Origin of the sequence: Nonomuraea sp. H19, from assembly GCF_052068215.1 — a bacterium.
Taxonomy (GTDB): Bacteria; Actinomycetota; Actinomycetes; order Streptosporangiales; family Streptosporangiaceae; genus Nonomuraea.
Map to the genome: position 1 here is coordinate 57,672 of NZ_JBQHCV010000019.1, position 55,433 is coordinate 113,104.

A 55,433-nucleotide genomic window follows, 5' to 3' on the forward strand; every position below is an offset into this window, starting at 1 on the left:
GGACATGCGCCCCCGGTGGGAGCCCCAGCCGCTGCGCCGCGTCACCCGAGTTGACCGCGATCGCGACCAGGCCGGCCGAGTCCGCGAACGCCACCAGCTCGCCCGGCGGCACCGCCGCGAACGTCTCCCGGTACGGCATCGAGAGCTGCCGCCGCCCCAGCCAGACCCCGAGCGTGTCGCCCACCCGGACGCCGAGCGCCTGCAGGTCCCCGGCCGGGATCGAGAGCTGGGTGTTGCCGTAGCGATCGACCGAGACGACCTCGCCCTCCACCGAGCCGTCGCGCAGCTGCGAGGTGGGCTCCGGGAGGGTGACCAGCCTGCCCACCGGCACCTCGGGCCCCAGCTCAGCGAGCGCCAGCCCGCCGCACAGCCGCCCGGCGACCGGCGAGAACACGTCGCGCCCGTGGAAGGTCGGCGAGACGGGGCGCAGGAAGTGCCGCTCGTCGCTGATCTCGTAGGCCGCCCGCGCGCCGCCGCTGGCGTGCACCGCCCACGACAGCAGCCCGTTGTCCGGGCCGATGAACACCCGGCCGCCCGCCTCGACCGCCACCGCGCGCCGGGCGCCGCCCGTACCGGGATCGACGGCGCCGATGTGGATGCCCGCCGGGAGGTACGGGATGGTCTGGGCGAGAATCGCCGCGCCCCGCCGTACGTCCCCCGCGGGGATCAGGTGGCACACGTCGATCACCCGGGCCTGCGGAGCGATCCCGGCAATCACTCCATGACAGGCCGCCACATAGCCATCTTCAAGCCCATAGTCGGTGAGGAGGGTGATTACTGAGGTCACAATTGGGGACTGTACGTCCCCCCATCCGCCGTGAACAGCCGCACTCGGGACATTACGATTGGTGGATGCGACGCGCTCGTCGCGTGCTCCCTTTCGAGGAGGACACCATGGGAGCACCGCTCAGCGGTGACAACGCTGCCCAGGAACCGCCCCGCCAACCTCTCTCACAACGTGATCTCGAGCTCCTCGCCTTCGAGCGCCAATGGTGGCGCTACGCGGGCGCGAAGGAGCAGGCCATCAAGGAGGCCTTCGGGTTCTCCGCCACGCGCTATTACCAGTTGCTCGGCGAGTTGATCGACCGGCCGGAGGCATTAGAGCAGGACCCGATGCTCGTGAAGCGGCTACGCAGGTTGCGCTCCACCCGCCAGCGCGACCGCGCGGCCAGAAGGCTTGGCATGCGTCCCTGACCGGCTGGGTAAGGCAGCCGCGTGGAGAACATCCCTGGAATGGAAGCGATCTTGAAGGATCCGGCGGGAGCCGTGATCGGACTCGACTTCGACGGGACCCTGTCGCCGATCGTGCCCGACCCCGCCGCGGCCGTGGTCCACCCGAAGGCGGCCGCGGTCCTCGCCGAGCTGGGCGCACACGTGCGCGCGGTGGCCATCGTGACGGGCCGGCCTCCTGCCACCGTGCTGGAGCTGGGCCCCGGGCTGGCCGACGTGCCGGGGCTGGTGGTGCTCGGGCACTACGGTTTCGAGCGCTGGGAGGGCGGCCGGATCTCCGCGCCGCCGCCTCCGCCCGGCGTGCCGCGCGCCGAGGCGGAGCTGCAGTTGCTGCTCGGCTCCCTCCAGCTGCGAGGCGTGACGATCGAGGACAAGGGCCGGGCCGTGGCCGTGCACACCAGGCGCAGCCCCGACCCCGAGGGTGCGCTCGCCGCACTGCGCGAGCCGCTGGCCAAGCTGGCCGCCAAGCACGGCTTGGTGATCGAGCCCGGGCGCATGGTGCTGGAGCTGCGGCCGCCGGGCATGGACAAGGGGCAGGCGCTCAGCCTGTTCCTGGCCGAGCGGGCCGCCAGGTCGGTCATGTTCGTCGGCGACGACCTGGGGGATCTGGCCGCGTTCGACGCCGTACGCGCGTCGGGGTTGCCCGGTGTGACCGTGTGCAGCGGCTCCGCCGAGGTGACGGCCCTGGCCGAGCGTTCCGACATCGTGGTGGACGGCCCGGACGGAGTGGTGGCCCTCTTGGCGGAGCTCGTGTCGGCTTTCAGCCGTTCGTGATCGAGGCTTTCAGTCGTTGGTGACTGATCTGCAAGTGGCGCTCCCTAGGGTCGGGGTCATGTCCAAGCGCTACCTCGTCGTCGCGGCCGTGGCCGCGGCCACCCTCGTGACCGCCGCCGTCCCCGCGAACGCCGCTCCCGCCCAGCCGCTGAAGTTCCGCAACGGCCTGACGATCTACATTCCGATCGAGTGGGAGGTCCGCCGCATCGGCGCCGACCAGGTGCAGGTCATCACCGGCAAATGTCGTGGCACCCAGGGCTGGGGCACGTACGAGTGCAAGGCCTTCTACCTCTTCGGCCCGTCGATGATCAAGATCGGCGCCGAGGGGTGGGGTGCCTACACCGGCAAGAACCCCTTCTACACGGCGAGCGACGTGCAGCCCTGCCCCTTCAACCGCAAGTGGGGCGAGCACATCGGTCCGCAGGTCAAGCGGGGCCTTCGCCAGGTCGGCCCGGGGCACAAGGCCGCCTACAACGCCTGGAGCGCCACGTGCGTCCCCTACGACAGCAACAAGATCAAGGGCCGCTTCACCCAGCGCGAGTGGTACCTGCCGAAGAGCAAGATCCTGATCGTGGACCAGTGGAACACGCCGGGGCTGTCCGACGCTCTCAAGTACGCCGACTGGAACTAACGCTCCAGGGCTTCGAGCTGGGCCGCGAGCCACTTCTGCGGCGGCAGGGCGGTGGCCGCGGCGCACAGCTTGTCGCGCCGCGTCCGGCGCTCGTCCTCCGGCATGACCAGTGCCTCGTACAGGGCGGCGGCGGTGCCGCTGATGTCGTAGGGGTTGACCACGAGCGCGTGCGCCCCCAGCTCGGCCGCCGCCCCCGCCTCGCGCGAGAGCACCAGCGCGCAGCGCGGCGACAGCACCGGGCCCTCCTTGGCGACCAGGTTCATCCCGTCGCGGATGGGGTTGACCAGCAGCACGTCCGCCATCCGGTACGCCGCCAGGGAGCGCGGGTAGTCGTCGTTGACGTTGAGAATGAGCGGGTCCCAGTCCTCGGTGGCGTAGTCGTCCTCGATCTGCTGGGCGCAGCGCTGCACCGACGCGGTGTATTCGCGATATTCGGGCAGGTCGTGCCGGCTCGGGTAGGCGAAGGCCAGATGGACCACCCGCCCGTGCCACTCCGGGTGCGCGTCGAGGAACTCGCGGTAGGCCACCAGGCCGCGCACGATGTTCTTCGACAGCTCGGTGCGGTCGATGCGGACGATCAGCTTGCGGTCGCCGACCTGCTCCCTGATCGCGGCCATGTGCGACTCGACGTCGGGCTCGCAGGCCCGCTCCCACAGCGCCGCGCCGTCCACGCCGAGGCTGTGCACGCCGACGCGGGTCGTCCTGCCCTCGTAGGTGACGCTGCGGCCGACCCGGTCGACCTCGGCGCCCAGCAGCGCCTCGCAGCAATCCATGAACGCCCCCGCCCAGCGCCCGGTCAGGAACCCGGCGTGATCGGCGCCCAGGATGCCTTCGAGCACTTCTCCGGCCACCTCGTCGGGCAGCAGGGAGAAGTATTCCGGCGGCGCCCACGGGGTGTGGCTGAAGTGGGCGATGCGCAGGTCCGGCCGCTCGGCGCGGAGCATCGCCGGAGTCAGCGTGAGGTGGTAGTCCTGCACCATCACGCGGGCGCCGTGCCCGGCCTCCTCGGCCAGCGCCAGCGCGAACGCGCCGTTGTAGTCACGGTAGGACTCCCACTCGCGCGCGAACCTCGTGCCGAAGTTGGGCGCGTTGGGGATGTCGTAGAGCAGGTGGTTGACGAACCACAGCGTGGAGTTGGCCACGGCGTTGTAGGCCCGGTGGAAGGTGGCCGACGGGATGTCGAGCATCCGCAGCGGGCCCGTGTCGTAGCCGGCCTGGTCGATCCGGCCGCCGGGAGCCAGGCGTACGGCGCTGCGGTCGTCGTCGGACAACGCCGCGCAAACCCACAGCACGCCGTCGTCTTTCGCCACACCGGACAGCCCGGACACGAGACCGCCGCCGCCGCGCTTCATGGTCAGCTCGCCGTCGTCGGAGACGGTGAAGGAGACGGGCCCTCTGTTGGAGGCCACCAGAACGCTGTTCATACAGGCTCCCTTCGATCATAGGATCCCAGCTATGGCGCTTGATGAGCTAACCGAGGAACTCGCCCGATCCGCCGCAGCCGGAGATCATCGCGCGCTTGGCGAGCTTTTGGCCAGGATCGAACCCGATGTGATGCGGCACTGTGCCCGGATCCTGCCTTATCACCAGGACGCGGAGGAGGCATCCCAGGACACCTTGCTGGCTGTGGCCCGCAACATCGGGCGGTTCGAGGGCCGGGCCAGGTTCAGCACCTGGCTGCACATCGTGACCGCCAACTGCGCGCGCACCACCTACCGCTCTCTCAAACGCCGGGCGGCCGAGCAGACCTCGGACGAACTGCCGATGCAGAAGCCCGACGTGCGGCGGGTCAGCGTGATCGCGGGCTCGCGGCTCGACCTGCTCGACGCGATGGAGGCGCTGGAGGCCGACAAGCCCGACCTGGCGCAGGCGCTGGTGCTGCGCGACATCGTCCAGCTCGACTACAACGAAGTGGCCGAGCAGCTAGGCATCCCGCTCGGCACCGCGAAGTCACGCATTCACCAGGCACGCAAATACGTGCAGGCCGCCCTGGGGGAGGACTATCGCTGAGACTTGGCGTCTCATTTGCTGAGACAGATGGCCGTTCCGGCTACTCCGGCAGGTACAGTCTCTGTCAACAACTGAATATTGCTCATCCAGAGGGGTGGAGGGACCGGCCCTGCGAAGCCCCGGCAACCCTCCCGGCTTGTGACTCGCGACCTGGCGAGGCCGACCGGGACAAGGTGCCAATTCCGGTTCGCGGTCAAGGTGGCCGTGGGCGAAGATGAGGGAAGGCCTCGCTTCATGTCGCTCGACTTTGGTCCTGCTGTCGCTCTGTCCTGCCGCGAGTGCGGCACGCGCTACCCGCTGGGTCCCAGCTTCGCCTGTCTGGAGTGTTTCGGGCCGCTCGAGGCGGCCTACGATTTCGGCGGCGTGAGCCGCGCGGACATCGAGTCGGGTCCCGCGAACATCTGGCGCTACCGTTCGCTGCTGCCCGTGCCGGCCGACGTGATCAGCAAGCCCAACATGAACCCGGGCTGGACCAAGCTGGTCAAGGCGGGCAACCTCGGGCGGGCGCTCGGCATCGAGTCCCTCTACGTGAAGGACGACTCGGGCAACCCCACCCACTCCTTCAAGGACCGAGTGGTCGCCATCGCCGTCGAGGCGGCGCGCAACTTCGGTTTCCACACGCTTTCCTGCTCCTCCACCGGCAACCTCGCGGGCGCGGTCACCGCCGCGGCGGCGCGGGCCGGGCTCGACGCCTGCGTGTTCATCCCGGCGAACCTCGAAGAAGCCAAGATCACCATGGCGCGGGTGTTCGGCGGCAAGCTGATCGGGATCGACGGGACGTACGACGAGGTCAACAGGTTCTGCTCCGAGCTGATCGGCGACCCTCTGGGTGACAAGTGGGGGTTCGTCAACGTCAACCTGCGGCCTTACTACGCCGAGGGCTCCAAGACGCTCGCGTACGAGATCGCCGAGCAGCTCGGCTGGCGGCTGCCCGAGCAGATCGTCATTCCCATCGCCTCGGGCTCGCAGCTCACGAAGATCGACAAGGGCTTCAAGGAGCTGGTCGCGCTGGGGCTGGTCGAGGACACGCCTTACAAGATCTTCGGGGCGCAGGCGGCCGGGTGCTCGCCGGTGTCGGCGGCCTACAAGGCCGGGCACGACGTCGTCCAGCCGGTCAAGCCGGACACCATCGCCAAGTCGCTGGCCATCGGAAACCCGGCGGACGGGCCGTACGTGCTGGACATCGCCCGGCGCACCGGAGGGGCCGTCGAGGACGTCACGGATGCCGAGATCGTGGCCGCGATCAAGCTGCTGGCCTCGACGGAGGGCATCTTCGCCGAGACCGCGGGCGGGGTGACCGTGGGCGTGCTCAAGAAGCTCGTCGAGACGGGGCAGCTCGATCCCGAGGCCGAGACCGTGGTGCTGAACACCGGAGACGGGCTCAAGACGCTCGACGCGATCAGCGGCGACGCCGCCAAGCCCACCGCCGTGATCCGGCCCTCTCTCGACGCGTTTCGTGCGGCTGTCTGACTACCAGGAAAGCGAGTTATAACCATGAGCGTCTCTGTGCGGATCCCAACGATTCTACGCACCTACACCGGGGGCAACGCCGAAGTGAGTGGCGAAGGCGCGACTCTTCGTGACGTCCTCGCCAAGCTCGACTCCGACTACCCGGGGATCGGCGCGAGAATTCTGGATGAATCGGGCAAGATTCGGCGTTTTGTCAATGTTTACGTGGGGGAAGAGGACGTCCGTTTCGCCCAAGGGCTCGACACTCCAGCCCCTGAGGGCACGCAGATCTCCATCATCCCGGCGGTCGCCGGCGGCTGAGTGCAGTAGATCACATCCTTGAAGGCGCCCCTAGTGGGCGCCTTCTCCTTTTCGTCACCAATTCAACGTTGAACAACCTCCCTTGTGCGGAAATGCGTTGTTTGTGGTTTGACTCTGTTGCCAAACGCTGTGCCACAGGTATGGTCGAGGGCGATCGTCTGGCTGATTTTCCGTTAAGTCAGGCGATTACAGGTCTCGCGGTGGAATGGGCGAGATCTGTTAGCCCAGTAAGAGGAGTCGGAAGTGGCGCAGGGCACCGTCAAGTGGTTCAACGCGGACAAGGGCTACGGCTTCATCGCGGTAGACGGTGGTAAGGATGTATTCGTCCATTACTCAGCGATCCTGATGGACGGGTATCGATCTCTCGAACAGGGGCAGCGCGTCGAGTTCGAGATCACGCAGGGCCAGAAGGGACCGCAGGCCGAGGCTGTCCGCGCGGTCTGATTCACGTCACTGGTATGCACCGGCGGCATCGCACGGCAGCGCAGTCCGTGCGAGCCCGCCACCTCCCTTTCGTCGAGACTGACACGGCGGGCCGCTCGGGGCGGCTCGCCGTTCAGGCCGATTGACCTGGGAAGGAACGCCAGGTACGGGGTCTCTGGCTTGCACTCGGCAGGGTAGAGTGCTAAACAGTTCGTTGGCACTCTGTGCAGCAGAGTGCCAACAACTCGGATCGAGACGATGGGGTCTGCCGAACGGAGATGCAGACCCATGCCGTCGCGGGCGTCGGCTCGGTCCAGGACAAGCCACCCTGTATCTGGGAGGTCTAGCCTTATGGCAGCCAAGATGATCGCGTTTGACGAGGACGCCCGGCGCGGTCTCGAGCGCGGTATGAACCAGCTCGCTGACGCCGTCAAGGTGACCCTGGGCCCCAAGGGCCGCAACGTCGTGCTGGAGAAGAAGTGGGGCGCTCCCACGATCACCAACGACGGTGTCTCCATCGCCAAGGAGATCGAGCTCGAGGACCCGTGGGAGAAGATCGGCGCTGAGCTGGTCAAGGAAGTCGCCAAGAAGACGGACGACGTCGCGGGTGACGGCACCACCACCGCCACCGTGCTCGCCCAGGCGCTGGTACGCGAGGGCCTGCGTAACGTAGCCGCGGGTGCCAACCCGATGGCGCTGAAGAAGGGCATCGAGGCCGCGGTCGAGCGCGTCAGCGAGGAGCTCTCCAAGCTGGCCAAGGACGTGGAGACCAAGGAGCAGATCGCTTCCACCGCCTCCATCTCCGCCGCCGACCCCGAGATCGGCGCGCTCATCGCCGAGGCGATGGACAAGGTCGGCAAGGAAGGCGTCATCACCGTCGAGGAGAGCAACACCTTCGGCCTGGAGCTCGAGCTCACCGAGGGCATGCGCTTCGACAAGGGCATGACGTCGATGTACTTCGTCACCGACTCGGACCGCATGGAGGCCGTGCTCGAGGACCCGTACATCCTGATCGTCAACAGCAAGGTCTCCGCCAACAAGGACCTGCTGCCGCTGCTCGACAAGGTCGTGCAGTCCGGCAAGCCGCTGCTGATCATCGCTGAGGACGTCGAGGGCGAGGCCCTGGCCACCCTGGTCGTCAACAAGATCCGCGGCCTGTTCCGCTCCGTGGCCGTCAAGGCCCCGGGCTTCGGCGACCGCCGCAAGGCCATGCTCAACGACATCGCCATCCTCACCGGTGGTCAGGTCGTCGCCGAGGAGGTCGGTCTCAAGCTCGAGAACGCCACCCTCGACCTGCTGGGCCGCGCGCGCAAGGTCGTCGTCACCAAGGACGAGACCACGATCGTCGACGGCGCCGGTGACGCCGAGCAGATCGCCGGCCGGGTCAACGAGATCCGCGCCGAGATCGACCGCACCGACTCCGACTACGACCGCGAGAAGCTCCAGGAGCGTCTCGCCAAGCTGGCCGGCGGCGTGGCCGTCATCAAGGCCGGCGCGGCGACCGAGGTCGAGCTCAAGGAGCGCAAGCACCGCATCGAGGACGCCGTCCGCAACGCCAAGGCGGCCGTCGAGGAGGGCATCGTCCCCGGCGGTGGCGTGGCGCTGCTGCAGGCCGGCGCCAAGGCGTTCGACAAGCTCGAGCTCAACGGCGACGAGGCCACCGGTGCCGCGATCGTCAAGAAGGCGCTCGAGGAGCCGCTGAAGCAGATCGCGGTCAACGCCGGTCTCGAGGGCGGCGTCGTGGTGGAGCGCGTTCGCAACCTCACCCCGGGTGAGGGCCTCAACGCCGCCACCGGCGAGTACGTCAACATGTTCGAGTCGGGCATCATCGACCCGGCCAAGGTGACGCGCTCGGCGCTGCAGAACGCCGCCTCCATCGCGGCGCTCTTCCTCACCACCGAGGCCGTCATCGCCGAGAAGCCGGAGAAGACCCCGGCCGCTCCCGCCGGCATGCCCGGCGGCGGCGACATGGACTTCTAAGTCTTTCTCGCTGTTCACGATAAGAGCGGTCCGGATTTCCGGGCCGCTCTTATTTTCGTTTTCCGGCCATGACGTTTGATAATCGCGCCGCTACTGACCGCGCCGGTTCATCGGCTCCCGCAGCCCTGCGTGCCGTTCCACGCGGTCGTGGCCGGGCAGGCGCGGCCAGGTGGCGGCGCGTGCCCGGCCGGTGCTCAGACGCCGTAGTGGGGGATGATGTGGCCGCGGGCCAGGGTGTTGGCGGTGATGTTGAAGCCGGCCACCGCCGGGCTGGCGTCGCTGTCCACGCCCAGCTTGTCGACGCCCAGCGCGTGCACCGTGAAGACGTAGCGGTGCGGGTCACCGGGCGGCGGGGCCGAGCCGCCGTAGGCCTTGACACCATAGTCGTTGCGGGCGTGGACCGCGCCCTCGGGCAGGCCCTTGAAATCGGGAGAGGTGCCCGCGCCCGTGGGCAGCTCGGTCGCCGAGGCCGGCAGGTCGAACAGCACCCAGTGCCAGAACCCGCTGCCCGTGGGGGCGTCGGGATCGAAGCACGTGACGGCGTAGCCGCGGGTCTCGGCGGGCGCGCCGGACCAGCGGAGGTGGGGCGAGAGGTTCTGGCCCGTCATGCCCCAGTCGTTGAAGACGTGCAGGTCGCTCAGCCGCTCACCGTGCTGGATGTCGTCGCTCTCGACCACGAGCGCGGGAACCGACGGCAGGTGTTCATGTGGAAGCGGTGCTGGCACGGCGTCCTCCTAGGTAGAGAGCTTCTTGCCCGCCATCCTAGAAGCGGCCGTGCCCGCCGCATTTCAGGCTGCCAGCTGGGGAGGCAGCGGCTTGTCGTGCAGGACCGTCAGTGAGGTCACGGCACGGGTCAGGACCACGTACAGGCGGGCCAGGCCCCGGGGCTCGGCCGCGACGATGTCGGCGGGTTCGACGACGATGACGTGGTCGTACTCCAGGCCCTTGGCCAGGGTCGCGGGCACCACCAGCAGGCGGTGCTCCTCGCTGGAGTCGGGGTCGAGGACGGCGTGGGGGAGATCGGCGAGAGCACTGGAGACCTCACCGGCCATCGCGTCGGGGACGATGACGCCGATCGAGCCCTCCTTGGCGAGGACCTCTCTGGCGGCCTCCGCGATCGAGCCGCCCGGGCGTATGGCGAGCGAGCCCGCGCCGGGGCGCAGGGATCGAGGAGCGGCCAGGTCGGGGGCGATCGAGGGGAGCAGGCGGGCCGCGTAGTCCAGGACCTCGCGCGGTACGCGGAAGCCGAGCGTCAGCTCCGTCACCTCGCCCTCGCGCTGGCCCAGGTGCTCCAGCACCGACTCCCACGAGCTGGTCGACCATGGCGTGGTGCCCTGGGCCAGGTCGCCCAGCACGGTGGCCGAGCCGTTGCGGCAGCGCCGGCCGAGCGCCCTGAGCTGCATCTCGGACAGGTCCTGGGCCTCGTCCACCACCAGGTGGCCCAGCGACGGCGTGCGCTCCATCAGGTCGCGGAGCTCGTCCAGGAGCGCGGCGTCCGCGGCGGACCATTTGGCGGACTTCCAGCCCCGGTACGGTTTCCGCCAAATAAGCATTTCTTGCTCATCAGGCGACAAATCGGATTTTGAGGCTTTAGCGAGAAATTCCGGGTCGGACAGCAGGCGATGAAGCACCTGTTCCGGCGTCAGCTTGGGCCAGACCGCCTCCACGAGCTGCTTGACCGGTTTCGACCTGGCCACGGCGTCCTGCACGCGGTCGTCGGGCGACTCGCCGCGCTGCTCCATGCGTACCAGCACCATGTGGGCCAGCCGCTGCGCCAGCGCCGCCCGCCCGGGAAGGTAGCGGGTGGTGCCGCGCAGGGAGGCCACGATCTCGCGTACCTCGTAGTCCGCCACCCGGAAGCGGTAGGCCCCCTTGGTGAACACCAGGCCCTCCTCGGGCTTGACGATGTGCAGCCAGAGCGCGCGTTCGAGCACCGCCGCCATCCTGGCGTCGCCCTTGACCGCCGCGACCATCGGGTCCTCCGGAGCCGCGTGCTCCCCGAGCAGCCCCGCCACCGTGGTCTGGTCGACCTTGACCTCGCCGAGCGCCGGCAGCACCGAGGAGATGTACGACAGGAACGCCCGGTTGGGGCCGACGATCATCACGCCGGACCTGGCGAGCCGCTCGCGGTGGGTGAACAGCAGGTACGCCGCCCGGTGCAGGCCCACAGCGGTCTTACCGGTGCCGGGGGCGCCCTGCACGCACACCGTCTGCGCCAGGGTGGAGCGGACGATCTCGTCCTGGTCCGGCTGGATCGTGGCGACGATGTCACGCATCGGGCCGGTGCGCGGGCGCTCGATCTCCTCGGTGAGGATCCGCGACGGGCCGATGTCGACGCCCTCGCCTTCGCCGAGCGGCTCGTCCTCGAACGCGGTGAGCGCGCCGCCGTGGTAGCCGAAGCGGCGCCGGCGTACGACACCCATGGGGTCGGCCGGGCTGGCCTGGTAGAACGCGCGCGACACGGGGGCGCGCCAGTCGATGACCAGGGGGCGGCTGTGCCCGTCGTGCACGTGGCGGCGGCCGACGTAGATCGTGCCGGGCAAATCATCGCCTGCCATGCGGTCGAGGCGGCCGAAGAACAGCGGCGTGTCCGGATGGTCGGCCAGCGCGGCCACCCGCTGGTCGAGCAGCGACTGGAGGATCTGCTGCGACACCCAGTCGCCGGCCGCGTCCGCCGACAGCGACTGGGCGTGGGCGCGCATGGCGGCGAGCGCGGCCCTGGAGGAGGCCAGATGAGCCTGCTCGGCGGCGAGCACGTCGGAGGGTATGTCGGGGGCCAATTGGTGTGCGGGCATGCGAAAGCGCCTCCCATAGGTGGCAACGGAGGTGGTTAAGGCAGCGAATCGGCCAGTTTAATAGCGGCGGCTGCGGGGTTCCACAGCATTTACCGCCGCCGCGCCGCGCTGTCCGGCGTTGGCCCGCGCCGCCCGAGCCGCTGCGATGGGGCCCGATTACGGTCGGTTGCCCGGGTTTGGGGCCGGGTAGGGGTAGGAAGTGGCGCGGGTCCAACTCCGTTTTTCGCCGATCATTCCCACGATCGCGAGCTTCCTGCTGGCGGCCCTGTGGGGGTTGTCGGTGTTCGCCGGCTGGGGACTGGAGGCGTTCTGCGCGGGCGGCGAATCGTCGTCGACCTGCTCGCAACGCCTCGGTACGGTCTCCACGGTGTCGGGGCTGTTCGCCGCGCTCGCCGCCTGCTGCACGGCGGCCGCCTGGCTGATCCCGTCGTCGCGGCACGACCCGCGTACGTTCGGGCGGGTCATGGGCGCCGGAGTGGTGTCGTGGATCGTCGCGGAGGGCGTGCTCTTCCTCGGCGGCCTGCTGGTGCGTTGACCGGCCACAACGCCCGAAGCTGGGAACCACCTGGGAATACCGAAAATATGGGGCATATCAGGTGGGTTTGTCGGATCATGGGGGTATGTCGCAGGCGGCCTGATGATACGCAGGTGAGGGGGGTGGTTCGATTGTCAACGGCCCGCGGAGTCTCGTGGACGTGACACCACGCTGGATGCCTGGCCGCTCCGGCGAGCGGCCGGGCACCGAGCCCCTCGCACCCGGGGGCACGCGCCGGCGTCACACCCCGCCGAGCACGTCGTCGGCGTCGATGATCTGATACGCGTACCCCTGCTCGGCCAGGAACCGCTGCCGGTGCGCCGCGAACTCCTGGTCCACCGTGTCCCTGCTGACCACCGTGTAGAACCGGGCGCCCCCGCCGTCGGCCTTGGGCCGCAGCACCCGGCCGAGCCGCTGGGCCTCCTCCTGGCGTGAGCCGAACGTGCCGGACACCTGGATCGCGATGGCCGCCTCCGGCAGGTCGATGGAGAAGTTGGCCACCTTCGACACCACCAGCACCTGGATCTCCTTGTCGCGGAAGGCCTGGTAGAGCCGCTCGCGTTCCTTGATCCTGGTCTCGCCCTTGATGACCGGCGCGTTGAGGTGCTCGCCGAGCTCGTCGAGCTGGTCGATGTATTGCCCGATGACCAGCACCTGCTCGCCCAGGTGGCGCCGGACCAGCGCCTCGGTCACGTGGGTCTTGGACGGCGTGGTGGCGCAGAAGCGGTAGCGCTCCTCGGCCTCGGCCATCGCGTACGCCAGCCGCTCCTCGTCCGTCAGCGTGACCCGCACCTCGACGCAGTCGGCGGGCGCGATCCAGCCCTGGTTCTCCATCTCTTTCCAGGGCGCGTCGTAGCGCTTGGGGCCGATCAGCGAGAACACGTCGCCCTCGCGCCCGTCCTCGCGCACCAGCGTCGCGGTCAGCCCGACCCGGCGGCGGGCCTGCAGGTCGGCGGTCATCCGGAAGATCGGCGCGGGCAGCAGGTGCACCTCGTCGTAGACGACCAGTCCCCAGTCGCGCGCGTCGAACAGCTCCAGGTGGCTGTAGACACCCTTCCGCCTGGTCGTCATCACCTGGTAGGTGGCGATGGTGACCGGGCGGATCTCCTTCTTCGAGCCGGAGTATTCGCCGATCTCGTCCTCGGTCAGCGAGGTGCGCTTGAGCAGCTCGGTCTTCCACTGGTGGGCCGAGACCGTGTTGGTCACCAGGATGAGCGTGGTGGCCTGGGCGTGCGCCATCGCGGCCGCGCCGACGATCGTCTTGCCGGCGCCGCAGGGCAGCACGACCACGCCGGAGCCGCCGTGCCAGAAGGCGTCGGCCGCCTCCTGCTGGTAAGGCCGCAGCGCCCAGCCGTCCTGCGTCAGCTTGATCGGGTGCGCCTCGCCGTCGACGTAGCCGGCCAGGTCCTCGGCGGGCCAGCCCAGCTTGAGCAGCGCCTGCTTGACGTTGCCCCGGTCGCTCGGGTGGACGACCACGGAGTCGGGGCCGAGCCGCTCGCCCAGCATCGGCTGGATCTTCCTGGAGCGCAGCACCTCTTCGAGCACGGCCCGGTCGCTGGAGGTCAGGACCAGGCCGTTGACCGGGTCCTTCTCCAGCCGCAGCCGTCCGTAGCGGGCCATGGTCTCGGCGACGTCGACCAGCAGCGCGTGCGGCACCGGATAGCGGCTGTAGCTGATCAACGCGTCGATGACCTGCTCGGCGTCGTGGCCGGCGGCGCGGGCGTTCCACAGCGCCAGCGGGGTGACGCGGTAGGTGTGCACGTGTTCTGGAGCGCGTTCGAGTTCGGCGAACGGCGCGATGGCCTTGCGGCATTCGTCGGCCTTGGCGTGGTCGACCTCGAGCAACAGTGTCTTGTCCGATTGGACGATCAGCGGTCCATCGCTCACTGGCTTTTCTCCGTGGGTTCGGGGACGGGGCCTGGGTGCAGCAGGACCATCGTCTCCTGATCCCGGCTTTGGCCGCTCCAGTGTGCAACGTCCAGGGCGCCCGGATTAGTCCGAACAACTAATCCGCGCGCCCTGGACGTATCACCGGAGGTCAGGAGCTGCGCGGCTCCCACCGGAAGTGCTTGCGGGCGATGAGCACGCCCACGACGATCCACGCCACGATCAGCAGCAGCCGCGGTCCCGCGGCCCCCCATGACTCGGCGAAGGATACCGCCGGATGCGGCGCCGCCTGCGTGAAGTCCTGGCCGAAATAGCCGATGCGGATGACGTCGACGACCGGCGAGAGCGGCAGCGCGCCCGCGACGCGCTGCACGATGTCCGGCATGCCGGACAGGGGGAAGCTCGCCTGCGAGGTCGTGGCCAGCACCAGCATCGCCGGCAGGACCGTGATCTGCGCCGACTCGCCGCTCTTGGTGAACCCCGACAGCGCCGCCGCCATCGGCACGAACATCACCGAGCCCAGCACGATGCCGAGGAAGAGCAGCGGGATGTTGCGCGGCAGGTGCCCGCCCAGCGCCACCATGCCCAGCGTGATGATCGCGGCGGCCTGCAGTACGTAGATGACCGTGCAGGCCAGCCCGCTGCCGCCGAAGATGGCCGCCTCGGACAGCACGCTCCCGCGCATGCGCTTCAGCACCAGCTCCTCACGCCGGACGGTGAAGACCGTCGTCAGGTGCATGAAGGTGACGAAGAAGCCGATCAGGGCGAGCATCCCGGTCAGGGTGTAGAGCCCCGACGCGACGCCGGACACGAAGCCCTCCTTGAGCAGGAGCGCCACGCAGCCGAGCAGGAGCGGGAAGGCGATCGTGGTGAAGAACGCCATGCGGTTGCGCGTCAGCAGCGCCAGGTCGAGCCTGGCGAGCCGCAGGGTGTGGTTAAGCAGCATGCGCCACCTCCAGGAAGACGTCCTCGAGGGAGGCGCTGCGTACTTCGAGCCGGTCGAGGACGAGACGGTTCTGGGTCGCCCACGAGATCAGGTGGGCGAGGGACTGCTGGGTGCCCGAGGGGTCGGAGCCCAGCCGGTATTCGGCGATGAGCTGGCCCTTGCGCAGCTCGGTGGTCGCGACCACGCCTTCCAGCAGGGGGAGCCGGTCGAGGGGCAGCTGGTCGGGGACGCAGAAGCGGATGCGGTTGCCCTGCTGGGCGACGACCTCCGCGGCGGTGCCGGCCAGCTCGATCCGGCCCTCGTGCATGATGGCCAGCCGGTCGGCCAGGCGCTCGGCCTCCTCCAGGTAGTGGGTGGTCAGCAGCACGGTCGTGCCGGAGGAGACCAGGTCCTGGATGATGGTCCAGGTATTGCGGCGCGCCTCGGGGTCCATGCCGGTGGTGGGCTCGTCCAGGAAGAGCACCTTGGGCTGGGCGAGGGTGGCCAGCGCCAGGTCGAGGCGGCGCTTCTGCCCGCCGGACAGCTGGCGCACCTGCACGTCGGCCTTCTCCTCCAGCTCGACGCGGCCGAGGATCTCCGAGACCGAGTACGGCTTGTTCGGCGACACGTCCCGCCAGAACCGTACGGTCTCGACCACGGTGAGGTCGCTGAAGAAGCCGCCTTCCTGAAGCATGAGCCCGGTGTGCGGGCGGACCTTGGCCCGCTCGGCGAACGGGTCGTGGCCGAGCACGCGCACGGAGCCCCCGGTCGGCGTCCGGAAGCCCTCCAAGATCTCGATCGTGGTGGTCTTGCCTGCTCCGTTGGTGCCCAGCAGCGCGAACAGCTCGCCGGGCCGGACCTCGAAGGAGATTCCCCTGACCGCCTCGAAGTCTCCATAGCGCTGGTGGAGATCGCGGACTTCGATGACGGACGTGGTTTCGGTTCTTTCCACTGTTTGCCTGCGTTCCAGGAGGTTCTGGGAGATCATTTTCATCCTCATTGTCGGGCGGCGATCATGTGCTGACGAGTTGTTTGCTGAAGTCGCCGACGGCGACGCCGGCGAAGGCTTCCGGGATGATGACCGCCCGGCAGGCGGCCAGGACGTCGTCGTCGGGCACGGCGGAGAGCCTGCGGCCGTAGCCGAAGATCTCCTCGACGGGCAGGCCGAGCTCGATCCGGCCGGTGATGGCGGTGGCCAGGTCGTCCTGGCCACCCGTGCCCGCGAGCCGGCGCCCGACCAGGTAGTGCCTGGCGGCGTCGATCTCGGCGGGTCCGTACGGCTTCGCGGTCACGTCATGGACGACGCGGTGGAACTCCTCGACCGCCGCGTCGGCTGCCTCCCTCCTGACGTCGAAGCTCACCGACAGGCTGGAGCGGCCACGATCCGGCTCGATGACGCTCCTGGCCGAATAGGTGAACCGGTGGACATCGCGGAGCGCGGCGGACAGCCGTGAGGAGGAGTAGCCGCCGAACGCCATGTTGGCGATCTCGGCCGCGGGGAAGGCGGGGTCGCCGGGATCCGGGCAGGGGGCGCAGAAACGTACCTGCACCTGCGCGCCGCCGGGATGGTCGAGCACCTCCCACGACGGGCCCGCGGGCGCGTCCGGCAGCGGCGCCGGTTCGGGGGCGGGCGCGCCGTGCCAGGCGGCGAGGGCCGCGGCGGCTTCGGCGACGGCGGTCTCAGGCACCAGGTCGCCGACCATGACGAGCGAGGCGGCGGCCGGCGACAGGCCGGTCGTGTGGAAGGTCTCGAGGTCGAGCGCGGTCACCGCGGAGACGGCCGCGGCGGAGGCGTACTCGGGGCCGAGGCCGCGCAGGCGGCGCAGGGCGGTGCGGGCGATGCCGGCCGGGTGGGCGGACACGGCGGCGATCTGGTGGGCGATCAGCGTCCTGGTGGTGCGCACGTCGGCGGCGTCGTAGCCGTCGCTCGTGGCCAGGGCGCCGGCCAGGGTACGCAGGACGACGCCGAGGCCGGACGACGGGCCGTTGCCGGAGAGTGTGAGCCGCTCTGTGTCCGCGAGTGGCACGATCGTCCAGCCGGTGCGCTCCAGCCGGGCGGCCTCCTGGCAGCGGCTCTCCCGCAGGAGCATCGCCCCCAGGACGGCCGCCGTGGCGTCGCCGGCCGCCGGGAGTCCGATGCGCAGCCGTACCGACACCAGGGGTACGGCCGGGGCGCGCACGGCGACCACCCGCAGCCCGCTGCCGAGCAGGACGTCAGCGATGGCGGGGGTCCGCACGGGAGGGAGCGGGCCGAGCGCGGGCAGCCCGGCGGGACTGGTGGGTGCCGCGGCGGGGGTGGTCGCCGCGGGTGGCACCGGGGCGGGGGTGGTCGCCCCCGTGGAGACCGTGGCGCGGGTGGGCGCCGCGGCGCGCGCCCGGGCGGTGGTGGCCGCCGGGCGTACCTGGACCAGGGCGCGGGCGTGCTCCTGGCAGCGGCGGGCGGCGGCGGAGATCTGCTCGTGCGTGACCTGCCGGAGCAGCCCCGGCACCGCCTCGACCAGGCCGGGCGCGCCGAAGAGCGTTTCCAGGCGTCCGTAGGCGCGGGCCCGGTCGCCCGGCTGGGCGTGCGCCCGGCTCCACGCGGCGGCCGCGCGGGCGGCGGCTCCGCTCAGTTCCTCGTGCGGGATGCCCGGCGAGGCGAGCCTGGCGAGTTCGGCGTCGATGGTGGCGACGATCCGGTCGGCGTCGGCCGGCTCGGGGTGAAAGGCCGTGATGGTGAACGTGTCGGGGTCGCGGGCGCGAAGGGCGCCGCCCATGAGACCGCAGCTCGACTTGACCGTCACCGCGCCCAGGCCGGCGGCGACCAGCGCCCGGTGCAGCCCGCTGGTGACGCCGTCGGTGAGCAGCGCGGACAGGACCATGTGGGCCAGGTAGCCGTCGAGGTCCGCGGCCGGGTCGGGCAGCCGGTGGCCGAGCGCGAGCGCCGGGCCGGGGGCGCGGGCGTCGAGGTGGACGGCGCGGAACTCCCCGATCCGCACGGGCTCGGCGCGCGCCGCCGGGATGGGGACGGGCCGGCCCTCGATACCGGCGAAGTGCCGCGCCACCAGGCCGGTCGCCTCGTCCGGGTCGATGTCCCCGCTGATCGCGAGGACGCAGTTGGCCGGGTGGTAGTGGGACGCGAAGAAGTCCGCGCAGTCCGCCGTCGTCGCCTGGTCCAGGTCGTGGAAGTCGCCGTATCCGTCGTGGGTGTCGGCGAAGCCCTCGTACAGCGTCTGCGAGACCACCGGCCACGGGAAACGGCCGTACGGCTTGCTCAGGATGTTGCGCCTGATCTCGTCCTTGACGATGGCGAGCTGCTTGGCCAGCGCGCCCTCGGTGATGCGCGGGGCGCGGAGCCGGTCGGCCTCGAGGAAGAGCACGCGCTCCAGCGCCGAGCCGGGCACGGTCTGGTAGAAGTTGGTGGCGTCCGGCCCGGTCGAGCCGTTGAAGGTCCCGCCGGCCGCCTGGATGAGGCGGCCGTGCAGGCCCGGCGCGACGTTCCGGCTCCCCTCGAACATCAGGTGCTCGAAGAGATGGGCGAACCCGGTCCTGCCCTCGGGCTCGGAGCGGAATCCGACGCCGTAGTGCAGGCTGATCCCGACCGTGGCGGCGCATGGATCCGGCGCCAGCACGAGCCGCAGCCCGTTGGGCAACGTGATCCGGCTGATTTCGGGCATGATGCATCTCTCTCAAGGCAGGTAGGTGTCATCACCGTTGACGCGGTTACCGGTCCCCTGGCGGAATTAGAGCTGCCACAGGTGTCTCTTCACCGCATGGCCGCGGGAAGAGGATGGGACCTGATTGCTGGACGTGAATGGGTGTGACGCGTATGCATATTTCGAGCGGCGAAGATTCGGGCCGCCTTCAATCCCGCCTGGAAACGGCTGCGAGCATCGAGCCTTTCCATCAGGTCGGCGGTAACGCGCCGGACGGTTCGCAATGAGAGGCCCAAGTTGCGGGCGACGGCTTCATCGGTACAGCCTTGGGCGAGCAACTGCAGCACCTGCCACTCGCGCGGCGAGATGGGGCTGCCCGCGGGTGACGGCCCGTCCGCACGCTCGTGGCGCTCCGCTACGCCGGGCTCAGACCCGGCTGCCTGCGCCTCTGCTCGGGACAGCAGGATGGTCATGCCCGTTTCTGGACGGACCACCGTGAAGACGCCCTTCTCCTCCTGACGGAGCAGGCACAGCGCGTGGAGCAGGCGCATGCACGCGGCGACGCTCGCCGGGTCGGCGTCGAGCCGCTGTGCGATCTCCTCGATGCCGAGCTTCGGGCTGCCCTGCAGGAGCGTGTAGATCTGTGCGGCATCGACCTCCTGGGTCATGACAACCACCTCGTCAACGCGGCATAGAGGGTTTCTACGCACTCGTCCAGTTCGGCGATCTCGACGTACTCGTCGGGCCGCCGGGTCCTGGCGAGGTCGCCGGGGCCGTACAGGACGACCGGGACACCGAGCTCCTGGAACACCTTGGCGTCGCTCGGGCACGGATACTGGCACCACTGGAGGCCCTTGTTGACCTCCCTGAGCAGGTCGGCGAAGCCCTGGTGGCCGAGGCTCGTCGCGGCGAAGTGCGGCGCGCGCCGCTCCCACGCGGGCATCGGCAGGCCGGCCGCGGTGAACCGGCGGATCAGGGTGTCGGTGACGATGGAGAGCGCGGTCTCCTCGGGCAGCAACGGGGGCAGCGCCATGGCGAAGTCCACCGTCGCGGTCGTGGCCGCCGCGGAGTACTGGTCGCCGGCGTGGATGGCGCTCGGCAGCACATAGCGGATCTGCTGGCGGGTGGGGTAGAGCTCCTGAAGCGTCCGGTTGGCGCTGTCCAGTGCCAGGAGCGCGGTCGCGGCGTGCGTCGCGGCGTTGCTCTCGTCGGCTGCGTACGCCATCGGTCCGCCGTCGGCGTGCGCGGTGAGGTGGTAGCGGGCGAATCCGTACGCGGTGGTGCAGACGTGCCGGTTGGTGGGCTCGGCGAGGATGGCGAGGTCGGCGCGGGGCAGGTCGGCGTTCTGGAGCGCCTTGGTGCCGCTGCCGCCCAGGTGCCGGTCCACGGCGATCTGCACGGTGATCCGGCCGGTCAGCTCGGCCTGCCCGGCCAGCCGGCGGATCGCGGTGATGAGGGCGGCGATTCCACCCAGCATGTCGCTCGTTCCCGCGCCGTAGACCCGCCCTGCGCGGACCTCGCCGGTCTGCCAGAGGCCGGGGGCGGACCATCCGCCCTCGTCGGCGACGTCCTCGATGTCGACGTGGCCGTGGACGATCACATGGGGGCCGTCATCGGGGAAGGAGTGGGTGGCGGTGATCTGCGGGCCTCCCTCGTACGGGCGGATCTCGCAGTCGAGGCCGATGGCTTTCAGGGCATGCGCGGCGAGGTCGATCGCGGCGGCCACGCCCTGGCTCCGATGCGTGGGATGGCATCTGACCAGCTCCGACGTGAGTTCTGCGACGGAGAGACTCATCGATACACCTCCTTCGTCATTTGAAGGTAGCCAGCAGCGGATTGGGCGGGGAGGGAGAAGATGTCACTTGTCAGGCAGTGACCAGGTCGAGGGTCGCCGCGGTGGCGTGGTCGTGCAGGATGCACCGTGAGAGGCCCTCGGCGAGCAGGGTGGTGGCGCGGAAGCCGAGCTCGCTCGCGGCCCGCTCGATCGACGGGATCTGTACGCTGATCGGCCGGTGACGGCCGTAACCGCCACGGCGCCGGAGCTCGCGCGTGGGCGGCGCGGTGATGATGCTGGTGCTCCCGAGCAGCTTGATGGCCAGTTTGGCCGCGTCCCTGAGGCTGAAGGTCTCGCAGGAGGCGATGTTGTAGCAGGCGTGCGGCGCGGTGTCGGTGTTGGACCGGCACAGGGCCGCCACGATGCCGGCGGCCACGTCGTCGCAGTAGGTGAAGTTACGCAGCTGCGTGCCGCCGCCGGGCAGGATGACGGGGTGGCCGGTCAGGGCGGCGGCGAGCACGCGGCCCATGGTCGACTCCGCCGGCTGGCCGGGCCCGTACAGGCCGAAGGGCCTGATGACCGTGGACGCCCGGCCGGGGATCATGCTGAACTGCTCGACCAGCCGCTCACCGATGACCTTCGCGCGGGCGAGGCGGGTCTGGGGAACGAGGGGGTCGCTCTCGTCCAGCAGCCGGCCGGCGCCGTCGCCGTACACGTCGGGCAGTGAGCAGAACAGCACGTGACGGCAGTTCTGGCTGATCGCGGCCGAGGTGATGGTGGCGGTGCCGCTCGCGTTCGCCCCGTACGGCTCCGCCTCGCCCGTTCCCAGGTGGATGACCGAGTCCGCGCCGCTGATCGCGGTGTAGACCGCGTTCAGGTCGGTGAGCGGACCCTTGACGTGCTCGATGTCGATGCCCTCCACGGGCTCCGGTGGCGTGGTGCTCAGGACGCGGACCGTGGCGCCGGGGCGGACGGCGCCGATCCGGCGCAGAATCGCGGAGCGGAGAAAGCCGGTGCCGATTATCGCGATGGGACAGTCGAGTGCGGTTTTCATAGCGCTATTCCTATCTTCGCTGGATCCGGCCCGGCAGGGAAAAGCTGCCGGATGACACCGAATGTCGTTCAATTACTATGTGTATTCTTGTGGTTGCTTACTGTTACGATCATTGAAAGCCCTGATCGGTTCGCTATAGCTTTGTCGTCCGTGCAGTCGATTAGCCGATCTGGGGTTGATGGAATTGGCACACGGGGGTGGCGAGGCTTCGGCGGCGCAAGTCGCTGAACTCCTCGCTGATCTACTGCCTAGCGAGATCGTCCATGGCTACGCCGTACTGATCGATCAAGGGGATTGCGAGGAAGGCGCCGCTGCGCGCCTGGTGGGCTCGCCGGAGTTACTCGACAAGCTGCTGGAACGGGGGCTGGCTCATCGGGCGTTACGCACCGAGTGGGGGAAGACGGTGATCCGCCCGACGGATCCGACGCTCGCCTTCCGCGACGTCCTGCACGGTCTGCAGGAGCGGCTGACCGAGTCGAGCAGCCGGCTCATCGACGCGCATCAGCGCATCAACGACATCCAGCGGGCGTTCTCGCGGCGGATGTTCGAGCACGAACCCGAGGAAGCGGTGAGGGTGCTTACCGACAGCGACGAGATCCAGTCCCTGTCGATATCTTTCATTAACACCGCCCAGTCCGACTATCTGGGGCTCCATACCTGGCGCTTCACGAGGCCGCTGCGCAAGGAGGAGGCCCTTTCCGCGCCGGCCAGTGTCGTAGATCGCAAGGTGCGGCGCCGTTCCATTTACTCCACGGAGTATTTCGACAACGAGGTGGGCTACCACATCATCCAGAACGCGGTGAACGACGGCTTCGACGTCCGGATCTACCGGAACCTGCCGATGAAGATGAAGCTCGTGGACGAGGACGCCGCGATGCTCCCGCTCACGCCGAGCGGCGCGACGGGGATCGTGCTGATCAAGGCCCCCGTCGTGGTGAAGGCGCTGCGGCAGTATTTCGAGCTGCTGTGGACCAGGGCGACGTCCGTGGGGACGCCGGAAACTCCGGCGGCGAGCCCGGCCGCAGCTCGCTCGGGCTCGCCGAGCGAGCTGCAGCTGCAGCTGCTCAAGATGATGGCATTGGGACTGAAGGACGAGTCGATCGCCAACCGGACGGGCATGAGCCTGCGTACGGTGCGCAGGCACATCGCCTCGGTCATGGAGGATCTCTCCGTGGAGACCCGGTTCGCGGCGGGGGTGGCGGCGGCGAAGCGGGGCTGGATCGACTGATCACACCCAGGGGTCGTCCTCGTCGGGCACCTCGTCGTCGGGGTTGTCGTCGCCGGGCAGTTCGATGTCGACGCAAAGCTGCGGGTACCGGACGCAGATGTCGATGATCACGTTCGGGGTGGCCGCGTGCGCAGGGGAAGCGGAGAAACCGAGCGCGATAACGGCGGCGACAATGGCGAAGAAGAGGCCACGGAACTTGTTCATGGTGTTTCCTCCGTTTTCGTACTGGCCTTTGGTGCCTTCGTGATTCAGAAGATAGGCCGTGCCGATGCGCTGGAGGAGGGAGGAGTTGCCACCTGGCACGAAGTGAACAGAACGGCCCCGCGACAGTTCGTCGCGGGGCCGTCCTCAGCGCAGTCCCGTGTGCGCTGCGCAGAACGCCAGCACGTCGGCTTCCAGGGCGATAGTGCTGGTCAGGGCACGGGCTCCGTGGCCGACGTCGGTCTCCGTGCGAAGCAGCACGGGAGCGGCGTGGCCACGCGCCACGCGCTCCTGTGCGGCCGCCTGCAGGGCCGCGCACATCTTCCTGGCGTGGAAGGGATCGACCCTGGTGTCGCCTTCGGCGATCGTGAACAGCACCGCCGGGTAGTCCACGCCCGGGCGTACGTGATGGTAGGGGGAGTAGCCGTACAGCCACGCGAACTGCTCGGGGTCGGCGGCGGAGCCGTATTCGACGCTCCAGGCGGCGCCGAGCCCGGAGCGCTCGTAGCGGACCATGTCGAGCAGAGGAGCCGAGGAGACGGCGGCGGCGTAGAGCTCCGGCCGCTGGGTGAGGGCGGCGCCGACCAGCAGGCCGCCGTTGGAGCCGCCCATGATGGCCAGGCGGTCCGGGCTGGTCAGGCCGTCGGCGATGAGTGTCTCCGCGGCGGCGTGGAAGTCGTCGAACACGTTCTGCTTGGCGCCGCGCATCCCGGCCCGGTGCCACTGCTCGCCCTCCTCGCCGCCGCCTCTGAGTTGGGCGACGGCGTACACGCCGCCGGCCTCCACCCAGGCCAGCGCCTGCGGGCTGAACGCGGGCGCCATGGAGATGCCGAACCCGCCGTACCCGGTCAGCAGGCACGGGCGCGGGCCGGGCACACCCGGCGCGGACATGACCAGCATCCGCACCGGCGTGCCGTCCTTGGAGCGGTATTCGACCATGCGGCTCTCGACGCGCGGCGGCTCGGCGGAGCCGGGCGGGGCGGCCCACAGCGTGGTCTCGCCGGTCCTGACGTCGTAGCGCTGGACGGACACGGGCGAGGTGGTGTCGGTGTAGGCGAACCACAGCTCGGGTCCGCCCGGGGTGGACAGCGCGGCCGCGGTCCCCGCGCCGGGAGTCGGCACGCTGCCGGTCCGCGCGCCCGTGCGGGGATCGTGCAGGGTGAGCTCGGTGACGGCGTGCCTGGTGCGGCTCAGCACGAGCACGGGCCCGTCCGGGCCGTCGAGCAGCGCGAAGTCCGAGAGCACGGCCTCGGGATCCTCCGGGATGAGCTCGCGCCAGCTCTCGTGGCGCGGGTCGGCGGGGTCGGCGACCGCCACCCGGCCGCGCGGCGCGTCGCGGTCGGTCATGATGTACGCCCGCCCGTCCCGCCCCACGCGTAGCGCCGTGTGGGCGTCCACGCCCTCCTGGACCACCCTGAACTCCCACGGCCACGGGGCCGACACGTCGGCGATCCACAGGTCGTTGCGCGGCGAGGTGCCCAGGGAGGCCGAGATGGTGAGCCAGCCGTTGGCGGCGTTGACGCGGTAGTGGGTGGCCTTGTCCCGGCCCTCACCGAAGACCAGCACGTCGTCGTCCGGATCGGTGCCGACGCGGTGCAGGTGGACGCGGCGGTGGTAACGCTCCTCACCCGGTGGAACGCGCTCTGGCGGCAGCCGGCGGACGTACAGGAACGACGCGCCGTCGGGCAGCCACGCGATCAGCGTGGACCTGCACCGGTCGATCGGGCCGTCGACGACCTCCCCCGTGACGACGTCCATGACGGACAGCAGCGACTCCTCGCGGCCGCCGCTGGACAGCTGGTACGCCAGGAGCCCTCCGTCGGGCGAGGGCTGCCAGGCGTCGAGCACCGTCGTGCCCTCGGGTTCGAGCAGGACCCGCTCGGTGCCGTCCGGGTCCACGGTGTAGAGCGCCAGATGCTCCTGGCCGGCCGCGCGCCGGACGAAGAAGCCGCGCTCGCCGTGCCAGGAGGGCGGGCCGGCGAATCCGGCGCTGTGGAGCCGCGCGAGCCGCTCGCGGAAGCGCTCCCGATGGCTCAGGTCCCTCGCATGCTCCAGGAACAGATCGTCCTGGGCGACCAGCCACTGTTTGGTGGCGGGGTCATCGGGGTCCTCCAGCGGGCGGAAGGGATCGGCCACGGGGACCCCGTGGAGGTGCTCGACGAGGTCCAGCCGTGGAGCGGGCGGGTACATACGTTTCTCCTCGAGAATCCTGGCGGCGATGTCCACATAGGTCAGGAGCTGGTCGTCCCAGCCGACGTACGTGGCGTAATCCCTGGCGTGGGTCAGCACCCGCAGCGCGGCGAGGGTGTGCACGGTCTCGGGGGCCGGCGCGCGGCCGTACCCGTCGAGCAGGGCATCGCGCAGGGAGTCGTAGTCGAAGGCCAGCCCCGGCGCGATGCCGGCCGCGACGGCCTGTTGGAGCTCGATCAGCTCGGCCACGAGCCATCCGAGGTCGAGCCACCAAGGGCCGCGGCTGAGCGCCTCGCCGGTCAGCAGGACGGGCTCGGGGCCGGGCACGACCAGCGCCAGAGTGGCGGCGCCGTGCATCAGGACGGGTGGTCCCGCGCCGGCGAGCTCCCGGCAGAGCTCGCCCAGGGACGCCAGGCGCGCCGCCCCGATCCGCTCCCTCGCATGGCTTCTCAGACGCGCGGCCGGGGCACCGTCGTGCTCGCGCGGGTGTGCACCCGTCGCACGGCCGTCATCGTGCGGGGGCGGGGCCTCGGCGGGGAGCGGCGCCGCGAGCCAGGAGGTGAGCCGGGCGAGGCCGGGATGCGGCCCGGTGACCTCCGCGGGCGGCGGCTGGGCGTGCAACGCCGCCAGCGCCTCGCCCGTGCGGCGCAGCGCCTCCAGCAGCACGGGCCCCGCCTTGTCCGATCCGAAGGCGAGCCAGCCCGCCGCCGGCAGCGCCCCGCCCGCCCGGTACGCCGTGGAACGGGGATACGCGTGCGGCTCGAAGGGGAACCGCAGCGCGGGATGCAGGGAGCCGAGGCGGACGGCGGGTGGCGAGAGGTCGTAGGCGGGCCCCGGCTCACGGACCCACGTGAACCCCCTGCCGTCGCGGTAGACCCGAGTGATCACATGCGCGGTGGCGAACTCATTGACTGATTTCATGATTGCGACGGCTTTCCAGGAGGCTCAGCATGAGGGACATGGGCGCCGCGACGGACGCGTCGAGCTTGCCGGTGGAGACGCTCAGCCCGGGCTTCGGCGGCGCGATCACCACGTTGGGGCGGCGTTCGAGCGCCTCCTTGTGGCTCAGGTACGCGGGGCTGCTCAGCCCGTGCGGCGGCAGCGAGGGGGCCAGGCCGATCGGTGCGGGCGTGCATTGCAGGGCGAGGATCGCCGGGGTGTCGCCGAGACCGAGCGCCAGGCGGGCCAGGAAGTTCAGGCACGCCGGGTAGACGAGGACCGAGTCGGGCCAGTTGCTCCACTCGACGTGCGGCGCCCCGTGGGCGACGTGCTCGGGCCACTCGTCGGACGCGGCCTGGTGCCCGCAGATCGTGCTCAGCGCGTCGAGCGTGACGAAACGCTGGGCGCTGCGCGTCGCGACGGGCTTGATGACCAGGTCGGGGTAGCCCGTACGGAGCCAGACGAGCCAGCCGGGGATGAAGGCCGCCGACAGTGCTCCGGTGACGATGAGTAAGAGACGTTCGCCGGTGAAAGGCGGATATGTTCGGTCAGTCATTGTGGTCCTCCAGCGCGGTCAGGATTTCTTCGGCGTCGCTGATCGCCGCCGCGCGTCCCTCCGCCAGGAACACTCCAGAGGTGTTGAGGATGATCTCGTCCACGCCGGCCAGGAAGTAGTCGCGCAGCCGCTCGGCGATCTGCTGCGCGGAGCCGGTGACGAACAGGCCGCTGTCCACCATCGCGCGCGGGCTCGGCTCGAGCCCCGCCCTGCGCAGCATGTCGGTGTAGTGGGCGGCCCGCAGATGGTGGCCGGCCGCCAGCTCGGCCAGCCGGGCGGCGTCGCGGCCCTGCCGCGCCGGCGCGACGTGGACCACGGTCGCCACCCGCGGCGTCGCGCGGACGTCACCGGCGCCCTCGCGCAGCGCGGGCAGCAGGACGTCGCGTACGTAGGACGGCGGCGTCATCCAGGTGATCGCCACGTCGGCGCACTCGCCCGCCACCCGCGCCATGCCGGGGCGCAGCACCCCCGCGCCGAGCTCGACGCGCGGGTGACGCAGCGGCGGCAGGCGGAAGCCACGCAGCCCCTGCCCGTCGAGCAGGGCGCGGACGGTGGACAGGTATTCGCGGGCCATCGCGGCGGGACGCTCGTAGGGCGCGCCGTTGAGCACGCTCACGAATTCGGGCGCCGATGCGCCGAAACCGGCCACCACGGGGTGGCCGGTCATCAGCGCCATGGAACGGGCCTCCAGTGCCGCCTGCAGCGGATGCCGCAACGGCATCAGCGTGACGGAGGTGCCGGTCGGTACCTGGCGGCCTCCCCCCGCCAGGTACGCGACCACCTGCTGGGCCTCCGCGCGCAGCGACTGTCCCAGCCACAGCCGCGCCGCCCCGCCGCGCTTGACCAGCTCCGCGTACGGCTCCACGTCGGCCACGGCACCCGGCTGCCCGGGGAACATCACCGATGCGATGGCCATCACGTCTCCAGGGGCAGTCGCGGCGAGTTGCGGTTCCGGAACGGCGCCGCGGGGTCGACCCCGCCACGCAGCAGGGCGTCGAGGACGGCGACGGTCGCCGGAACCCCCTGCGTGGCGCTCATGATGAGCCCGTCCGCGAGGACCCGCGAACGATGCTCGCCGAAGCTCAGCAGGCGCATGCCGGTCCTGTCGTCGGCCGGGTCCCAGGCGACCGCGAGGCCGGGACCGACCCTCCTGGCGTAGGAGGACACGTCGTCGACCAGCCCCGGGAGCGCGGAGAGCGCCGCGACCAGCTCCGGCAGCACGGGCCACCCCGCCTCCTCCACATAGATCACCATGGCGTCGCGCCGCGGGTAACCGGAGGGCCGGGAGAAGGCCTTGGCCCGGTACGGGACCGGCCGCCCCTCCAGCACGCCGAGCGCGACCCGCCACGCCCCGGGCGTGAACGACGGGTCGGCCAGGTGGACGTAGAGCCGCAGGATGGGGCCGCCGCCCAGGACCGACCCCGCCGAGCCGTCGCACAGGAAGAAACCGGGGGACAGCGCCGGCCGGATCGCGTCCGCCTGGACCACCGCCCAGCCGTCGCGGTCGCCTTCTGCCACGCGTTGCGCGGGTACGCGTACGCGCACGTCGAGCAGGTCCACGACCCACTCGCGCGCGCCCTTCTCATGCACGGGCACGGAGACGGCCGTGTGCCGATGCGGCACCCCGGCGGTGAGAGCCTCCTCGAGCGGGAGGTGGCGCTCGCCCGGCCGCGTGGCCGGGTCGTGGGCGTGCCCGCTGTGGAAGGTCTCGTACAAGGCCGCGCTCAGCGCGGGCAGGAGCGCGCGGGGGCCGTCGGCCTCCACCGTCCGCTCGCCTATCCGCGCGCTGAGCCCGCCGGCGGCCATCTCGACCGCCTGCACCACTGACGCCAGCCTGGCGTCCAACGCTGTTTCGTCAATTGTCTGCACATTAACGGAGGGTAGGGGCCGTCTTGTTCTGTGCGAAGTTTTCTGGCACTCAGTGGCCGCGGATTGACAGCAGAGTGCCATTGCCTTGCGTGCCGCGGCGGCCGCGGGTCATTCTTGAGTTGTCCAAGACGGACACCGAAAACAAAAACAAAACTCCACTAGGGAGAAATTATTATGGCTGAGAAGGACCTGGTCGACGGTTACGAGGCCTACACCGACGCCGAGGAGCTCGCCTTCGACGAGGCCGGCGACGAGGAGTCGCCCAGCACCCCGTGGTGCATCGCGAGCATCGTGATCACCGCGTCCGCCGGTTGCTGACGCCGCCTCACTCCTAGTGCGCACGTGCACCCCGACGGGTGCGCGTGCGCACTGGCGTGTCCGCCCACAGGCAGCCGGCCATGACCTGCGGCCGACTGCGACTGACTGCGACGACACAGAAAAACGGCCCCTTCAGCGAACCTCGATCCACCGGATCGAACCTCACTGAAAGGGTCGTATCAATATGTGATCACGCCTGGCGCGTGGAGGTGAAGGTCCCGCTGGGGTGGTCGGCCGGACCGGGGGAACGGTCCGGCCGATTCACCGGTCATGTTGGGTCAGCAGCCGGCCGAAGCGGTGATGACGATGCTGGCGATGCACCACGGCGTGCTGGGCGACTCCTCGTCCCCCGCCTCGTCGAAGGCGAGCTCCTCGGCGTCGGTGTAGGCCTCGTAACCGTCGACCAGGTCCTTCTCAGCCATAATAATTTCTCCCTAGTGGAGTTTTGTTTTTGTTTTCGGTGTCCGTCTTGGACAACTCAAGAATGACCCGCGGCGGGCTCGGGCCGCAAGCGAATGGCAGCTTGGCGTCATCGGATGCCGGATGGTGCCAGCGCCATTGATAAAAGTGGCGGCCGGTTTCTAGCGTGGCTCAGTATGCTGAGAAAAGAGAAGCTCGAGGCCGCCCCGCTGGTGGCCGCCCCCGAGGTCAACGCGGTGCTCCAGCGCCTCGGCCTGGGGGTTCTGGACGGTGGCGGGGTCAGCGCGTTCGCCGGCCGCAACAACAACTGGGCGGGTCGCACGAGCAACGGCTCCGCCGTCTTCGTCAAGCGGCTCGACGGGGACCGCGAGGAGTCGCTGCTCCGCTTCAGGCGGGCGCTCGACCTGCAGGCCGCGCTGCTCTCGGCCTCCGGTGACGACCTGCGCTGCCCGCCGCTCCTGGGTGCTGACGAGGACGCCAGGCTGCTCGTCTTCGCCTGGCTGGAGGATGCGCGCGCGGGCAACGTCATGGCGACCGACGGCGAGTTCGAGCCGGACCTCGCCTACCTGTGCGGCCGCGGCATCGGGGCGCTGCACCTGCTCCCGGCGGCGGCCGACACCTCGCCGCATCCCCTGCCCCCGGTTTGGGCGCTGCACGCGATCCCGCTGACGATGTTCTCCTCCGCGCGCATCGCCGAGCTGCGGTACTGGGCGCTGTTGCAGAAGGACCGCCCGCTGGTGGCCGCGCTGGAGGCGCTGCGTGAGCGCGAGTCCCTGGTCGAGCACCGGCCCTGCCACGGTGACCTGCGCCTCGACCAGTTCCTCCTGGACCAGAGCGGGCTCTACGTCCTGGACTGGGAGGAGTTCAGGATGGCCGATCCGGCGCGCGACGTCGGTGCGTTCGCCGGCGAGTGGTTGCACCACGCGATCCGCAAGGTCAACTCCGAGGTGGACAAGGTCTACGGCCCCGGTACGACGCTCTCGCACGAGCTGATCGTGGAGCGGGGCAGCGCGGAGGTCGCGCGGGTGCGTCCCCTGATCGCGGAGTTCTGGCGCGGTTATCTCGACAGCGGCGCCCAGGCGGACGCCGACCTGGCGGAGCGGTCCACGGCGTACGCGGGCTGGCACCTCCTGGACAGGCTGCTGGCCACCGCGGGGACCCAGACCCGGCTGCGGGCGATCGACCTGGCCGCGGCCGGCATCGGGCGCAAGGCGCTGCTGGAGCCCGGCCGGTTCACCGGGACGCTGGGCCTGAGCGTGCCTAGTCGTCCAGCTCGCCGGTGACGCCGAGGAAGACGATGATGCCGATCGCGAGCACGAAGCCGAGCGCGCACAGGACCCAGCTCCAGATCACCATCGTGCGCGCGCTCTGGGGCTCGGTGCGGGCCTTGCTGAGCGCCAGGCCCGCCAGGATCGCGCCGGGCAGGCCGAAGATGTTGCAGCAGGAGACGAGCGTGAGCAGGTTGAGCACGAGCGAGACGATCGCGTTGGCGAACGGCCCCTCGTCGCGCGGCGGCGGCGGATGGCCGTAGCCATAGCCGTATCCCGGTGGAGGCTGCTCACCGTAGGGGGCGCCATAAGGTTGGTACGGATACCCCGACGGGTCTTGCTGAGTCATCGTCACCTCCAGACACGTCAACACTTATCACGGAATTGACTCGTGCCTGACCACGGTTGACGATCCTGCCCTAGATCACTCAGCTCAGCCGGGCCCGCAGCGCCTTGCGGTCGAGCTTGAGCACACTCGTCACCGGGATGTCGTCGACGAAGCGCACCTCGCGGGGATACTTCACCCTGCCGACCCGCTCGCGGGCCCACTCCATCAGCTCCTGGGCGGTGGTCGTACTGCCCGGCTTGAGCTGGACGAACGCCACGACCTCCTCGCCGACGCGCGGGTCGGGCCGGCCCACGACCCCCGACATCACCACGTCGGGATGCCGGTTGAGCGCGTCCTCGACGTCGCGCGGGAAGACGTTGAAGCCGCCGCGGATGATCAGGTCCTTCTTCCTGTCCACGATGTAGAGGTAGCCGTCGTCGTCCAGGCATCCGATGTCGCCGGTCCGCAGCTCGCCGTCGACCAGGGCGGTGCCCTCCGGGTCGGGCTCGCGCTCGCCCCAGTAGCCGAGCATCAGCGACTCGCCGGTCACGCAGATCTCACCGACGTCGCCGACCTCCATCGGCTGGCCCTCGCTGTCGCGGATGATGATCGTGTAGCCGGGCAGCGGCAGGCCGACGCTGCCGGCCTTGCGCCTGCCGGGCGGGTTGAACGTGGTGACAGCGCTGGTCTCGGTCAGGCCGTACCCCTCGAGGATCTGCACGCCCGGCATCCTGCGCTCGAACTCCTCCAGCACGTCCCTGCCGAGCGGCGCCGCGCCGCAGGTGAGGAAGGCCAGGTCCGGCAGCCGGTGCGACTCCAGCGGCTCGGCCAGCAGCGTCTGGAGCATGGCGGGCACGACGGTGCCGTACTGGACGCGCTGCTCGGCGGCCAGCTTGAGGAACGCCTTCGGGTCGAACCAGCGCATCAGCACCGCCTGCTGCGGCTCCGTCGCGTGCATCGAGGCGACCGAGGTGATCAGACCGTACGCGTGCGACAGCGGCACCGGCACCAGCACGCGGTTCTTGCCTTCCTGGTGGGACGCCTCCCAGGCGGCCTTGCCCACCCGCCACAGGCCGCGGTGGCTCAGCATGACGCCTTTCGCCTTGCCGGTGGTGCCGCCGGTGTACATGAGCGCGGCCAGGTCGCCCGGATCGCGTTCCACCGGTCCGTGCTCGGACGCGCGCTCCAGGTCGGCCGTGTCGATGTAGACCGGGACGTCCACGGCGGCGGCCCGTACGGTCTCCGCCAGCTCCGGCGACGTGACGACCGCGGTGGCGCCGCTGTCCACGAGGATGTGCCGCAGCTCCTCGGACCCCACCAGGTACACCACCGGCGTCACCACGGCGCCCGCGGCCCACAGCGCCTGATAGATCAGCGGCACCTCGGGAGAGGTCGCCATCATCACGACGACGCGGTCGCCTGGCCGGATCCCGGCCGCGACGAATCCGCCGCACATCCTGCGCGCGCGTTCGGCGAGCGCGTGACTGCGGTGCCAGACCCCTTCGTAGAAGATCGACTCGTGGTCGTCGAAGCGGTTCCATGACTCCTCGGCCAGCTGGCCCAGCGTTTGCTCGGTCACATGCACAACCTGATGTGCGGAAGGACACGCCGTCAAGCCCTGACTAGTCATTGTGGACGGTGTGTTACTGCACGGTAAATAGCCATAAATTGTCTCTATAGCCATTTGTGTTTTCTTGTCGCCCTCGATCGTGTAAACGTGGGGGGCCAAGGTTTGCTGGGCCTGCCGAGTGCGATGGAGGACATGATCGACATGTCCGCGTCAGTGGTCCCGCCCGTGAGAATGGCGCGAAATCGCTGGTCGGAGCGGCTTGGTGACGGAGCGCAACTATTCCGCTAAAAAGAAGAAACTCGTTAGGTCAAGATATTTTTCGTAGAAAAGTTTCCCATTAAGCACCGAGGTGACTTCGTGACCGACACGCCTGAACCGGGCGAGTTCGACCTCGACAACATAACGCTCACCGAGAGCATCCTGGCCATCAACGACCGGTTACGGCCGGTGGCCGCGCCGGTCACCGGAGACCTGAACCGGCGGGAGGCCGACACCCTCCTGTGCTCCTATCTGGAGCCGCCCTGCTTCCCCGACGCGGTGCGCCGGCTCGCCGTGCGCCACCTGCTCGTCCTCGTGGGCCAGGAGGAGACGGGCCGGCGATTGGGCGCCATCGCCCTCTTGTCGCGCATGTCGCTGGCGGAAGGCACGATCACGGTCCTGCCGCCCGCGCGCACCGCCGCCGACCTGCTCTCCAGGACCGAGTACAAACCCGGCCGGGCGTACCTGGTGCACGACTGGATCCCGGCCGGCGCCGAGCGGATCGAGCTGATCAATCTTGCCCGCAAGCTGGCCGAATTCGGCTCGTACCTGGTCATCACCAGGAACGGCGTCCCTTCCCAGGCGGTCGAGGTGGAGCAGCCGTGGGCCGCGCCCGACCCGGGGGAGCTGTTCGACCTGTGCCTGACGACGTTCGACAGGCGTGCGGGACTGACCTCCGAGGAGGTGGCGCGGGCCAGGGATCGGGCGGTGACCCTGCCGACGCCCGCGCAGGTCGTGCGCCTGGCCGAGCGGCTGGTGCGGGGCGAAGAGCCGGCGCGGGAGCTGGAGGGCGCGCCGGGCCCGTGAAGCGGCCAGGGGTTCAGAGGCCCGCCACGCCGGTGATGCGGTCGGGGGTTCAGAGGCCCGCCACGCCGGTGATGCGGTGCAGGGCGAAGCGGTGGACGGCGGCCCGGGTCTCGTCGTACGCGGTCAGGTAGCCGCCCTCCATCCTGGCCGGCTCCAGGATGCGCGAGGTCGCGTTGCCCTGCGAGTCGAGGTAGCCGATCCACACGCGCACGCCCTGCTTGATCGCATCCTGCAGGGCCGAGATCGTGGCCGTCGCGGGGCTGCGCGGCACCTGGCCGCCCGGCGCGTCCACAGGCTCGCGCCGCGCCAGGTGCGCCGCGTCCCCGGCCCGCAGCGCGCGTACGGCCGCCGCCGCCACCTCGGGGTCGACGCCGTTGGCGGACGTCACGGCGCGCACCGGCGCCGCCGCCTCGGTCCGCCGGCTGTCGAGCTGGGAGATGATCACATCGCCGTCGAGCGACTCGGCGACGGGGGCGTACCCCATCGCGCGCAGCGAGTCGACCAGCGCCGCCCTGGGCGACCGGGAGGCGATCACAGTGGGGGCGAGCCTGCGCAGCCGCAGCGCGGCGGAGCGGCGGTCGGCGGTGATCTGGTCGAGCAGCGCGGGATCGTCGCAGCGGATGTACGCGCTCGCCGTCCCCACACGGATGCGCCCGTGCCGCCTGGCCACGTCGGACACCAGGTACGACAGCGCCTGCGGCACCGGCGTGGCCGTGTGCCGGGCCAGCATCGACAGCAGTTCTTCGGCGCCGTGCCCCGCGTCGAGCGCGCGGCGGACCGAGCCCTCGCTGAACCGGTAGACCGTGGCCCCGCCCTTGGACTCGACGTCGGCGGTGAGCGTCATCCAGCGGTTGAGCTCGCTCGTGAGCGGCCCGGGGGCGACGGCGGTCAGGTCCGCCTGGAGCAGCACGTGATCGACGGGCTCCGGCAGCAGCGGCGCGAGCACGCTCGCGGGCTCACCGCCCTCGATCAGCGCCCGCCCGTGCCCCGACAACGCGCCCAGCCCGGTCATGCCGACCTGTTCGGCCTCGCGCAGCGCGAACTCGGTCAGCTGCTCGCGCAGCGGCCCGCGGCGGCGGGGCTGCTCCCACGCCAGCCGTTCGAGCACGGAGTCGCGCGAGGGCGCCAATCCCGGCGCCGCGGCCAGCACGCCCAGCGTGGCGGCCCGTACGCTCGGCGCGGACGCCCGGCGCAGGTCGGTGTGCAGGGCGTTGAGCGGCCTGTCGCGCTCGTCCCGCTCGCCGACCAGCCCTGGCACCCGGTCCATGTGCAGCCACGTGGCCGCCAGCGTCACCCATCGGTCCGCGATCCCCCTGACCCGCCACAGGTCGTAGCCGGGGGTCGGCAGCCACTCACCGTCCACGCCGCCGCCGGCCGCGATCAACCCGGCCGCGTGCGCCACCTCCACGACCAGCGCCGTCACCCACTCGGGCAGGTCGAGCTCGCCCGCCGTGCGCTTCATGTCCCGCACGCCCAGGCCACCGGTGCGCAGCACGCCCGGCGGCTCGATGCTCCACCGCTCACACAGCTCCTCGACCGACCTGACGAACGAGAACGCCTGCCCCGCCGCCGTCCGGTCGGCCAGCTCCCGGTCGCGCTGCGTCCCTTCCAGCGGCGGCGGCACGGCCAGCAGGCCCCGGTGCACCCGGCCGCCGCGCAGGTAGAAGCCGACCTCGCGGGGCAGCGTCACGCTCTCCTCGCCGGTCGCGGCCAGCAGCCCGCGGGCCAGCAGCTCTTCGATGGGGGAGCGGGCCGAGGCCAGGCGTACTTCGCGCCTGGCGTTGGGCACGCGGCCTGCCGGCGGGCCCCAGGCGAGCTGGTCGAGCGCGTTCCTGGCTTCGGGCGACACCGACTCGACCAGCGCGGCGGGATCGGCCAGCGCGGCCGCCAGCCGCTCCTTGCCCGTGCCAGGGGTGCCCGGCGCGATGTCGTCGGCCATCTCGTCGAGCTGCTCGGGCGGGTGGTGTCGGAACGCGTCCACGGCCCGCGGCCCGAGCCCGGCCGGGTCCTCCAGCACCTTGCGCACGCCAGGGCCCAGGTCGAGCGCGTCGTCGGGGCCATAGACGAGCGCGAGGTCACGCAGCCTGTCGAGCGCCGCGGACAGCGCCTGCTCAGCACGGCCGCCGGTCCGGCCGCGCTCGGCGGAGCCGTTGGCCCGGCCACGCTTGGCACCGGCACCGGCACCGGCGCCGGCGCCGGCGCCGGCGCCGGCACTGGCGCCGGCACTGGCCCTGGCGTCGGTGCCGGCCGGGTCGCGTTCGGCGGTCTCCAGGGCCGCGTCGATCAGCTCGCGCAGGCGTTTCTTCGGCACCGGGCCGCACTGCACGGCCAGCGTCTCGACGACGGCGAGCGTGAAACGGTCGAGCCGGTCGAGCACCCTGCCGATCGCCGACGGGCTGCCCGCCCGCGACGCCAGGCCTTCCAGATGCGCGGGCACCGGAGTGATCAACTCGGGACGCGCGGAGACGAGCGCCCGCAGCTGGTCGTCGGTGCGCCCCCTGATCCACTCCGTGAACTCCATCGTTGCCATGGTATGTCCCACCTGATTGGGGCAGCATTGCTTGACGTGATAGAGCGCGCCGACCAGCTCGTGCTGAACTACGTCTCCAAGGCCGCGGACGCGGCCCATGGCGTGCTCACGACTGACCAGCGGCTCGACTTCGCCAGGCGGTTGCGGGCCAGGATCGAGGTCGAGCGCCGCGGCAGCCAGAACGCTCGCCAGGTGTCCAAGGTGCTGGACAGGTTCGGCGACCCGGTCGCCCTGGTCGAGCGCGAGGCCCGCAGGCTCGCCGAGGCGGCGCGCGACGAGGCCGAGGCTCCGGACGCCGGGGCGCCCGCCGAGCGCGAGGGCGCCACTGAGCGCTTTCCGGCGATCGTGGACGATCGGGACGCGCCGCCCGGCGTCCAGACGTACCGGAGGCTGGCCCGTGAGCGGTCGCGGGGGCTGCCGTTCGCGGGGCTGCGCAGGGCGGCGATGTCCAGCGCCAACCCGATGGCGACCGGTGGCAGGGACGCCAGGACCATCGTCAAGGATCACCCGCGCGAGACGGCCGCGATGGTGCTGCTGATGGTGGCGGCGCTGCTGGTGCCGGTCAACCTGCCGGCGGTGGCGATCTTCCAGATCCCCGTGGTGGTGTGGGCGGCCGGCGCCGTGCTGGTGCTGTTCAGCGAGAGCTGGCAACTGGGCGAGAAGTTGCTCGGGATCAGTGCGCCGCTGCTGGGCTACACGGTGGGCGGGGTGCTCGTCGGCGGCCTGCGCGTGGGGAGCGCGGCGGGGCTGGACGCGTTCTTGACGCAGTTCTGGTCCGTGAGCGGCGTCATGTTCATGATCGGTACGGCGTTGGGCGTGGTCTGGCTGACCTACCGGCTGCTCGACGTCAGCTGACCGGCGCCGGGCTGGGGATCAGACCGACCGCCAGGCGCACCCACGCGGCGACGAACTGGTCCTTCTCCGCGTGGCCGGGGAGTTCGCCCACGGTCTCCTGAAAGAGCCTGTACTGCACCACGGAGCCGCCGAGGACCGCCGCGATCCCGGTCCAGTCGAGCTTGGCGTCGCCGTATTCGGGTTGCGCCTGGAACCACGTGACGATCGCGTCGTACATGGGCTGCAGCAGCCCCTCGCGTACGACGGCGACCAATTCGGGGAACTGGCTCAGGTCGCGGAAGAACACCCGGGTCAGCTCGGACTCCTCGCGTACTTTGGCCAGGCCGGCCCGGCACACGAGCGACAGGCGCTCCTCCAGGTCCACCGAGGCTTCCATGGCGCCCAGCTCGGCCAGGCTCTCGGCCACCTGGACCCGGGTACGGGCGGCGTGCTCGTTGATGGCCGCGGCGAGCACCTCGTACTTGGATTTGAAGTGTCTGTAGAGCCCTCCGGCGCCGGGAGACAGCCCGGAGGCGGCCTCGATCTCGGCCACCGAAGTGGCGGAGTAGCCCCGCTCGGCGAACAGCCGCAGGGCCTCATCGATGATCCGCTCACGGGTGGATCTGGTCATATCTATCCTGGTACCTCCGCCAAAAGACTAGTCGTTAGCGAGCGGCACGCCGGATCAGGCCCGCCAATGCCGAGCCGATGATCAGCCAAACCAGCGCCGCGAGGCCGTAGTTGACCAGCGTCGTCCAGCGCGGGTCGGCGAGCTGGAAGAGGGTGGCCAGCCCCAGGGACAGCGACGAGGCGAGCGATTCGACGAACTGGTACCAGATGTTGGCGGGATTGGCCCGTAACACCGTGAAGACCGCGTACAGCGCCAGGGACAGCGCCGCCACCCGGGAAGCCACCTTGACCAGGTAGGACATGGACGACACGATCCGCTGCCATGTCGTGACGGGCGATCCGCCCGGCCTGGCCGGCCTGTGGGGGCGAGCGGGGGCAGAGGACGCGACGAGCCGGTCTCCGGCATGCGGCGGCGGTTTGGGGGTGTCGGTCACGGCCGCTCCTCTCCGATAAGTAATTCCTTTCTTCCCATTCCAACGCTTCCACCACAAGGGCCGTTACGGGCGCCAGAGGATCGTTTGGCATCCTGCACATGTGATGACTTCGGTGGGATTCGACCTCGACATGACATTGGCAGATTCGCGGGCGGGTATCGCGGCGACTTACGACGAGCTGGCCGCGCGTTTGGGCGTGGTCATCGACAGCGCGATGGTGGTCTCCAGGCTCGGCCCGCCATTGGAGGTGGAACTCGCCAACTGGCTGCCTGCCGAGGAGGTCGCCGCGGCGGCCGATCTCTACCGGGAGATCTATCCGCACCTGGGGGTTCCTGTGCACACCGCCATGGCGGGGGCGTACGAGGCGATCGCTGCCGTACGCGCCGCGGGCGGCCGGGTCATCGTGGTGACGGGCAAGAACCTGCGGGACGCGATCGGCACGATCAAGGTGCTGGGCCTGGAGGTGGACGAGGTCGTCGGCTCCGTTTTCGGCGCCCGCAAGGGATCGGCACTCGCGCGGTTCGGCGCGGCGGCCTATGTTGGTGACCATGTCGCGGACATCGAGGCGGCACGCGCGGGCGGCGCCGTCAGCGTGGCGGTCGCGACCGGGCCTTACACAGTGGGAGAGCTGCGTGATCACGGAGCGGATGTGGCCCTGGCCGACCTGACCGAATTCGCCACGTGGTACACCAGTTGGCGCCCGCATGACGAACTCCGGTAATTCCCCGGCATTTACCCGGTCGCCCCGGCGCTCTTCGGGGCATAACCTACATCCATCCAGCTTTTCGACTGTTTGAACGAGGTCCTCCTGTGCCGAGTGGCAAGGTCAAGTGGTACGACGCCGACAAGGGATTCGGCTTCCTCACCCGCGACGACGGCGGTGAGGTCTTCGTGCATTCCTCCGCGCTGCCCGCCGGCGCAGGCCCGCTCAAGCCCGGCCAAAAGGTGGAGTTCGGCGTGGCGGAGGGGCGCCGCGGTCAGCAGGCCCTCTCGGTGCGGATCCTGGAGCAGCCGCCGACCCTGGCCAAGACGAAGCCCAAGGCCAAGCGCAAGAAGCCGGACGAGATGGTCATCATCGTCGAGGACCTGATCAAGCTGCTCGACGACGTCTCGGGCTCCTACCGGCGCGGCAAGCACCCGGACGCGGCGCACGCCAAGAAGATCGCGCAGGTGCTGCGGGCCGTCGCCGACGACCTGGACGCCTGAGCCCCGCACGGCGGGCTGGTCACCCGTGCGGGTTGGTCAGCGGTTTCGTGGAGTCGAGGGTGTCGCTCCGGTGCGGGCCGGGCTCGCTCGGCTCGGCCCGCTCCTGCTCGCTCGCCTCGGCGCGCCGCCGGGCCAGTTTGGCGTTGGCGGCGCGGACGCGCTTCGCCCTGGCGACCAGCAGCCAGCCGAGCGCGGCGGTCAAGACGACGGCCAGCGTCACCAGCCCGCCCATGCTGCTCTGCGTGAGCGAGAGCACCAGCCCGACCAGACCGCCGAACACCCAGGCGAGCTGGAGCATCGCCTCGACCACGCCGAACGTGGACGAGCGCACCTCCTCGCCGATCTCCCGCTGCACGATCGCGTCGAGCGCGAGCTTGCCCAGCTCCTGCGCGAAGGCCGTGATCAGCGAGATCGCCAGCGCGGCCCACAGGCCGAAGAAGATCGCGGTCACGACGGTCGTCACGCTCGTCACGGCCAGCGTGACCAGCACGATGAGCTGCGGCGCGTGGTTGCGCGTCCAGTTGGCCACCGCGGCGCCGATCAGGCCGCCCAGCCCGGCCGCGGCCGCGAGCAACGCGATCGTCTTGGGGATGTCGAAGAAGGGGTCCTGCGCCCACGACTGGTTCACCGCCAGCCACGGCACCGCCTTGTCCTGCACCAGGAACAGCAGGAAGAACAGCAGGAACCCGGAGTAGACCCGGATGGCCACGTTGGCCCAGACGGCCTCGGCGACCGCCGGGCCCACCTTGAGCAGGGTGCGCCAGCGCGGCGCCGCGCCCTCCTCCTCCAGGTCGGGGGAGTCGACGTGGCGCGGCAGGCGTACCGCGACGACCCCGAGCAGCAAGAAGGCCACCATCGCCAGGCGCAGCACCGCCGCGCTGCCCAGCCACGCGGTCAGGCCCGCGCCGACGGGCACCGCGACCCCGGCGGAGACCAGCGTGAACAGGGCCACCCGCGCGTTCGCCGACACCAGCGTGATGTCGGCGGGCAGCACACTCGGCATGATCGCCGCCCGTGACACGTTGAACGCCTTCGACAGCACCAGCACGCCCAGCGCCCCGATGAACAGCGTCGGCAGGTCGCCCGGCCCGACCGCGGCGGCCATCGCGAAGCACAGCAGGCCCCGGCCGAACAGCGTGCCCGCCATCACGTAGCGGCGGCCCGACCTGAACCTGTCGAGAATCGGCCCCACGAACGGCGCCAGCAGCCCGAACGGCAGCATCGTGATGACCAGGTAGAGAGCCACCGAGCCGCGGGCCTCGCCGACCGGCACGCCGAAGAACACCGTGCTCGCCAGTGCCACCGTGACCAGCGCGTCGCTCGCGCTGTTGCCCGCCGACAGCTCGATCAGCCGGCCGAGCCCGGTGCGGCCCGCGCCGTTGGCGTATGTGAGCCGGCGGGTGGCCTTGCCGACTTTTTGGGCACCTTTCGCGGTGGCTTTGCCCGCCCGCGCGGTCCCGCTCGCCGTGGCCTTTCCGGCGCGCACAGTCGCGCGGCCCGCGTCGGCGACTCCGCGCCCCACGCGGCGCGTGATCTCACGTGCCCGCTCCCAGCCACCCTCCACGCCTACCAGTCTTACCCGATTCGTCTGCGTACTCGGAGTGGGATACCCAGTTCTGGGACCGTCCAGGTCCAGTCATGGGTGAGAATGAAGTGTGAGCGAACAGCACCTTTCGGCGGAGGCGGCCCGATGAGCCGCACCAGGGCCCGCGTCCCCGCTCCCGACCAGGCCTGCGCGGCCGCGGTCGATCTGGCGCGCGCCGCGGCCGAGGAGCTCGCGCGGCCGGGCGAGCCCGGTGAGCACCTCGGCTTCGAAAGTGAGGGCGATCGGATCGTCACTCACTACTTCGCCTGCCTCGACCGGGCCTACCGCGGCTGGCGGTGGGCCATCACGGTCACCCGCGCCTCGCGCGCCAAGAAGGTCACGGTCAGCGAGGCCGTCCTGCTACCCGGCGCCGGCGCGCTGCTGGCGCCCGAGTGGCTGCCGTGGAGCGAGCGCCTGCGCCCCGGTGATCTCGGCGTCGGCGACCTGCTGCCGAGTCCCGAGGACGACGACAGGCTCGCGCCGGGCTTCACCGAGGTCCTCGACGACACCGATCGTCAGATGGTTTTCGAGTACGGCCTGGGCCGAGCCCGTGTGCTCTCGGCCATCGGCAGAGACCGGGCTGCCAGGCGCTGGCACGCGGGCGAGCACGGGCCGCATACTCCGATCGCACACGCCGCTCCCGCGCAGTGTTCCACCTGCGGCTTCTACTGGTTGCTCGCAGGTGAGCTCCGGCTGTCGTTCGGGGTCTGCGCCAACGAATACGCGCCGGACGACGGCAAGGTCGTCGCCGCCGACCACGGCTGCGGCGCCCATTCCGAGGCCGCGGTCCTGCCGCCGCCCGTGGAGCAGGCCATCCCGATCCTCGACGACCTGGGTTACGACCTGATGGAGGAGGAGGCGGGCTCGCTGGCGGAAGAGGCGGGCTCGGTCGACGAATCCGCCTCGGAGGAGTTCGGCCATTCCTGATCGTGAGCGCCGGAGCCGGTGAGACGTTCCACTGAGCGGAGCGCCGCCCCGGCCCCGGCCGCACGCGGGCGTGGTGGCGTGGGGTCCGTCGGGCGCGTCACTGCCCCGGCCCCGGGCGGGTGTGGGCGTGGTGGCGCGGTGTCCGTCGGGCGCGTCACTGCCCCGGCCCCGGCCGGGCGTGCGGCGTCGGGAGGTCCGTTGCGCGGGGCTTCCTGTCGGCCAGGGCCGCTAACCTACCCTGGCCCCCTCTCCTCAACACCGGGATCGTGACCGATGACCGACACCTTTGGCTGTGACCGGATGCGAGCGGCCGTCCTCGCCGCATGGACGGCCTCGCCCGCCAGGTTCCGCGAGGACGCCAACGCCGAAGAGGACTTCGCCCTCGGCGGCTACCGCGACCGGCTGATCGTCGAGCTCGCGCAGAACGCCGCGGACGCGGCGCTGCGTGCGGGCGTGCCAGGGGTGCTGCGGCTGACGCTGCGAGGCGACGTGCTGACGGCCGCCAACACCGGTGCCCCGCTCGACGCCACCGGCGTGGAGAGCCTGTCCACGCTGCGCGCCTCCGGCAAGCGGGACGAGGCCGGCGCGGCGGGCCGGTTCGGCGTCGGATTCGCGGCGGTCGTCTCGGTCTGCGACGCGCCCTCGATCGGCTCGCGCAGCACCGGCGCGGTCCGCTGGTCCCGTACGGAGACCGCGGCGCTGGTCGCCGAGGTCCCCGCGCTCGCGGGCGAGCTGGCCGACCGCTCGGGGCACGTACCGCTGCTCAGGCTGCCGTTCGAGGAGCCGCCACTCGTCGACATCCCCGAGGGGTTCGACACGCTCGTCCGCCTCCCGCTGCGTGACCAGGCCTGCGTCGAGGCGGTCCGCCGCATGCTGGCCGAGACCAGCCCCGCGCTGCTGCTCGGCCTGCCCGCGCTCGAGGCCATCGAGATCGACCTCGACGGGTCGATCCGCAACGTGATCGCCGACGGGTGGCACGTGGTGTCGGAGTCCGGCGAGTTCGGCCCCGACGAGGTGGGCAGGCTCTTCGCCGACCGGCCCACCGAGGAGCGCGCCCGCCCCTACTGGGCGCTGCGCTGGGCGGTGCCGGTCACGGGCACCGGGGAGCCGGGGCCGCTGCCGGCCACGGTGCCGCCCGTCGTGCACGCGCCCACGCCCAGCGACGAGCCGATCGACCTGCCCGCGCTGCTGATCGCGTCGTTCCCGATGGCCACCGACCGGCGGCACGTCGCCAAGGGGCCGCTGACCGACTTCCTGGTCGAGCGGGCCGCCGACGCCTACGTCCGGCTGCTGCGGGAGCTGCCGCGCACCTCCAAGCTGCTCGACCTGGTGCCCTCGCTCATGGGCAAGGGCGAGCTCGACGCCAAGATCCGCCGGGCCGTGCTGGACCGGCTGCCGGGCACGCCGCTGCTGCCCGCGCTGTCGGCGCCCGCCCCCGCCGTACGCACTCCGTCGTTCGCCGACGCCGAGGTCTACGAGCCGGACGCGGAGTGGTTCATCGAGCACCCGGCGCGCGAGTCCGAGGGCGACGGCTGGGTGGTCGCGGGCCGGGAGGCGGCCGTGGTGGCGGCGGGCTCGGCGGAGCTCCTCGCGACGATCGCCGACTTCGTGCCCGGGCTGCTGCCCGCCGGGTGGCCGCCCAGGCATCCGGCCATGGCCTCTCTGGGCGTGCGCAGGGTGGAGCTGGTCGACGTGGTCGATCTGCTGTCCGGCGACGCCGTGGAGGCGCGTGAGCCGTCGTGGTGGCACTCGCTCTACGGCGTGCTGCCCGCCGACGACCCCGAGTCGCTGGGCGCGCTGCCGGTGCCGCTGACCGACGGGCGCCTCGTACGCGGGCCGCGCGGCACGCTCATCGTGACCGACGGCGGGGCCGAGCTGGACCTGACGCCGCTCGGCCTGCGCATCGTGCACCCCGACGCCGCCCATCCCGCGCTGCTCCGGCTGGGCGCCGCCGAGGCCACGCCCAGGACCATCCTCGAAGACCCGCTGACCAAGGCCGCCGTCTCGCAATCGCTCGACAGCCCGGACCCTGAGCCCGTGGCGCGGGCCGTGCTGTCCCTCGTCGAGGCCGCGGGGCTGGCGCCCGGCGAGGCGCCGTGGCTGGCCGAGCTGGCGCTGCGCGGCACCGACGGCGAGCTCTACCCGGCCGGTGAGCTCATGCTGGCCGACGGGGCGCTGGCGGCGGTGCTGGAGCCCGACACCCACCTCGGGGTGGCCGCGCCCGAGCTGGAGGAGACCTACGGCGCACGGGTGCTGGCCGCGGTGGGTGTGCTCGACGGGTTCGCCGTGGTCCACGACGCCGACGTGCTGCTCGACAACGACGAGTGCGACCACGATCTCGACGGCGAGGACGACTGGCTCGACCACGTTCTCGACCTGCTGCCCGAGCTGGACGTGCCGCCCCTGATCCCCGAGTTCACGGCGGTGCGGGACCTGGAGCTGGTGGCCGACTGGCCGGCTGCGCTGAAGCTGCTCACCACGCCGCCGCTGCGCTCCGCCCTCCACCCGCTGCGCGTCGAGGGCATGGAGGTCCCGTCCTACACGGCGTGGTGGCTGGCCAACCATCCGGTGCTCGGCGGGCGCAAGCCGCTGGAGCTGCGGCTCCCGGGAGCCGACCCACTGCTCCAGGGCCTGTACACCGACGCGCCCGCAGGGCTCGACGAAGGCGCGCTGTCGTTGCTGGGCGCCCGGACCACGCTGACCGAGCTGCTGGCCTCTCACGGTGGCCCTGAGGAGCTCCTGGACCTGATGGCCGACTCGTCGATCGAGGTGGACCGGGCCCAGCTGCGGGCGCTGTGGGTGGCACTGGCCGGCGTCGACCCGTCGCGGGTGGCGCCGCCGTCCCGGGTGCGTTCGGTGCTGCGCGGCGACATCGTGGTGGCCGCGGCCGAGGACGCGGTGGTCGTGGAGGCGCCCGACCTGCTGCAGCTCGTCGCGGACCGGCCTCTCGTGCTGGCTCCGTACGATCTGGCGGAGGCCCTGTCCGAGCTGCTCGACCTGCCGCTGGCCGGCGAGCTGACCTCGGGGGCGGTCACTTCGCAGGGAGAGGTGCGGCAGGTGCCCGCCGAGGTGCGCTCCCTGCTGCCGACGGCGCCTTCGACGTATGTGGAGCACGAGAAGCTGCTGGTGGACGGGGTGGAGTGCGCGTGGCGCTTCTTCGAGGGCGCCGTCCACTGCACGGGGGTGGACGGGCTGGCCAGAGGGCTGGCCTGGGCCACGGGCCAGTGGAACGACCGGCTCGCCGTCGCCGCCCTCCTCCGCGACCCTGAAGCGGTGCCACTCCTGCTGGCGGAGGCCGACCTGTCCTGACGGCCCTCTTCGAGGGCCGAAAACCTTCCGATTTTACGGCTGCGCACGGTGGGCACCACCCACCGACGCGGGCGGCCGGCCCTCCAGGGAGACGCTTACCAGCCTCACCGCCGCACCGCCGTGACGGCGCCCTCGTGACTGGCTTCTTCGCACCTTCGGTCACCACGTACGGTGCTCACGCCCGCCCGAGCTCTGGCCTGAGCACCGTACGCGTCACGTCTCTCGAACGCCCGGGTTGCGCTGGCCCCGAGCGGTCTTAGCGGGGTACGGCGCAACCCCAGGCTTGAGTCCTTCGTGGGCGTGTCCGCCGCAACCGACGTCGGGATGGGAGTGGTGGTGCGGTCCGTGCCCACGACCCGGGGAAGCAGGCAGTCCTTCAAATGATGTGACCGCTCGACGGCTGGGCGGTGTTGGTGTTGCTCTCCGGCTGACGCGAAGCGATGGGGTCAGAATCCTGGAGAACTCTCTCCGATGGAAGTCAACTCAAGGTGCATGTCCATTGAACGATGAAGTCCGTTCTCTGATGGCGGAAGTCCTGGATGAGGGGCTTGATGACTGGGTTACGCTGGGCCATGTCCTCCATCGTGCGTCGGTCCTGTCGAGAACAGATCAGTTCAATGCAAGAAGTATCACAATGGCGACATTGGAGATTCTTATTGGCAACGGACTGGTGGTTGCAGGAAATATGGGAGATTCCGGATTTGAAGCCTGGGACCTGGAGCCTGGCCAGGCTGTGGATCGCATCCGGGTCGAATGTGAGGCAAGAGGATGGATCCTCGGGTTGACGGATATATGGCTTGCTACGACTCCAAGAGGTGACGATATAGCGCGCTTGATAAATGTGGAGGGAGAGGGCGTGCCGGATAGATTTATTGACCCGCGTAATTGTCTTTGACCGGTATGGTGATTCGACTTTGGTCATACCTTCAGCAAGCATGGCGCAGGAGCGAAGAACGCGAGAAGATTGAGAGGCACGATCACGGTGGTGCGCGTCGCGAAGCGGCCTCTCGTGCTGGCTCCGTACGCTCTGGCGGAGGCCCTGTCCGAGCTGCTCGATCTGCCGCTGGTCGGCGAGCTCACCTCGGGGGCGGTCACTTCGCGGGGGGAGGAGCGACAGGCGGTGGCCGAGGTGCGCTCCCTGCTGCCGACGGCGCCTTCGACGTATGTGGAGCACGAGGAACTGTTGGTGGACGGGGTGGAGTGCGCGTGGCGCGCTGACCCGAAGCCCGGCTGCCTCCGGTGCGAAGGATTCCGGCTGTGATCACGCTTGACGACATCCGCTGTTTCGCCCTGAGGGGCCGGAAGGTCGGCGAACGGCCGTGGGGCTGCGACTCGCCGCGCAGCCCCACGGCATATTCGCCTCGGCCCGGGCAGGGGAACCGAGGCGAGGGTGCCGTGGCTGTACGGGCCTGGTGGGGCCACGGCCGAGGAAGATCAGGCGGTGTTCATCCGATAATTGAGCCAGGCGCGGCCCGCCGCGGCGGCCTCGGCGCGCGCCCGTCGGTGCTCGTTCGGCCCGTATTTGGCCTTGTAGATCCGGAACAGGGTCCACAGGGCGGCCAGTCCGGTCACGGCGTCGTTGGACGCGGCCTGCCATGCGGGAACCGTGGACAGGAACCGGTCGACCTGCTCGGGCGTGTGTCCGGCCTGCACCAGGCGTGGGGCGAACATGGCGGCCTCGACCCAGGCCGCGCCTGAGACGGCGAACGCCCAGTCCACCACCTTGATCCCGGTGCCGGTCACCAGCAGGTTGCCTGCGCTCAGGTCGTAGTGCAGGAGGGTCTTGCCGAATAGCGGTCGCATGTGGAACCGGTCGAGCGCCCTGCCGTACAGGTAGCGGTCGGCCAGGTCGAGGGAGTCGTTGTTGAGCAGGCGGCGGCCCTTGGCCTGCAGGGGGGCGATGTGGACGGCGACCGGTTCCGCTCCCCCTGGGCACGGGGTGAGCAGGTCGCCAAGCAGGGCCAGCGTGTCGAGCACGGGCTGCAGATCGGGAGAGCCGGGTGACAGGTCCGCTTCGTGGGCGCTGTCGTTGACGTACTCGAACATCATGACGTGCCAGCCCTTGAGCGTGGTGCTCCACAGCAGAGGCGGGGCGGGCACCTCCGCTGGCAGCGCATGCGCCGCCCACTGCTCACGTACGTGCAGTGCCTCGGCTGGGTGGCTGGTCGGGATGGCTTTGAGGAATACGCGGGTGCCGTCTTCGGTGTGCAGGCAGGCGGCCAGGCCGGGCATGATGCCGCTGGCTGCCGACTCGGTCTTGAGGACTGGCCCACACTCGGTCTGGACGGCGTCGCGGACGACCTCGGGCAGTTCTTCCCATTGAGGTCGGGTCATGACGCGGATCCTCCTGCCGGGCTGGTGGCGGGGCTGGGATCGTCGGCGCAGCCGGCGTAGCACTGGCTGCACTCGGCTTTGGCCTGCCACAGATCCATGTCCACCGGCAGGCCGGCCGCGCGCATAGCGGCGATGGTCGCGCCGATCCGTTCGAGGCGGGCGGCTGGATCCAGGCTGCCGGGTTCATCGGGTGCATGGTGGATGAACCACCCGGCGATGCTCTGGCAGAAGGTGACGTAGGCACGGGTGTGCAGGATGAAAGTGTGCCAGCCGATATCCACCTGCTGGGAGGGGGACAGCGCTCGGTCGGGGTTGAGCGCGCAGGCGTACAGGAATCCGAGTGTCTGCTCCATGATGCGCTCGGCGTACTCGCGGGTGAGGTCGTGCTCGTCGGCGATGCGCGTCACGAGCCGGTGGAATACAGGGGTAGGGATCAGCTCGCGAGGGGCGACGTCGGCCGCTGGCCGGTCGGTCGTCTGGGTGGACATGAAACTCCCATCACGGGTGGTCACGAACGGTCGTCTGGCGGCTCGGGGCCGGGTTCCGCCTCCTCTCCGACGCATTGGTCGGGCGTGCGGGTCTCTGCTGAGCGGGATCTGTCTCATCCGGGGGCATCTCGCAGCGGGGGACCCATGGGTGTTTCTGCAGCATGGCGAGAATGATGAGGTCCATTCGGGGCTCTCCTGGCGGTGGGTGGATTGCAGAGCGCGGCCATGCTGCTCGTCAGGCAGGCGGCGGCTCGAGAACCTCGATCATGGCGGTTGCGGTTCGCCGTCTCGGTGACGATCCAAGGTTCTCCATGGGTCACGGCTCACTTCCTGATCAAGGCCCGTCCCGGTGGTCGCAACCGCCGAGCGGGCCCGACCTTGTCTGGAGTGCTGCAGACAACGTTCAACCCTGTGACGTAGCCTCAACACTTCGTAGCCACAACCATAATGCCATTCCCGAAAGGCAGCAAGGCGTTCGAGTGAAGTGATGTGAGTACTCTTTGATCGAGGCGCCAGGTAGAGCCGGTACGGTGGCATGCCGATGGGCCCCTTTCATGGCGATGGAGGAGCACATGTCAGACACAGGCTGGGCCAGCGTTTCCATCCCTTACCTAAGGCCGCGCCGCCCTGGAGAATCCGACGCCTGGACGGAGGAGGCCGCCGCGCATGGTCATGTCGGCACGAATCAACTACGCGGGGTGGAGGAGGCTCGTCCGCCGCGCGAGGTGGCTGACATCCTCGGCTTCGGCCCAGAAGACACAGCCGTAATCCGACGACGGCTGGTACTCCTGGATGGGCGGCCGACAGAACTTGCCGACTCCTACTATCCGGGGGTGATTGCTCGCAACACGCGACTGGCCGAGGAGCGGAAGATTCGGGGTGGGGCGCTCACCGCGCTGGCCGAACTCGGCTACCGGCCCCACAGCACAGAGGAACGCGTTACAGCACGCCCCTCGACCAAGGCCGAACAAGACGCTCTTGATATCCGGCAGGAAGACTGGGTCTTGGTCCTCACCAGGATATTGCGAACGGACACGGGAGCGCCGATCGAGGTCACCGTCATGACGATGGTCGCCGACGGGCGGGAGCTACGCTACCAAATGATCATTCACGAGGAGACTTGACGACTTTGGCAAGGCGGCCGGACCCACGTCCACGTCATCAGCAGATCGCCGCAGAGCTGCGAGCCGAAATCATGTCCGGCGCGCTGAGGCCAGGCGAGCAACTCCCTTCGACACCACATCTCGTTGGGCGATTCGAGGCAGCCAACGCGACGATCCAACGAGCCCTTCAATCGTTGAAGGATGAGGGCTTCGTACGCGGCCATGCCGGTAAAGGCGTTTTCGTACGAGAGAAGCAGCAATTCATCGTGGAGGCCACCGCCTACAAGTTCCCAGGCTCGCGTGGCTACAGCTATGAATTGCTCAAAGTGGACGAAGTTGAACCACCGAATGATGTTGCTACGGCACTCGCCGTCCCAGGCGGTGACCGCGTCATCATGCGGCATCGGCTGCTGCTGCACGACGGCGAACCCGTAGAGCTGTCCTGGTCGTACTATCCGCTTGCCATCGCTGCTGGAAGTCCTCTGGAAGGCCGAAAAAAGATCCGCGGTGGCGCACCCCAGGCTCTGGCCGACCTTGGCTTCCCGGAGCGGCACTTTGAGGATCGCATTTCCGTTCGGCAACCCACCACGAAGGAGGTCGAGGGCTTGGACCTGCCAGCCGATGTACCGGTATTCAGGCAATTTCGTGTCGTCTACAGCGACTTTCGGCGGCCGGTAGAAGTTTCGATCCTCATTAAAGGCGGCCATCTCTACGAGCTTTCATATCAGCAAGACACCTGACTTTGCGTCAGTCGTGTACGGCTGCGCCCCCCATGACCGGCTCCGGCTTCCGCGGGGGTGCGCCGGCTGTCCGAGATATTCGGTTGGGTCACCATCACGGGCGACCCTAAGCTCGACGGCCATGAGCGAGATCGACTACCTGGCCGTCAACCGTGCCAACTGGAACGACCGCGTATCCATCCACGTGGCCAGCGACTTCTACGACGTCCCCGGCTTCAAGGCGGGCAGGGACTCGCTGCGGGACTTCGAGATCGAAGAGGTCGGGGACGTCACCGGCAAGTCACTGGCTCACCTGCAATGCCATTTCGGGCTCGACACCCTCTCCTGGGCCAGGCGAGGCGCGCAGGTCAGCGGCCTCGACCTGTCGGAGAAGGCCATCGAGACGGCCACCGCACTGGCGCAGGAGTGCGGGCTGGAGGCGCGCTTCGTCGCCGCGGACGTCTACGACGCGCCCACCGCCCTGGGTGGCGCCTACGACATCGTCTACACCGGCATCGGCGCGCTCGTCTGGCTGCCCGACATGCGGCGCTGGGCCGAGGTGGTGGCCGCCCTGCTGAAGCCGGGCGGGTTCCTGTACCTGTCGGAGTTCCACCCCTTCGCCGACACGCTGGACGACGCCACGGGATCGACCGTCACGTTCGACTACTTCAAGAGCGGTCCGCAGATCTGGGACCAGCCGTACACCTACACCGGCTCCGAAGAGCTGGCGAACACCACCTCCGTCCAGTTCCAGCACGCCTTGGGCGAGGTGATCTCCGCGCTGGCCGCGGCCGGGCTGCGCATCGACTTCCTGCACGAGCACGACCACACGCTCTTCCAGCGCTTCACAAGCCTGCAAGCCCGCGGCGGGAGCTACCGGCTGCCGGAAGGGCGGCCGCGCGTCCCGCTGATGTACTCCGTCAAGGCCAGCCGCCTCCATCGGTGAAGCGCTGTTCACGCGACCTCTCGCCGGCCGGGCTGCTGACGCTCGGCGACCGCGCCGACCTTGGCGCTGTGGCGGTGGAAGCCGACACCCTGGAGCACGACCAGCAGCCCGTTGGCCACCGCCATGGCCACCCCACAGCCCGGTGATCCCCCAGGTCCTGGCCACGGGCACGGTGGCCAGCACGAGCAGGCCGTACCCGACGGCGAAGTAACGCAGGCTGGCGCTCGACCGCTTGAGCCCGGTCAGCCCGATGCCCTTGACCGCCTGCGTGGCATCGGCCAGGGATGCCAGCAGCATCAGTGGCAGCAGGTCGACCTTAACCCGAAATCATGAAGTCGCCCTATGGCCTGGAGTGCACTCCAGGTATTTAGGGTTGACCACATGGAATACGTCAACCTCGGACGCAGCGGCCTCCGGGTGAGTCCGCTCTGCCTCGGGACCATGAACTTCGGCCCGCAGACCTCGGAGGAAGACTCCTTCGCGATCATGGACAGGGCCCTCGAACTGGGCATCAACTTCTTCGACACGGCAAACGTGTACGGCTGGAAGCTGGGCGAGGGCATCACGGAGCAGATCATCGGCCGATGGTTTGCCCAGGGTGGCGGGCGCCGGGAGAAGACGGTCATCGCGACCAAGCTCAACGGCTCGATGAGCGACTGGCCCAATGACCAGAAGCTGTCCGCGCTCAACATCCGCAAGGCGTGCGACGCCTCGTTGAAGCGGCTGCAGACCGACTACATCGACATCTACCAGGCCCACCACGTTGACCGGGACACCCCGTACGAGGAGTTCTGGGAGGCCATGGACGTCCTGCGGCAGCAGGGCAAGATCGTCTATGTCGGCTCGTCCAACTTCGCCGGCTGGCACATCGCCAAGGCCCAGGAGTCGGCGGCCAAGCGCAACTTCATGGGGCTGATCAGCGAGCAGTCCCACTACAACCTGCTCACCCGAACGGTCGAGCTCGAGGTGCTGCCCGCGTGCGAGGACTACGGCCTCGGCGTGATCCCGTGGAGCCCGCTGGCCGGCGGCCTGCTCGGCGGCGTGCTGCGCAAGATCGACAAGGGGCGCTCGGCCGCCGACCACATGGTCAAGCAGCTCGAGAAGCACCGCGACAAGATCGAGCAGTACGAGAAGCTCTGTGACGAGCTGGGCGAGGATCCGGCGTACGTGGCACTGGCCTGGCTGCTCAAGCAGCGTGCGGTCACCGCGCCGATCATCGGCCCGCGCACTCTGGAGCAGCTCGACGGCAGCATGCGCACCCTGGAGATCGACCTGGACGACGCCACCCTGGCCCGCCTGGACGAGATCTTCCCCGGCCACAAGACGGCCCCGGAGGACTACGCCTGGTAATGCTCAGGTCAACAGAGCACCGATGACGACGATCAGCAGGAGCAGGCCCAGCACGATGGGCAGCAGCCAGGGGCGAGGACGGTCCACGATGTGGAGCCTAATCCCGCTCGGGGAGTGCGAGCGCCCATTCGGCGAGTGACTCGTACCTCACCTGGGGCCCCGTGTGACTGCGGACAAGCCGGACATACTCCGCCCGCCACGGTGAGCCGCTGAACCCGGACAGCGACTCGACCAGCGGGCGGAGATCCGTCTCGGCCTTGGCGCGGGCCAGCGTGAGATGCGGGTGGAAGCGCTTCTCATCGGTCTGTACGGCTCCGGCCCGGCGCGCGCCCGCCTTGACCGAGTCGGCCAGTCTGGTCATGGAGTCGCCGGTGACGCCGATCCAGAAGACCCTGGCCCGGCGTGCGGACGAGAAGGCGCCGAAACCCTCGAAGGTCAGGTCCAGGGCGGGGTGGCGGCGTACGGCGCGGGCCAGGCGGACCTCCAGCTCGGGCAGCACCTGCTCGGGCACCTCGCCGAAGAACCCCAGCGTGATGTGCCAGGTGGCACGGTCGGGCCAGCGCAACCCCGGCACCTGCCCTACGTATGGTGCGATCGCGTGTGAGATCTCGTCCAGCACCTCGTCGGGCGGCACCAGGGCCGCGAAAAGCCTCATGCCACCCAATTCTTCCCCTGGTCCGGACGCCTTCACGCCATGGCGAGCGCCGGCCGGGCTCCCACCCGGCGGGTGATCAGCCGCGTCATGAGCACCGCCAGACCGGTGCCGACCAGGACCAGCGCGCCGGCCAGGATCACGCCCGCGCGCGGCCCGCCCAGCTCCGACAGCCAGCCGACCAGCGCCGCGCCGAGCGGGGCGCCTCCGGTGAAGACCAGCATGTAGATCCCCATGACCCGCCCCCGCATCTCGGGGGACGTGGCGAGCTGGACGCTGGCGTTCGCGGCCGTGTTGATGGTGATCAGCGCGATGCCGGTGGGGACCAGCATCAGCAAGTAGGCGAGGTAGCCGGGCGCCAGCCCGGTGGCGATCTGGAACAGCCCGAACCCGAGCGCCCCGGCGAACAGCACCTTCTTCGTCGGCCGGACCCGGCGCGCCGCGAGCAGCGCCCCACCGAGCGCGCCCACCGCGAACATGCTGGAGGCCAGCCCGAACGAGGACGCGCCCGCGTCGAACTCCTCGCGTGCCATGAGCGCGATCGACATCGAGAACGCCTGGGAGAACACCGACACGAACCCGATCAGCAGCACCGGCATGAGCAGCTCCTCTCGCCGGAGGACGTAGCGCAGCCCTTCCCTGAGCTGCCCCTTCGCCCTCGGCACCGGCTCGGCCGGGTTGAGCTCGGACTTCCTCATGAAGACGAGGCTCGAGATGACCGCGCCGAACGTGAGCGCGTTGATCAGGAAGAGCGGCCCCGTGCCGCCGAGCATGGAGATCAGCACGCCGGCGAGCGCCGGGCCGACCACGCGGGCCAGGTTGAAGATGGAGCTGTTGAGCGCGATGGCGTTGGGCAGGTCCCTGCGGCCGACCATCTCGACCACGAACGCCTGCCGCGTCGGCACCTCGACGCAGGAGATCATGCCGAGCGTGAACGCCATCACGTACACGTGCCACACCTCGGCGGAGCCGGTCATCGTCAGCACGCCGATGGTCAGCGCGAGCGCGGCCATGAGGATCTGGGCGGTGATGAGGATGGGGCGCTTGGGGTAGCGGTCGGCGAGCACGCCGCCGAACATCCCGAACAGCAGCATCGGCAGGAACTGCAGCGCGGTCGCCGTGCCGAGCGCCGCCGCGCTGCTGTGGGTCTGGCTGCCGACGGTCAGGTCGAGCACCAGCCAGTCCTGGGCGGTGCGCTGCAGCCAGGTGCCGACGTTGGAGACGGTGCCGCCGGCGGCGAACATGCGGTAGTTGCGAATCTTGAGTGACCGGAACATCCCGGTCTTGGGTTCTTCAGGCTCTATATCTTGCTGAGCTTCTCCAGAATCGGCGCCGCCTGCCTGAGGATCGACCGCTCCTCGGGCGAGAGCTCCTTCAGCCGCTGCGTCAGCCACGCCTCCTTGCGGCGTCGCTCCTCCTTCAGCAGCTTCTGCGCGGCCTCGGTCACGGTCACGGTCACCTGGCGCCGGTCGGTCGGGTGCGGGGTGCGCGCGAGCAGGCCGCGCTCCTCGAGCGCGGCGATCACGCGCGTCATCGAGGGCGGCTGCACCTTCTCGAGTTCGGCCAATTCGCCGGGGGTTATCCCGGAGTGCCGATCCACGGCGGCCAGCGTCGCGAACTGGGTGGGCGTCAGCGAGTGCGCCGCCGCCTGTCGTCGTAGGCGCCTGGTCAGCCTTGCCAGCGACACGCGCAGGGCTGAAGCCAGGCCTGCGTCGCTGCGCAGGTCCATCTTGGGCTGGGTGTTGGTTAGCATGAGTCATTACCTTTGCTAACTATACAAGAAGGCGGCATATTTCCCTAACTGAGGTGTCTCACTCTTTGATACCCGGAAGCCGCCCACTCGTGCGCGGGGGCGGCTCCCGCCTGCGTCGTCAGACTCCGAACAGGGCCCGGATGGGGCCGATCGCGAAGTAGAGCACGAACAGGATGCTGACGCCCCAGAGCAGGGGGTGGATCTGCCCGGCCTTGCCCCGTACGACCTTGATCAGCACGTAGCTGATGAAGCCGGCGCCGATGCCGTTCGAGATCGAGTACGTGAACGGCATGATCACGACGGTGAGGAACGCCGGGATGGCGATCTCGTAGTCGTCCCACTGGATGTCGCGGACCGCGGTCATCATGAGGAAGCCCACCAGGACCAGCGCGGGCGCGGCGGCCTCGTACGGCACGATCTCGACGAGCGGCGCGAAGAAGATCGCCACCAGGAACAGCAGCCCCGTGACCACGCTGGCGAGGCCAGTGCGAGCGCCCTCGCCGACGCCGGCGGCCGACTCGATGTAGGTGGTGTTCGACGAGACCGAGCCCGCGCCGCCGGCCGCCGCGCCCAGCGAGTCGACGAGCAGGATCTCCTTGGTACGCGGTAGCGTCCCGTCCTCCTGGACCAGGTTCGCCTGCCGGCCGACGCCCACGATGGTGCCCATGGTGTCGAAGAAGTCCGTGATGAGCAGCGTGAAGACGAACAGCGCGGCCAGCAGCACATCGACGCGGACAAAGCCGCCGAATGGGTCGAACTCGGCGAACAGCGTGAGCGGGTTGTGGAAGCCGAAGATTTGGTCGGGCACGGCTGGGACGTTGAGCTGCCAGCCGCCGGGGTTTTTCGCCGAGGCGACGCCCGCCTTGGCGATCGCTTCCACGATGATCGCCAGGATGGTGGTGCCGGCGATGCCGATCAGGATGGCGCCCTTGACCTTCCGCGCCACCATCATCGCCGTGGCGAGCAGCCCGACGATGAACACGAAGATCGGCCAGGAGGTGAGGCTGCCCGCGATGCCCATTTCCAGGGGCGTGCCTGCGGCCTTGCGGACGAAACCGGCGTCCACGAAGCCGATCAGCGCGATGAACAACCCGATGCCCACGCTGATGGCGGTCTTGAGCTGGGCCGGGATGGCGTGGAACACCGCCGTCCTGAGCCCGGTCAGCACCAGGATGGCGATGATGACACCTTCGAGGAAGACCAGGCCCATGGCCTCCTCCCAGGTCATCACCTTGGCGATGGTGAAGGCGACGAAGGC

53 protein-coding genes and 1 riboswitch (2 of these 54 cut by a window edge) are annotated in these 55,433 nt (G+C 69.9%); of the genes, 24 read left to right on the forward strand and 29 right to left on the reverse strand.

Annotated features, from left to right (window positions below; all coding sequences use genetic code 11):
- On the reverse strand, positions 1-787 hold the 5' portion of the coding sequence (locus ACTMTI_RS35415; RefSeq protein WP_441125042.1) for an SAM hydrolase/SAM-dependent halogenase family protein. Its footprint begins 20 nt before the window's first position; only the first 787 of its 807 coding nucleotides appear in the window; its start codon is at positions 785-787; its stop codon lies off the left edge, out of view.
- A 107-nt stretch (positions 788-894) separates the two neighbouring features.
- On the opposite strand from ACTMTI_RS35415, the gene ACTMTI_RS35420 reads away from it, so the two are divergent.
- Genes ACTMTI_RS35420 through ACTMTI_RS35430 form a run of 3 tightly spaced genes read left to right on the forward strand, consistent with a single transcriptional unit; the run spans position 895 to position 2,635 of the window.
- Positions 895-1,194 (forward strand): DUF3263 domain-containing protein, encoded by a 300-nt coding sequence (locus ACTMTI_RS35420; RefSeq protein WP_441125209.1) that lies wholly within the window; start codon positions 895-897, stop codon positions 1,192-1,194.
- Positions 1,195-1,233: 39 nt separating this feature from the next.
- Positions 1,234-2,004, forward strand: a complete 771-nt coding sequence (gene otsB / locus ACTMTI_RS35425; protein WP_441125043.1) for a trehalose-phosphatase — start codon at positions 1,234-1,236, stop codon at positions 2,002-2,004.
- A 58-nt stretch (positions 2,005-2,062) separates the two neighbouring features.
- Complete coding sequence (locus ACTMTI_RS35430; RefSeq protein ID WP_441125044.1) at positions 2,063-2,635, forward strand: hypothetical protein; 573 nt, start codon at positions 2,063-2,065, stop codon at positions 2,633-2,635.
- Here ACTMTI_RS35430 and ACTMTI_RS35435 read toward each other — a convergent pair.
- A complete protein-coding gene (locus tag ACTMTI_RS35435; RefSeq protein WP_441125045.1) occupies positions 2,632-4,059 on the reverse strand; it encodes an alpha,alpha-trehalose-phosphate synthase (UDP-forming) in 1,428 nt (475 codons plus the stop codon). The genes ACTMTI_RS35430 and ACTMTI_RS35435 overlap by 4 nt on opposite strands.
- A gap of 31 nt (positions 4,060-4,090) precedes the next feature.
- Here ACTMTI_RS35435 and ACTMTI_RS35440 point away from each other — a divergent pair, with 31 nt between their 5' ends.
- The 5 genes from ACTMTI_RS35440 to groL all read left to right on the forward strand — a co-directional run bounded on the left by ACTMTI_RS35440 (position 4,091) and on the right by groL (position 8,818).
- Positions 4,091-4,645 carry an RNA polymerase sigma factor gene (locus ACTMTI_RS35440; RefSeq protein ID WP_441125046.1) on the forward strand — a complete coding sequence of 185 codons (555 nt, stop codon included), beginning with the start codon at positions 4,091-4,093 and terminating at the stop codon, positions 4,643-4,645.
- A gap of 79 nt (positions 4,646-4,724) precedes the next feature.
- Positions 4,725-4,866: riboswitch (SAM riboswitch) on the forward strand.
- A 13-nt stretch (positions 4,867-4,879) separates the two neighbouring features.
- Positions 4,880-6,115: a threonine synthase gene (gene thrC, locus ACTMTI_RS35445; protein WP_441125047.1), complete on the forward strand. Its 1,236-nt coding sequence runs from the start codon at positions 4,880-4,882 to the stop codon at positions 6,113-6,115.
- A 24-nt stretch (positions 6,116-6,139) separates the two neighbouring features.
- Positions 6,140-6,415 (forward strand): MoaD/ThiS family protein, encoded by a 276-nt coding sequence (locus tag ACTMTI_RS35450; RefSeq protein ID WP_132331077.1) that lies wholly within the window; start codon positions 6,140-6,142, stop codon positions 6,413-6,415.
- A gap of 243 nt (positions 6,416-6,658) precedes the next feature.
- Complete coding sequence (locus tag ACTMTI_RS35455; protein WP_357831957.1) at positions 6,659-6,859, forward strand: cold-shock protein; 201 nt, start codon at positions 6,659-6,661, stop codon at positions 6,857-6,859.
- Positions 6,860-7,189: 330 nt separating this feature from the next.
- A complete protein-coding gene (groL, locus tag ACTMTI_RS35460) occupies positions 7,190-8,818 on the forward strand; it encodes a chaperonin GroEL (protein ID WP_441125048.1) in 1,629 nt (542 codons plus the stop codon).
- Positions 8,819-9,012: 194 nt separating this feature from the next.
- Here the strand turns inward: groL and ACTMTI_RS35465 are convergent, their stop codons facing one another.
- The gene (locus tag ACTMTI_RS35465; RefSeq protein WP_441125049.1) at positions 9,013-9,543 is read right to left on the reverse strand and encodes a YbhB/YbcL family Raf kinase inhibitor-like protein; all 531 of its coding nucleotides are present in this window, start codon (positions 9,541-9,543) and stop codon (positions 9,013-9,015) included.
- Positions 9,544-9,606: 63 nt separating this feature from the next.
- The gene (locus tag ACTMTI_RS35470; protein ID WP_441125050.1) at positions 9,607-11,613 is read right to left on the reverse strand and encodes a HelD family protein; all 2,007 of its coding nucleotides are present in this window, start codon (positions 11,611-11,613) and stop codon (positions 9,607-9,609) included.
- 199 nt (positions 11,614-11,812) lie between these two features.
- Here ACTMTI_RS35470 and ACTMTI_RS35475 point away from each other — a divergent pair, with 199 nt between their 5' ends.
- The gene (locus ACTMTI_RS35475) at positions 11,813-12,148 is read left to right on the forward strand and encodes a hypothetical protein (protein ID WP_441125051.1); all 336 of its coding nucleotides are present in this window, start codon (positions 11,813-11,815) and stop codon (positions 12,146-12,148) included.
- A gap of 240 nt (positions 12,149-12,388) precedes the next feature.
- On the opposite strand, the gene ACTMTI_RS35480 is transcribed toward ACTMTI_RS35475, so the two are convergent.
- The 7 genes from ACTMTI_RS35480 to ACTMTI_RS35510 all read right to left on the reverse strand — a co-directional run bounded on the left by ACTMTI_RS35480 (position 12,389) and on the right by ACTMTI_RS35510 (position 21,423).
- Positions 12,389-14,035: a DNA repair helicase XPB gene (locus tag ACTMTI_RS35480; protein WP_441125052.1), complete on the reverse strand. Its 1,647-nt coding sequence runs from the start codon at positions 14,033-14,035 to the stop codon at positions 12,389-12,391.
- A gap of 151 nt (positions 14,036-14,186) precedes the next feature.
- The gene (locus ACTMTI_RS35485; protein WP_441125053.1) at positions 14,187-14,981 is read right to left on the reverse strand and encodes an ABC transporter permease; all 795 of its coding nucleotides are present in this window, start codon (positions 14,979-14,981) and stop codon (positions 14,187-14,189) included.
- Positions 14,971-15,948 (reverse strand): ABC transporter ATP-binding protein, encoded by a 978-nt coding sequence (locus tag ACTMTI_RS35490; protein ID WP_441125054.1) that lies wholly within the window; start codon positions 15,946-15,948, stop codon positions 14,971-14,973. The genes ACTMTI_RS35485 and ACTMTI_RS35490 overlap by 11 nt, the downstream gene beginning before the upstream one ends.
- 25 nt (positions 15,949-15,973) lie before the next feature.
- The gene (locus tag ACTMTI_RS35495; RefSeq protein ID WP_441125056.1) at positions 15,974-18,616 is read right to left on the reverse strand and encodes a M16 family metallopeptidase; all 2,643 of its coding nucleotides are present in this window, start codon (positions 18,614-18,616) and stop codon (positions 15,974-15,976) included.
- An 89-nt stretch (positions 18,617-18,705) separates the two neighbouring features.
- Complete coding sequence (locus ACTMTI_RS35500; RefSeq protein WP_441125057.1) at positions 18,706-19,263, reverse strand: helix-turn-helix transcriptional regulator; 558 nt, start codon at positions 19,261-19,263, stop codon at positions 18,706-18,708.
- Positions 19,260-20,390 (reverse strand): M20 family metallopeptidase, encoded by a 1,131-nt coding sequence (locus ACTMTI_RS35505; protein WP_441125058.1) that lies wholly within the window; start codon positions 20,388-20,390, stop codon positions 19,260-19,262. The genes ACTMTI_RS35500 and ACTMTI_RS35505 overlap by 4 nt, the downstream gene beginning before the upstream one ends.
- Positions 20,391-20,460: 70 nt before the next feature.
- Complete coding sequence (locus tag ACTMTI_RS35510; RefSeq protein ID WP_441125059.1) at positions 20,461-21,423, reverse strand: NAD-dependent epimerase/dehydratase family protein; 963 nt, start codon at positions 21,421-21,423, stop codon at positions 20,461-20,463.
- Between the two features lie 322 nt (positions 21,424-21,745).
- On the opposite strand from ACTMTI_RS35510, the gene ACTMTI_RS35515 reads away from it, so the two are divergent.
- Positions 21,746-22,651 (forward strand): LuxR C-terminal-related transcriptional regulator, encoded by a 906-nt coding sequence (locus ACTMTI_RS35515; RefSeq protein ID WP_441125060.1) that lies wholly within the window; start codon positions 21,746-21,748, stop codon positions 22,649-22,651.
- On the opposite strand, the gene ACTMTI_RS35520 is transcribed toward ACTMTI_RS35515, so the two are convergent.
- From ACTMTI_RS35520 to ACTMTI_RS35540, 5 genes are all read right to left on the reverse strand, one after another.
- The gene (locus ACTMTI_RS35520; RefSeq protein WP_441125061.1) at positions 22,652-22,855 is read right to left on the reverse strand and encodes a hypothetical protein; all 204 of its coding nucleotides are present in this window, start codon (positions 22,853-22,855) and stop codon (positions 22,652-22,654) included.
- Positions 22,856-22,999: 144 nt separating this feature from the next.
- Positions 23,000-25,042: a prolyl oligopeptidase family serine peptidase gene (locus ACTMTI_RS35525; protein WP_441125210.1), complete on the reverse strand. Its 2,043-nt coding sequence runs from the start codon at positions 25,040-25,042 to the stop codon at positions 23,000-23,002.
- A gap of 904 nt (positions 25,043-25,946) precedes the next feature.
- Positions 25,947-26,537 (reverse strand): flavoprotein, encoded by a 591-nt coding sequence (locus ACTMTI_RS35530; protein ID WP_441125062.1) that lies wholly within the window; start codon positions 26,535-26,537, stop codon positions 25,947-25,949.
- The gene (locus ACTMTI_RS35535; RefSeq protein WP_441125063.1) at positions 26,530-27,453 is read right to left on the reverse strand and encodes an LLM class flavin-dependent oxidoreductase; all 924 of its coding nucleotides are present in this window, start codon (positions 27,451-27,453) and stop codon (positions 26,530-26,532) included. The genes ACTMTI_RS35530 and ACTMTI_RS35535 overlap by 8 nt, the downstream gene beginning before the upstream one ends.
- Positions 27,453-28,406: a T3SS effector HopA1 family protein gene (locus ACTMTI_RS35540; protein ID WP_441125064.1), complete on the reverse strand. Its 954-nt coding sequence runs from the start codon at positions 28,404-28,406 to the stop codon at positions 27,453-27,455. The genes ACTMTI_RS35535 and ACTMTI_RS35540 overlap by 1 nt, the downstream gene beginning before the upstream one ends.
- A 174-nt stretch (positions 28,407-28,580) precedes the next feature.
- Between ACTMTI_RS35540 and ACTMTI_RS35545 the strand changes: the two genes are divergently transcribed.
- Positions 28,581-28,724, forward strand: a complete 144-nt coding sequence (locus ACTMTI_RS35545; protein ID WP_176993506.1) for an LxmA leader domain family RiPP — start codon at positions 28,581-28,583, stop codon at positions 28,722-28,724.
- A 278-nt stretch (positions 28,725-29,002) separates the two neighbouring features.
- Here ACTMTI_RS35545 and ACTMTI_RS35550 read toward each other — a convergent pair whose 3' ends face one another.
- Positions 29,003-29,146, reverse strand: a complete 144-nt coding sequence (locus ACTMTI_RS35550) for an LxmA leader domain family RiPP (RefSeq protein WP_176993506.1) — start codon at positions 29,144-29,146, stop codon at positions 29,003-29,005.
- A 174-nt stretch (positions 29,147-29,320) separates the two neighbouring features.
- Here ACTMTI_RS35550 and lxmK point away from each other — a divergent pair, with 174 nt between their 5' ends.
- Positions 29,321-30,427 carry a class V lanthionine synthetase subunit LxmK gene (lxmK, locus tag ACTMTI_RS35555; protein ID WP_441125065.1) on the forward strand — a complete coding sequence of 369 codons (1,107 nt, stop codon included), beginning with the start codon at positions 29,321-29,323 and terminating at the stop codon, positions 30,425-30,427.
- Here the strand turns inward: lxmK and ACTMTI_RS35560 are convergent.
- On the reverse strand, positions 30,405-30,761 hold the full coding sequence (locus tag ACTMTI_RS35560; protein WP_441125066.1) for a hypothetical protein: 357 nt from the start codon (positions 30,759-30,761) through the stop codon (positions 30,405-30,407). The two genes, lxmK and ACTMTI_RS35560, sit on opposite strands and share 23 nt — an antisense overlap.
- 79 nt (positions 30,762-30,840) lie before the next feature.
- The gene (locus ACTMTI_RS35565; RefSeq protein ID WP_441125067.1) at positions 30,841-32,319 is read right to left on the reverse strand and encodes an AMP-binding protein; all 1,479 of its coding nucleotides are present in this window, start codon (positions 32,317-32,319) and stop codon (positions 30,841-30,843) included.
- Positions 32,320-32,667: 348 nt separating this feature from the next.
- Here ACTMTI_RS35565 and ACTMTI_RS35570 point away from each other — a divergent pair, with 348 nt between their 5' ends.
- Positions 32,668-33,375 carry a hypothetical protein gene (locus tag ACTMTI_RS35570; RefSeq protein ID WP_441125069.1) on the forward strand — a complete coding sequence of 236 codons (708 nt, stop codon included), beginning with the start codon at positions 32,668-32,670 and terminating at the stop codon, positions 33,373-33,375.
- 49 nt (positions 33,376-33,424) lie between these two features.
- On the opposite strand, the gene ACTMTI_RS35575 is transcribed toward ACTMTI_RS35570, so the two are convergent.
- On the reverse strand, positions 33,425-35,896 hold the full coding sequence (locus ACTMTI_RS35575; RefSeq protein WP_441125070.1) for a helicase-associated domain-containing protein: 2,472 nt from the start codon (positions 35,894-35,896) through the stop codon (positions 33,425-33,427).
- A gap of 45 nt (positions 35,897-35,941) precedes the next feature.
- On the opposite strand from ACTMTI_RS35575, the gene ACTMTI_RS35580 reads away from it, so the two are divergent.
- Positions 35,942-36,760 carry a hypothetical protein gene (locus ACTMTI_RS35580; protein ID WP_441125071.1) on the forward strand — a complete coding sequence of 273 codons (819 nt, stop codon included), beginning with the start codon at positions 35,942-35,944 and terminating at the stop codon, positions 36,758-36,760.
- On the opposite strand, the gene ACTMTI_RS35585 is transcribed toward ACTMTI_RS35580, so the two are convergent.
- Positions 36,753-37,370, reverse strand: coding sequence for a TetR/AcrR family transcriptional regulator (locus ACTMTI_RS35585; protein ID WP_441125072.1), 618 nt, complete (start codon positions 37,368-37,370; stop codon positions 36,753-36,755). The two genes, ACTMTI_RS35580 and ACTMTI_RS35585, sit on opposite strands and share 8 nt — an antisense overlap.
- 34 nt (positions 37,371-37,404) lie before the next feature.
- Complete coding sequence (locus tag ACTMTI_RS35590; RefSeq protein WP_441125073.1) at positions 37,405-37,803, reverse strand: hypothetical protein; 399 nt, start codon at positions 37,801-37,803, stop codon at positions 37,405-37,407.
- Between the two features lie 103 nt (positions 37,804-37,906).
- On the opposite strand from ACTMTI_RS35590, the gene ACTMTI_RS35595 reads away from it, so the two are divergent.
- Positions 37,907-38,524, forward strand: coding sequence for an HAD family hydrolase (locus tag ACTMTI_RS35595; RefSeq protein WP_441125211.1), 618 nt, complete (start codon positions 37,907-37,909; stop codon positions 38,522-38,524).
- Positions 38,525-38,613: 89 nt separating this feature from the next.
- A complete protein-coding gene (locus ACTMTI_RS35600; protein ID WP_441125074.1) occupies positions 38,614-39,009 on the forward strand; it encodes a cold-shock protein in 396 nt (131 codons plus the stop codon).
- Between the two features lie 19 nt (positions 39,010-39,028).
- Here ACTMTI_RS35600 and ACTMTI_RS35605 read toward each other — a convergent pair whose 3' ends face one another.
- Entirely contained in the window at positions 39,029-40,573 is a 1,545-nt protein-coding gene (locus tag ACTMTI_RS35605; RefSeq protein WP_441125075.1) for an MFS transporter, read from the reverse strand.
- Positions 40,574-40,699: 126 nt separating this feature from the next.
- Between ACTMTI_RS35605 and ACTMTI_RS35610 the strand changes: the two genes are divergently transcribed.
- The 4 genes from ACTMTI_RS35610 to ACTMTI_RS35625 all read left to right on the forward strand — a co-directional run bounded on the left by ACTMTI_RS35610 (position 40,700) and on the right by ACTMTI_RS35625 (position 46,091).
- Complete coding sequence (locus tag ACTMTI_RS35610; RefSeq protein WP_441125076.1) at positions 40,700-41,521, forward strand: DUF3027 domain-containing protein; 822 nt, start codon at positions 40,700-40,702, stop codon at positions 41,519-41,521.
- A 273-nt stretch (positions 41,522-41,794) separates the two neighbouring features.
- Positions 41,795-44,830, forward strand: coding sequence for a sacsin N-terminal ATP-binding-like domain-containing protein (locus tag ACTMTI_RS35615; protein WP_441125077.1), 3,036 nt, complete (start codon positions 41,795-41,797; stop codon positions 44,828-44,830).
- Positions 44,831-45,329: 499 nt separating this feature from the next.
- Positions 45,330-45,725 (forward strand): hypothetical protein, encoded by a 396-nt coding sequence (locus ACTMTI_RS35620; protein WP_441125078.1) that lies wholly within the window; start codon positions 45,330-45,332, stop codon positions 45,723-45,725.
- Positions 45,726-45,815: 90 nt separating this feature from the next.
- Positions 45,816-46,091 (forward strand): hypothetical protein, encoded by a 276-nt coding sequence (locus ACTMTI_RS35625; protein ID WP_441125079.1) that lies wholly within the window; start codon positions 45,816-45,818, stop codon positions 46,089-46,091.
- Between the two features lie 173 nt (positions 46,092-46,264).
- Here ACTMTI_RS35625 and ACTMTI_RS35630 read toward each other — a convergent pair whose 3' ends face one another.
- Both ACTMTI_RS35630 and ACTMTI_RS35635 read right to left on the reverse strand, forming a co-directional pair.
- The gene (locus ACTMTI_RS35630; protein ID WP_441125080.1) at positions 46,265-47,164 is read right to left on the reverse strand and encodes a phosphotransferase family protein; all 900 of its coding nucleotides are present in this window, start codon (positions 47,162-47,164) and stop codon (positions 46,265-46,267) included.
- Positions 47,161-47,652, reverse strand: a complete 492-nt coding sequence (locus tag ACTMTI_RS35635) for a glycine-rich domain-containing protein (RefSeq protein WP_441125081.1) — start codon at positions 47,650-47,652, stop codon at positions 47,161-47,163. Before ACTMTI_RS35635 ends, ACTMTI_RS35630 begins: the two co-directional genes overlap by 4 nt.
- A gap of 572 nt (positions 47,653-48,224) precedes the next feature.
- Here ACTMTI_RS35635 and ACTMTI_RS35640 point away from each other — a divergent pair.
- The 4 genes from ACTMTI_RS35640 (at position 48,225) to ACTMTI_RS35655 (ending at position 51,770) form a co-directional block, all read left to right on the forward strand.
- A complete protein-coding gene (locus tag ACTMTI_RS35640) occupies positions 48,225-48,776 on the forward strand; it encodes a GntR family transcriptional regulator (protein ID WP_441125082.1) in 552 nt (183 codons plus the stop codon).
- On the forward strand, positions 48,773-49,495 hold the full coding sequence (locus ACTMTI_RS35645) for a GntR family transcriptional regulator (RefSeq protein WP_441125083.1): 723 nt from the start codon (positions 48,773-48,775) through the stop codon (positions 49,493-49,495). Before ACTMTI_RS35640 ends, ACTMTI_RS35645 begins: the two co-directional genes overlap by 4 nt.
- 121 nt (positions 49,496-49,616) lie before the next feature.
- Complete coding sequence (locus ACTMTI_RS35650; protein ID WP_441125084.1) at positions 49,617-50,420, forward strand: class I SAM-dependent methyltransferase; 804 nt, start codon at positions 49,617-49,619, stop codon at positions 50,418-50,420.
- 381 nt (positions 50,421-50,801) lie between these two features.
- A complete protein-coding gene (locus ACTMTI_RS35655; RefSeq protein WP_441125085.1) occupies positions 50,802-51,770 on the forward strand; it encodes an aldo/keto reductase in 969 nt (322 codons plus the stop codon).
- Positions 51,771-51,867: 97 nt separating this feature from the next.
- Here the strand turns inward: ACTMTI_RS35655 and thpR are convergent, their stop codons facing one another.
- From thpR to ACTMTI_RS35675, 4 genes are all read right to left on the reverse strand, one after another.
- Positions 51,868-52,425: an RNA 2',3'-cyclic phosphodiesterase gene (gene thpR / locus ACTMTI_RS35660; RefSeq protein WP_441125086.1), complete on the reverse strand. Its 558-nt coding sequence runs from the start codon at positions 52,423-52,425 to the stop codon at positions 51,868-51,870.
- Positions 52,426-52,457: 32 nt separating this feature from the next.
- Positions 52,458-53,699, reverse strand: coding sequence for an MFS transporter (locus tag ACTMTI_RS35665; protein ID WP_441125087.1), 1,242 nt, complete (start codon positions 53,697-53,699; stop codon positions 52,458-52,460).
- Positions 53,700-53,722: 23 nt separating this feature from the next.
- On the reverse strand, positions 53,723-54,175 hold the full coding sequence (locus ACTMTI_RS35670; RefSeq protein WP_441125089.1) for a MarR family winged helix-turn-helix transcriptional regulator: 453 nt from the start codon (positions 54,173-54,175) through the stop codon (positions 53,723-53,725).
- 118 nt (positions 54,176-54,293) lie between these two features.
- Positions 54,294-55,433, reverse strand: partial view of an NCS2 family permease gene (locus ACTMTI_RS35675; RefSeq protein ID WP_441125090.1) — the 3' portion only. Its footprint extends 300 nt past the window's final position; only the last 1,140 of its 1,440 coding nucleotides appear in the window; the start codon falls outside the window, past its right edge; the stop codon is at positions 54,294-54,296.

Excerpts from the sequence above, each read along its gene's own strand:
- ACTMTI_RS35420 (WP_441125209.1), top strand. The coding sequence starts at position 895 with ATGGGAGCACCGCTCAGCGGTGACAACGCTGCCCAGGAACCGCCCCGC.
- otsB (WP_441125043.1), top strand. The coding sequence starts at position 1,234 with ATGGAAGCGATCTTGAAGGATCCGGCGGGAGCCGTGATCGGACTCGAC.
- ACTMTI_RS35430 (WP_441125044.1), top strand. The coding sequence starts at position 2,063 with ATGTCCAAGCGCTACCTCGTCGTCGCGGCCGTGGCCGCGGCCACCCTC.
- ACTMTI_RS35435 (WP_441125045.1), bottom strand. The coding sequence starts at position 4,059 with ATGAACAGCGTTCTGGTGGCCTCCAACAGAGGGCCCGTCTCCTTCACC.
- ACTMTI_RS35440 (WP_441125046.1), top strand. The coding sequence starts at position 4,091 with ATGGCGCTTGATGAGCTAACCGAGGAACTCGCCCGATCCGCCGCAGCC.
- thrC (WP_441125047.1), top strand. The coding sequence starts at position 4,880 with ATGTCGCTCGACTTTGGTCCTGCTGTCGCTCTGTCCTGCCGCGAGTGC.
- ACTMTI_RS35450 (WP_132331077.1), top strand. The coding sequence starts at position 6,140 with ATGAGCGTCTCTGTGCGGATCCCAACGATTCTACGCACCTACACCGGG.
- groL (WP_441125048.1), top strand. The coding sequence starts at position 7,190 with ATGGCAGCCAAGATGATCGCGTTTGACGAGGACGCCCGGCGCGGTCTC.
- ACTMTI_RS35470 (WP_441125050.1), bottom strand. The coding sequence starts at position 11,613 with ATGCCCGCACACCAATTGGCCCCCGACATACCCTCCGACGTGCTCGCC.
- ACTMTI_RS35485 (WP_441125053.1), bottom strand. The coding sequence starts at position 14,981 with ATGCTGCTTAACCACACCCTGCGGCTCGCCAGGCTCGACCTGGCGCTG.
- ACTMTI_RS35490 (WP_441125054.1), bottom strand. The coding sequence starts at position 15,948 with ATGATCTCCCAGAACCTCCTGGAACGCAGGCAAACAGTGGAAAGAACC.
- ACTMTI_RS35495 (WP_441125056.1), bottom strand. The coding sequence starts at position 18,616 with ATGCCCGAAATCAGCCGGATCACGTTGCCCAACGGGCTGCGGCTCGTG.
- ACTMTI_RS35500 (WP_441125057.1), bottom strand. The coding sequence starts at position 19,263 with ATGACCCAGGAGGTCGATGCCGCACAGATCTACACGCTCCTGCAGGGC.
- ACTMTI_RS35505 (WP_441125058.1), bottom strand. The coding sequence starts at position 20,390 with ATGAGTCTCTCCGTCGCAGAACTCACGTCGGAGCTGGTCAGATGCCAT.
- ACTMTI_RS35510 (WP_441125059.1), bottom strand. The coding sequence starts at position 21,423 with ATGAAAACCGCACTCGACTGTCCCATCGCGATAATCGGCACCGGCTTT.
- ACTMTI_RS35520 (WP_441125061.1), bottom strand. The coding sequence starts at position 22,855 with ATGAACAAGTTCCGTGGCCTCTTCTTCGCCATTGTCGCCGCCGTTATC.
- ACTMTI_RS35525 (WP_441125210.1), bottom strand. The coding sequence starts at position 25,042 with ATGTACCCGCCCGCTCCACGGCTGGACCTCGTCGAGCACCTCCACGGG.
- ACTMTI_RS35530 (WP_441125062.1), bottom strand. The coding sequence starts at position 26,537 with ATGACTGACCGAACATATCCGCCTTTCACCGGCGAACGTCTCTTACTC.
- ACTMTI_RS35535 (WP_441125063.1), bottom strand. The coding sequence starts at position 27,453 with ATGGCCATCGCATCGGTGATGTTCCCCGGGCAGCCGGGTGCCGTGGCC.
- ACTMTI_RS35545 (WP_176993506.1), top strand. The coding sequence starts at position 28,581 with ATGGCTGAGAAGGACCTGGTCGACGGTTACGAGGCCTACACCGACGCC.
- ACTMTI_RS35550 (WP_176993506.1), bottom strand. The coding sequence starts at position 29,146 with ATGGCTGAGAAGGACCTGGTCGACGGTTACGAGGCCTACACCGACGCC.
- lxmK (WP_441125065.1), top strand. The coding sequence starts at position 29,321 with ATGCTGAGAAAAGAGAAGCTCGAGGCCGCCCCGCTGGTGGCCGCCCCC.
- ACTMTI_RS35560 (WP_441125066.1), bottom strand. The coding sequence starts at position 30,761 with ATGACTCAGCAAGACCCGTCGGGGTATCCGTACCAACCTTATGGCGCC.
- ACTMTI_RS35575 (WP_441125070.1), bottom strand. The coding sequence starts at position 35,896 with ATGGAGTTCACGGAGTGGATCAGGGGGCGCACCGACGACCAGCTGCGG.
- ACTMTI_RS35585 (WP_441125072.1), bottom strand. The coding sequence starts at position 37,370 with ATGACCAGATCCACCCGTGAGCGGATCATCGATGAGGCCCTGCGGCTG.
- ACTMTI_RS35595 (WP_441125211.1), top strand. The coding sequence starts at position 37,907 with ATGACTTCGGTGGGATTCGACCTCGACATGACATTGGCAGATTCGCGG.
- ACTMTI_RS35610 (WP_441125076.1), top strand. The coding sequence starts at position 40,700 with ATGAGCCGCACCAGGGCCCGCGTCCCCGCTCCCGACCAGGCCTGCGCG.
- ACTMTI_RS35615 (WP_441125077.1), top strand. The coding sequence starts at position 41,795 with ATGACCGACACCTTTGGCTGTGACCGGATGCGAGCGGCCGTCCTCGCC.
- ACTMTI_RS35630 (WP_441125080.1), bottom strand. The coding sequence starts at position 47,164 with ATGACCCGACCTCAATGGGAAGAACTGCCCGAGGTCGTCCGCGACGCC.
- ACTMTI_RS35635 (WP_441125081.1), bottom strand. The coding sequence starts at position 47,652 with ATGTCCACCCAGACGACCGACCGGCCAGCGGCCGACGTCGCCCCTCGC.
- ACTMTI_RS35640 (WP_441125082.1), top strand. The coding sequence starts at position 48,225 with ATGTCAGACACAGGCTGGGCCAGCGTTTCCATCCCTTACCTAAGGCCG.
- ACTMTI_RS35650 (WP_441125084.1), top strand. The coding sequence starts at position 49,617 with ATGAGCGAGATCGACTACCTGGCCGTCAACCGTGCCAACTGGAACGAC.
- ACTMTI_RS35655 (WP_441125085.1), top strand. The coding sequence starts at position 50,802 with ATGGAATACGTCAACCTCGGACGCAGCGGCCTCCGGGTGAGTCCGCTC.
- thpR (WP_441125086.1), bottom strand. The coding sequence starts at position 52,425 with ATGAGGCTTTTCGCGGCCCTGGTGCCGCCCGACGAGGTGCTGGACGAG.
- ACTMTI_RS35665 (WP_441125087.1), bottom strand. The coding sequence starts at position 53,699 with ATGTTCCGGTCACTCAAGATTCGCAACTACCGCATGTTCGCCGCCGGC.
- ACTMTI_RS35670 (WP_441125089.1), bottom strand. The coding sequence starts at position 54,175 with ATGCTAACCAACACCCAGCCCAAGATGGACCTGCGCAGCGACGCAGGC.